Origin of the sequence: Brachybacterium fresconis (assembly GCF_017876515.1) — a bacterium.
GTDB lineage: Bacteria > Actinomycetota > Actinomycetes > Actinomycetales > Dermabacteraceae > Brachybacterium > Brachybacterium fresconis.
Window position 1 is genome coordinate 686,796 of sequence record NZ_JAGIOC010000001.1, and the last position, 56,285, is coordinate 743,080.

Sequence of the window (56,285 nt, forward strand, 5' to 3'; positions counted from 1 at the left end):
GCCGGGGAGCCGGTCCCTGGTCCCCGCCCCGCAGTCGGGGCCCGTGCGGGGCTCTGCTAGCTTGCCTGCGGAGGTGGTTCCCCATGGATTCCCCCGTCGGGCTCTTCACCAGCACGTCCATCGTCGAGACCGAGCTGCTGCTGGCCGCGTTCGCGCTGTGCTCGCTGATCGGTCTCGAGCGGCAGTTCCGGCAGAAGGCGGCCGGATTCCGCACGCATGTGCTGGTCGGACTGGGCTCCTGCGCGTTCACCCTGGTCTCGGTCTACGGGTTCTCCGCCGTGATCGGCGACGACGTGCGGCTGGATCCCTCCCGCATCGCCGCCCAGATCGTCTCCGGCATCGGGTTCCTCGGCGCCGGCGTCATCTTCAAGGGGCGCAACGTGGTGCGCGGGCTGACCACGGCGGCGACCATCTGGGTCGCCGCGGCCGTGGGGATGGCCTGCGGGGCGGGAATGCTCTCCCTCGCGATCCTGCTGACGATCCTGCATCTGGTGACCCTGTTCGTGGTCGCTCCGCTGATGCACCGGCTGCCGTCCCCGGATGCGAAGCGACTGCTGCGGATCACCTACGTCGACGGTGCCGGGGTGCTTCGCGACCTGCTGGGGGTGGCGACGACCATGGGGTTCACGAGCTCGATCGAGCACAGTCGGCGCACCGACCACGGCGACCGCCACGTCGTGGTCATGGACGTGAGGTTCCACGGCAAGCCCCCGGTGCGGGAACTGATCCCCCAGTTGATGGAGCTCGAGGGGGTCGATCGCGTCGCCCTGCGCCGCGACGACGACCCCGACGACGACCAGTCCTGATGCACCGGCGCACCGCGGGCCGCGAGAGCTCCTGCCCCTCCGCCGCTCTGCGGGCCGCGGGGCTTCTGATCCACCGGTGCGCCTGATCTTCAGGCGCTGACGGCCGCCCGCACCCGCGCCATGATCTGCTTGGCGGCGACGTCCGCCCCGGCCAGCAGCGGGGACGGCACGCCCGGCGTGGCGCCGATGGCGCTGCCGGGCTGGGTGCTCAGCGCCGGGATGCCGAGCACGATGACGGCGGGGTCGACGGTGCCGTCGGCCGCGATCAGGTTGTGGCCGCGGAGGGCGTCCTCGGCGATCTCGGCGCCGGTGGCTTCCAGGCTCTGGGTCGGGACTTCGTCGACCGTGTGGATCCGGGCGCGCCCGGTGGCCAGCAGCGCACGCAGCAGGGGGTCGTCGGTCTCGGGGATCCTGCCCTTGGACATGCGGGTCTCCAGCAGGACGGTCGCGGTGGCGACACGGCCGGTGATCGGCGAGGCCGCGCGGAAGCGGCCCAGCTGCTCGTCGGCCTCGATCACGGTCTGCGGGCCGAGCAGCTCGATCACGCCGGACTCGATCAGCGCCAGCACCAGGCGCACGCGGTCCGCGGGCGGACCGGAGGCCAGGGCCAGCGAGTCGCCGTCGAACCAGCCGAGCACGTCCCGGGCCAGGGAGCGGCCGTGGAAGGCGCCGAGCCGGATCAGGCGTCCCACCTGCTTGCGCAGGGCGCCCATGGCGCCGTTGACCGCCGCTCGGGGGTGGCGGTCGGGGTCCGACAGCGAGCCGAGCTCGTCCTCGATCAGCCGATCGACCAGCGCGTCCCACGCCGCACCGCTGACGGGCTCGCCGCCGGTGGGGCGGTGCAGCTCGTCCAGGGTCCAGGTCCAGCGGGCCTTGCCGATGGCAGCTTCCAGCACGGCGTCGACCTCGTCCTGGGTCCCTGCGCTCGCCAGGGCGTCCATCCAATCGCCGTCGATCGCCGCGGGGACGAGCTCCGTGAGGGCCTCGAGGTACACGCGGGCGAACTCGCGGGACAGGATCGGCCACACCTCGGCGGCGAAGCACACGTCGGAACGCTCCGCGAGGGTCTGGAACCACTCGGGGGTCGCCCACCGAGCGGTGAAGGGGCGTACGGTGCGGCCGCCGTCGGGCTTGGAGCGGTAGGGCACGCCGCGGCGGGAGCCGACCACCAGGTGCGGTTCGCGGCCGCTGGGGAGATAGCGCAGGCGGCCGGCCGGGTCGCCGGGAACGGGCTCGACCGCTCCGCCCCACTCGGCGGCGAGCTGGCCGATGACGTCGAAGAAGTTCGCGCCCAGGCCGCGCACCAGCACCGTCTGCCCGGCGGGCAGAGCGGTGTAGTCGCGCTCGGCGGGCATGCCGGGTTCGACGTAGCGCAGACCGAAGCGCCCGGCCGCCTCGGCCAGGGCGGTCACCTCCGGATCGCGGCGGGCCTGGACCATGCCCTGGGCCAGCACCACGGTGGGGGCGGCCAGGCGGCGACCGTCGGCCAGCACCACGACGGTGTCCTCGCCCGAGCGCTCGAGGTCGACGACCAGAGCGTGGATCTCGGTGACCTCGACGTACCCGGCGGCGATCGCGGCATCGAGCTGATCGCGGAAATAGGCACCCTGCAGCCGACGGGTGGGGAACGTGGCGCCGACCAGGGTGCGGGCCTCCTCGAGCACCCAGTCCCCCAGCGGGTGACCGCCGGAGTCCGTGACGGACCGCGCCCAGTCCACGAGGTCCGGACCGGGGGCGGCCGGGCCGGACATCGGGGTCGAGGCGTCGGGGTGGATGGTGGTGGCGTCGGCCTGGGTGTTGTTGAGGTACTCGGCAGGCTGGTCGATCAGCCAGGTGGCTCCCGGGCCGACGGCGAGGGAGTCGATCACGGCGAGCCGGGCGGGCTCTCCCCCGTCGGCCGCCACCCGGGCGGCGGTGCGCAGCACGGTGGCGACGCCGCGGGGCCCGCCGCCGACGAGGATCGCGTCCAGAGTGCTCATCGAGAGCTCACGGCAGCCGCCAGGTCGCTGTCGCGGCGGTCCGCGGCGGACGCCTCGGCATCGCGCGCCGTGGACTCTGCGGACTCGGCGGCTCCGGTGTCGTCGGCCCCGGTGTCGTCGGCGTCCGCGGCGAGCTCGTCGAGCCGGGCCCCGGTGCGGGTGAACCCTTGCTCGTCCACGCGCGGGCGCACCTCCACGGTGTCGGTGCCGGTGGCGACCTCGACGTCCACCTCGTAGACGGTGCGCAGGGTCGAGGCCTGCAGCGCGTCGGCGGGGGCGCCATCGGCGGTGACGGAGCCCTCGTGCAGCACGATCACCTGGTCGCAGTAGCGGGCGGCGTGGTTGAGGTCGTGGATGGCGATCAGCGCGCTGATGCCCTCCTCGCGGGTGATCTGGCGGACCAGCTGCAGCGTCTCGATCTGGTAGCGCAGGTCCAGCGCACTGGTGGGCTCGTCCAGCAGCAGCACGCGGGTGTCCTGGGCCAGGGCCCGTGCGATCAGGGCGCGCTGGGCCTGACCGCCGGAGAGCTCGGACATGCTGCGCTCGGCCAGATCGGTCAGACCCATCCGCACGATCGCGTCCTCGACCTTCGAGCGGTCCTCCTCTCGCGGGGTGAGCCCGTAGTGCGGGGTGCGGCCCAGCATCACGGCCTCGCGCACCGTGAGGTCGAAGGGGGCGTCCCCGGCCTGCGGGACGTAGCCGACGACCTTCGCGAGCTCGCGCCGCCCGAGAGAGGCGGTGGCGCGGCCCTCGACCGTGACGTGCCCGGCCTTCGCACGGTGCACCCCGGCGATGGCCTTGACCAGGGTGGACTTCCCGGAGCCGTTGGGGCCCAGCAGCGCGCAGAAGGCCCCGGGGGCGACCTCGAAGGAGATGTCCTCGAGGATTGCCCGCTTGCCGTAGGAGAAGGAGAGGTGATCGACGGTGAGGCTCACTTCAGAGTGTTCCTTCGCGTGAGGATGAGGTAGATGAACACGGGGCCGCCGATGAAGGCGACCACGATGCCGACGGGCACGACCGCCGGGGCGATGACGGTGCGGCCGACGGCGTCGGCCACCAGCAGCAGGAGTCCGCCGGACAATGCCGCGAAGGGCAGCAGGTGGCGGTGGTCGGCACCGATCGCAAGGCGGGCGATGTGGGGGCCGACGAGCCCGACGAAGCCGATGATGCCGCAGAAGCTGACCACGACGGCGGCGAGGGTGACGGCCAGGGCGATCAGGCCGATGCGCAGCGGGCCCACGTTCACGCCGAAGCTGCGGGCGGCGTCGTCGCCGGCGAAGGCGATGGCGTTGAGGTCCTTGGAGAACCACAGGGTCAGCGGCACGGCGACCACGGTGATGATCCCGACGATCAGCACGTCGTCCCAGCCGGCGTCGTTCACGGAGCCGAAGGTCCAGCGGATGATCGCCTGCAGGGTGTTCTCGTTGGCGGTGAACTGCAGCGCCGAGGTGAGGGCCTCGAAGATCTGGGTCATCGCGATGCCGAGCAGCAGCAGGGTGGCCACGGCCATGCGGCGGGCGGTGGCGATGCCGAGCACGAGCGCGGAGACCATCAGCGACATCACCATCGCCCCGATGATCGTCGCCCAGGCCGGCAGCTGGTTGGTGCCGGCCAGGGTGATCACCAGGGCCGCGCCGAAGGCGGCCGCCGGGGAGACGCCGAGGGTGAAGGGGCTGACCAGCGGGTTGCGCAGCAGACCCTGCATGAGCACGCCGGAGACCGACAGCGCCGCGCCGGCGGCGAAGGCCAGCAGCACGCGCGGCAGCCGCAGCTGGGTGATGACCGCGTAGGAGGAGGCGAAGTCGGCGCTGATGGTGCCGCCGAAGACGCTCACCTGGACCGAGCGGACCACATCGGTCACTCCGACCCCGGCGGTGCCGATGGTGACGGCGATGAGCAGAGCGAGCACGGAGACGACGAGCCCCACCGCGAGCGTGAGGGACTTGCGCAGCTCGCGGCGGCGGGCGGTGGCCGCTCCGGTTCTCCCGGGGGCGGGCGCGGGGCCGCCGGCGCTGCGGCGAGGAGTCTCGAGGGTGGTGGTCATGACGTGGGCCCGTGGACGTAGTCGGCCGGGTCGGACAGCTCGGTGTCCTGGAACTCGGTGACCCAGCGGGTGAGGTACTGGTCGGGATCGGCGTCGCCGAGCGCGTCGGGGTGCAGCCAGGAGGCGAGGTACAGCGCACCGATGGACTTGCCCAGCGCGGAGGTGGCCCAGCCGTTGGCGATCGCGATCTGCCCTTCGGCCAGGGCGCTCATCCCGTCCCAGCCGGGGCGGGAGGCGATGTCCTCGCGGATCTCCGCGAAGCGGTCGACGGGCTCGGCCGAGGGCTCGAACTCGTGGAGGACGAACTGCGGGTCGCGCAGCACCACCTCGCTGGGGTCGACCGTGAGCTCCTCCTGGGCGTCCCCGCCGGAGGCGTCGGAGAAGATGTTCGTGCCGCCGGCGGCCTCGATCATGGCGTCGAAGCCGGACCCGGGCAGGGCGGTCAGGTACGGCTCGACGGTCTCGAAGTAGACCGGGACGGGCTCGACCTCGGCCAGTCGCTCCTGAAGGATCCCCGTGATCTCGTTCTTGAACTCGAGGACGGTGGTGGCCGCCTCGGTGGCGCCGAAGACCTTGCCCAGCAGGGTGATGGTCTCGTCGACCACGTCGGTGTCCCAGGCGGTGGCGACGATCATCGGGATGCCGAAGGGCTCGAGCTGCTCGGCGGCCTCCTGCCAGATGGCATTGCGCGGCATGATCACCACATCGGGCTCGAGCTGGGCGATGGCCTCGTAGTTCAGCTGGTCCAGGCCCTCGGCGATGACCTGGCCGTCCTCGAGCGGCAGATAGGGCAGACGGTCCAGCGAGGCCCGGTCCACGCCGACGACGGCATCCCCGGCCCCGATGGCGCGGACGAACTCGTTGGTGTAGCTGTTCAGCACCACGGCGCTGCGTGCCGGGCCGGGCAGCTCGACCTCCCGGTCCTGGTCATCGGTCACCGTGACGGCGGTGGAGGTGGCGGCCCCGGCCTCACCCTCGACGGTGACCTCGCCGCAGGCGGCGAGGCCCAGGAGAGGAAGGGTGGCGACGGCGGCACCGAGCAGGGTGCGGCGGCGAAGTGCAGGGGTCATGGCTCCTCGACGGGGGTGCGGGATGGGGAGACGGTCAGGTCAGGCGGCGACGCGCTCGGCGCCGGATCGGCCGGCGTCGGACCGGCCGGCGTCGGGCAGGCCGTCGTCGGGCAGGGAGGGCTCCCCGAGGCTCAGCATGAGGCGGTTGGCCCAGGAGAAGAAGGCCGCGGCGGTCAGCAGGTCGGCGATCTCGGTGGTGCTCAGCCCCTGGCGACGCAGCGGCTCGAGCTCGGCGGCTGTCAGCTGCGGGCGGGGGCGGGACAGCGCGGCGGACACGGCGATGACGGCGGACCACCGGTCGTCCTGGCCGGCTTCGAGCGGCGCGAGGTCCGCGGCGATCCAGTCCTCGTCGCGCTCGAGGGCGGTCGCCAGCAGGGTGTCGACGGCGTCCTCGCGCCGGGAGAGGCCCGCGGCCTTGCGCGCATGCACGGACGCGCAGTAGATGCAGTCGTTGACCTTGCTGGCCACGGCGGCGGCGAGCTCGCGCTCTGCCTTGGGGGCACCGTCGCGGGGCAGGAAGATCGCGTTGTCCAGTCCGCTGCGGGCGGCGGTGATGGCCGGGGTCAGCGAGAGCATCCGGAAGTAGACGCTGTTCGTGCTCGCCTTGGAGGCGAAGGAGGCACGCTGGAGCTCGCTGAGCTCGTCCTCCTCGGGGACGGCCACCCACGGCTCCCACTGCAGGATCTCGCGGGTGAAGGCCGAGGGGCGGGTGCGACCGGTGGCGGTGGGGCCGCCGTGCTCGGCGACGCGGCCCCGGGTCAGGGGGTGGCGGATCGGGGCCTCGACGGTGGGCACCTCGACCCCGCGAAGGGCGGCCAGGCCCGCGAGAAGGCGCTGGAGGTAGCTCTCGAAGGAGACGAGCTGGCTGACCAGGACGGCCAGCGGCGCGTCGACGCCCGCGCCCACCAGGCGGGTCTGGTCCGGGCGGCCGACGAGGGCCGGGGAGACCGACAGCAGGTCCACGTGCTCCCGCAGGGCGTTCAGCGCGGCGGCGTCCAGGCCGTGGAGATCGGCGGCGATCGGATCGGCGGCGGTGAGTCGGGCATCGGCACCCTGGGCCGCATGCCAGGCGGACAGCGGCCCGCTGCCCTGCCAGTCCGCGGTGACCGCCGCGAGGGCGTGCAGCACCGGCACGGGCAGCAGCTGCTCGGTGCGGTAGAGGGCGTCGTAGGCCTCGCGGGTGCGGGCGAGGACCTCGGGTCGCAGCGCCGTCAGCGCTTCCTGGACTTCTGGAGTCTCCGGGTCGTCGATGAGGATCGCCGCCAGGAGCTGGTCGGCGTCGAGGGGCGTGGGCGCAACAGACATGACCTGATCTTATGCATCTCCCAAGCATGTCTATGCTGTCAGATCGTGTGTGAGGGCTCACCCGGCGGGGTTGCGTCGGGTTGTCGTCGCGCGGTGATCAGCGTGCTGACCGAGCTGGTGATGCCGTGAACTGCAGAAAGTGCCCGAGGCGCACGGAGTCGCTCGCGATGACCCGATGGTCACTACCATCGCCGACAGCTGAAAGCAGGACTGATGGCGGTTCATCGTGCGTCACAGAAGGGCTCGCCCGGGCGTCTTGAGGCCACCTGCGAGAACAGAGCCCGCCCCCGAGGACCCGTCCGCGTCCCGACGACGCGTCTCAGCCTTCGACCCAGCGCGGCTCGACCAGGGTGATGCGGGGTCCGGCACCCTCGATCTGCAGCAGGCGCACCAGCTCCGCGACGGCGATCTCGCTGACCTCGATCCGTCGCGGGTCGATCTGCGGCACGGCGGCCAGCAGCGGGCTGACGTCGACCAGGTCCTCGCCGCTGAGGGCGATCAGCAGCCGGGTCTCGTCCACCAGCGCCCCGGTGGCGGCCATCGCGAACAGCGCCTGACGCACCCCGGTGATCCCGAACAGGGCGGTGCGCTGGTTGGGCAGGGTGAGGCGCAGAGCCCGCTCGGGCACCCCGGAGAGCGCCTCGTGGTCGAGCACGACCTCCAGCTCGCACTCCCCCGCGCTGTCCTCGACGCCGGCCAGGAAGCGGGAGACGTCGTTGCGACGGCGCTTGCGGTCCGGGGAGCCGAACAGCAGCAGGCGGTCGCATCCCTCCTCGACGGCGCGGGCGACCACCATGCGGCCGAGCATCTCGAAGTCGAGGTCGACGACGGATCCCTGGGGGAACTCCTCCGGTTTGCCGATGGTCACGAAGGGCAGCCCGGACTCGATGACGGGGGCGACGCGCTCGTCCTGCCGGTCCAGCTCCATGAGGATCAGCGCCTCGCACACGCCGGTCCGCACGACCCGTCGAATGCCGCGTGCCCCTTCCTGGGCGGTGACCAGCAGGATGTCGTAGCCGTGGCGCTGGGCCTCGCGGGCGATGGCGCCGATGAAGACCATCAGCACGCCGTCGTCGGAGTCGGCCTCGGGGACCATCAGCCCGATCACGCCGCTGCGCTGCGAGCGCAGGGTGCGGGCGCCGGAGTTGGGGTGGTAGCCGAGCTTGTCGATGGCGTCCTCGACCCGGGCACGGGTGGCCTCGGAGATGGGGCGGGAGCCGGTCAGCACGTAGCTGACGGTGGACTGCGAGACGCCGGCCAGGCGTGCGACGTCCAGGCTCGTCGGCGGCTTCTTCCGCTCGGCCCTGCTGACGGCCATGGCTCCCTCCCCGTCCCCGGTGCTGCTCTACGTGGTGGTCAGCCCCGAGACGCCAGTCTTCCATGTCGACAGTGCCCGGCTGCGTCCGTCCACGAGATCGAGATCGCGTGCCGCGGCGAGCGCCTCGTCGAGCACCTCGGCCAGCAGCACCCGGCGGCCGGTCTCGGCCGAGCGGACCGCGGCCTCGACGATCGCCTGGGTCCAGACGTTGCCATGGACCTCCGAGTCCGGGACGGGGCCGCCGCGCAGGGAGGCGCAGAACTCGGCCAGCGAGGCGTCCAGCTCCCAGCGGGCCTCGGGGGCGGGGTCACGGCCGGGGGCCTGCTCGCCGTCCTCGGGCCGGGCCGTCGGCGGCTCCTCCCCGTCCCAATGGACGGTGCCGCGCGCGCAGCTGACCCGCCAGTCGCCGTTCCAGCTGGTCTCGGCCCCGGGAGCGGCCCAGGATCCGGAGTAGGTGTGGACGGCGCCGCTGTCGTACGTGATCGTCACGGTGGCGGCCGCGTCCCCGGCGTACCAGCTCCAGGCGGGGTTGTAGGAGGTGGCGGTGACGGCGACGGGGTCGCCGTCGATCAGGATGCGCCCGGCGTCGAAGGCGTGGATCGCCATGTCCACGATCAACGGGTGCTCCATCTCGTCGCGGAAGCCGCCGAAGCGGGGCGCCTTGTAGAAGCGGGTGTCGACGATGCCGGCGCCGCCGAGCTCGTCGGCCAGGCGTCGCGTCTCGTGGAGGTGGGCGTTGTTCCGTCGCGACTGGGAGACCATGAACAGCCTCCCGGTGCTCTCGGCGTGCCCGGCCAGGGACACGGCTTCGGCAAGGGTCGCCGCGCAGGGCTTCTCCCCCAGCACCGGGTAGCCGGCGTGCAGGGCGTCGGCCGTGACGGCGTGGTGGGCGGCGGGGATCGTCACGTCGATGACGGCTTCGGCCGAGGCCTGTCGCGCGACGGTGACCGCGTCGGTGCCGGTGCGGACGACCGCCCGACGGTCCTCGGGGACGAGGTCGGCGACCGCGCGCTCGGCGGCCCCGTCGATCACGTCGATCACCCCCACCAGCACCGCGGCGTCGCTGCTGAGCACGGTGCGGATCCACGTCTTCCCCATGCCGCCGGCACCGACGACGACGACCGGGACGGGGCCGGCGGGGTGCGCGGCGACGACGGACTGCGCGCTGGCGACGGACTGCGGAGCGCTGACGGGGCGCTGCGTCCGGCTCATGCGCCCTTCCCCGCTGCGGCCGCGTCGCCCACGCCCTGTCCGGTCGCGCCGGTGACGAACCAGTCCGTCTCGTAGCGGTCCAGGAAGGGCACCGCGCGGTCGGCGACCGCGGGGCGGGCCCAGCTGACGCCGTTGGCGATGACGCGGCGCACATCGCGGTGCTGGTAGACGGGATAGTCCTGGTCCCCGGGGCTGAAGTAGAAGATCTTGCCCTTGCCGCGGCGGAAGGTGCATCCGGAGCGGAACACCTCTCCCCCGCTGAAGGAGGAGACGAACACCAGCTCGTCGGGCACGGGGATGTCGAAGTGCTCCCCGTACATCTCCTGCTCGTCGATGATGATCGGGTGTGGGATCCCCTCGGCGATGGGGTGGGAGGGGTTCACGGTCCACACCAGCTCGCGGTCGGCCTCGTTGCGCCAGCGCAGGGTGCAGGTGGTGCCCATCAGCCGGGTGAAGGGCTTGGACCAGTGCCCGGAGTGCAGCACCACCAGGCCCATCCCGGCCAGCACGTGCTGCTGGACGCGCTCGGCGACCTCGTCGGAGACCTCGTCGTGGGCCATGTGGCCCCACCAGGTGAGCACGTCGGTCTCGGCCAGGACCTCCTCGCTCAGCCCGTGCTCGGGGTCATCGAGCAGGGCGATGCGGGTGGTGACCTCCGTCCCGAGATTGTCTGTGATCGCCGCCCGGATGGCGGCGTGCATCCCGTCGGGGTAGTTCTCGCGCACGCGCTGGTCGCGCTGCTCGTGGCGGTTCTCCCCCCAGACGGTCACGCGCAGCGGCGCGGCGGTGGAGCCGGACGCGCCGGGGGTGGTGGGGGTGGTGGGGGTGGTGGGCGTCGTAGGCGTCGTCGTCATGGAGATGGTCCTTTCGCGGGGGTGCTGGGCGAGCGGGGTCTGCCCGTCGACGGTCATGCGGCCGTCGCTCGGGTGGTCGGACGGGGTCATTTCACGGCCCCGCCGGTGGCGCCGGCGGCGACGTACTTCTGGGCGATGATCATGAGGATCACGGCGGGAAGGGAGGAGAGCACGGCCGTGGACATCACGGCGCTCCAGTCGGTGTCGTTGGTGCCGATGTAGGTGTACAGCCCCAGCGTCACCGGGCGGATGGTCTCCCCGGTGGTCAGCGTCAGCGCCATGAGGAAGTCGCTCCAGGCGAACAGGAACGAGAAGATCCCTGCGGTGATCAGGGAGTTCTTCGAGACCGGCAGGACGATCGACCAGAAGGCGCGCACATGCCCGCAGCCGTCGACCCGGGCGGCCTCGACGATGGAGGTCTCGAAGGTCTCGAGATAGGCGCGCATGATGAGGATTGCGAAGGGGATGCCCTGGGAGGCGTCGGCGAGGATCAGCCCGGGGATCGAGTTGATCAGCCCCAGAGGCGTGTACACGGTGTACAGCGCGTTGGCGATGACGATGCCGGGGATCATCTGGCTGATCAGCACGACAAAGAGGAGCACAGCAGTCCCCCGTATCCTGAACTGGGCCAGCGCGTAGGCGCAGGGGGCGGCGATCGCCACGGACAGCACGCAGGCGCCGATCGCGACGATCAGCGAGGTGATGAGGTTCTGGCCCTGGTCGGCGATGGCGCGGGAGTAGCCGGAGAAGTCCGGATTCAGCGGCAGCCATTGGGTGTTCAGGCTGTTGCCCGCCGGGGCCAGGGAGGCGTTGACCATCCAGTAGACGGGGAACAGCATGATCGCGACCAGGACGATGCCGATCACGGTGTGGATCCACGCGCGGCCGGGACGCGGTCGACGCGGGGTCGGGGCCGGGGCCGGGGCGATCGGGCCGCCGGTGGTGGCGGTGGTGGCGGTGCTCATCGCGGTCATCCGTTCTTCGCGGCGCGGGCGTTGGCGCGCAGGTAGACGAGGCTGAAGGCCAGGGCGATCAGGATCAGGATGTTGCTCAGCGCGGCGCCCTGGCCGAAGTCGAACTCGATGAAGCTCATCTCGTAGCTGCGGGTGGCGAGGGTCTGGGTGGCGTTGGCGGGACCACCGCCGGTGAGCCCGATGATGAGGTCGAGGACCTTGATCGTGTAGATCACCCCGAGCAGCAGCACCACGGAGACCACCGGGCGCAGCATCGGCAGCGTGATGTGCCAGAAGGACTTCCAGCCGGTGGCGCCGTCGAGCTGGCCGGCCTCGTAGAGCTCGTCGGGGATGGATTGCAGCCCGCTGTACAGCAGCACCACGTTGAAGGGGATGCCCAGCCAGATGTTCACGATGATCACGGCGACCAGCGCGGTCGAGGAGCTGACCAGCCAGGGGATCGGATCGGAGATCAGTCCGACGCCCTCCAGGAAGCGGTTCAACGCGCCGTTGTCCTGCTCGAGGATCCAGCGCCACACGGCGGCCGAGACGATCATCGGCAGCAGCCAGGGCAGCAGCAGGAGCGAGCGCAGGAACCCCGACAGCGGGAACTTCTTGCGGAAGTAGAGGGCCAGGGCCATGCCGATCACGAACTGGCCGATGATCGAGCCGATCGTGAACAACCCGGTGTTGCCCAGAGCCCGCAGGAAGATCGGATCGGAGAAGGTTGCGGTGTAGTTGGCCAGGCCCACGAAGGGCGCCTTGCCGTTGAAGAAGGTCGCGAAGTCGTAGTCCTGGAAGCTCATCACGACGTTCTTCAGGATCGGGTAGCCGAAGAAGGCGATCATGTAGAGCGCGGCCGGGGCGATGAAGGCGTAGCGGACCAGGAGGTCGCCGCGGCGGGCCCGGCGGCGGGCGGCCGAGCCGGGGCCGGCGGCCCGGGCGACGGGCTGGGTGGCGGTGGTGGTCATGTCGGCTCCTTCGTCAGCTCGCGGTCCGGGACGCGTCGACGGTCCGAGCGGCTTCGTCGAACGCCTCGGCCGGGTCGGTGTCGTCGACGAGGACCCGCTGGTTGGCGGTGTAGATGGCCTTGGCGGTGCGCGGCCAGTCGGGGCCGAGCTGGGCGGTGCGGGAGCGGGCGGTGGAGACCTGGTCGACGAAGGTGGACAGCTCCGGATGCTCGCCGGCGAACTGCTCGGCGGCCGCGGCGTCGCCGGGGATGGTGGAGCGCTCGCCCGCCATGTACAGCTGGTTCTCGGGGGCGACGAACGCCTTCAGCAGGGCGGCGGCCTTCTTCTGCTTCTCCTCGTCCCCGGTGATCGGGACGGTCCACACCTCGCCCCCGAGCGGCGCGACCGGGTCGGTGCCGGCCTCGGGCACGGGGATGGTGACCACGTCCCAGTCCAGGTCGGGGGTGTCCGCCTCGAGTCCGGCGATGTTCCAGGGGCCGTTGACGACCATGGCGACGTTGCCGGCCTTGAACTGGTCGATCACGTCGCCCTGGCCCCAGTTGACGACGGAGCGGGAGACGAGCCCCTCGCGCACGAGGTCGGACCAGAACCGGCTGGCGCCGATGACGCCGTCGCCGTCGAGGTCGGTCTCATCGCCCCCGTTGGTCCACATGAAGGGCAGGAACTGCCAGGTGCCCTCGTAGCTGGCGATGGCGGAGAAGGCCAGGCCGTACCGCGTCGGGGTGGTCAGAGCTGCGGCGGCGTCGTGCAGCTCGTCCCAGGTGGTCGGGGGTGCGACGCCGGCCTCCTCGAGGGCGGCGGCATCGTAGAACAGGGCGATGGTGTTCACGGTGGGGGCGATGCCGTACAGCGTCCCGTCGTACATGCCGAGGTCGGCGACCGGATCGGTGAACCCCTCGGTGGTGATCCCGTACTGCCCAAGCGGGGCCAGGGCGCCCGAGGCCGCGACCTGCTGGACGTTGGGGTTGTCGAGCATCAGCAGGTCCGGCAGCGTGCGCGAGGACCCCATCTGCAGCACCTTCGCGATCAGCTGGTCGCCGGGGACCTTCTCGCGGGAGAAGGTGAGCCCCAGCTCCTCGGCGCACTGGGAGAAGGTGCCGTTGATCGCGACGTCGTCCGCCGGGGTGTTGTAGTAGTCGACGATCCGGATGTCGTTCGGGCCGCCGTTGCCGACATCCGGGCCGCATCCGGCCAGGCTCAGCAGCCCGGGGACGGCGAGGGCGCCGAGGCCGAGGGCCCGGCGGCTGACGGAGCGATGATTCGTGGGGCGCGGAAGCCCGGAGCGGTCACTCTCGGGCGGGGACGGCCTCGGGGTGGGGGCCATGGTTATCCTGCTACCTCTGTCTCATGTCTCGATCTCCCAGTGTCGATTCGTATCGATCGAGAGATGTCTCGGCGGGGTGGCGATCAGCGGGGTGGGGCCGAGACGATCCGCGATGCCGACTCTGGCGCGGACCGCTCACGGCGGTGTCGGCCATCATCGCGCAGGTTCTGCACGCACGCAAGCCTGTGGCGACGGTTCTCGAGACCCATCGGTGGCCCGACGTGCGATCACCGAGACGTCACCACTGGCCAGCGGATTGCGCGCCAGCGGTTCTCATCATCGATACGAATCAACACTGCTGACCCGGAACGCATCACGAGCGATGCGCCGGGGTGCGCCGACGCGGAGCACCTGGCGGTGGAACGGGCGAGCGCGCCCGCTCAGTGGAACGGACACGCGTGTGCTCATACGAGGAGTCTCCCTGGGGCGTGGCCCCATGCGTCCCACCATCCACCGACCGTGCAGTAGCTCGCACCGGACCGCGTCGGCCGTGGCTGGAGGGTCCCCTGCCGACGCCCCGGTGCTAGCGTGCCGGGGTGACCGCCTCGGATTCCCGCTCCCCCGTCTCGTCCGCCCCCGACGTCCCGGAGGCCCGCGGCAGCGCACCGGACGGCTTCGACCGCGAGCAGTACATCGAGCTGCAGTCGCGCCACATCCATGAGCGCCGTCGGCAGATCGGCGGGAAGCTCTATCTGGAGATGGGTGGGAAGCTCTTCGACGACCACCATGCCTCCCGCGTGCTGCCGGGCTTCACGCCGGACAACAAGATCGCGATGCTCGAGCGGCTCAAGGACGAGCTGGAGATCATGGTGTGCCTGAACGCCAAGGACCTCGAACGGCAGAAGGTGCGCGCCGATCTGGGCATCACCTACGAGGACGACGTGCTGCGGCTGATCGACGTGTTCCGCGAGCACGGCTTCCTGGTCGAGAACGTGGTCATCACCCAGCTCGAGGATTCCAACCATGTGGCGCTGGCCTTCAAGGAGCGGCTGGAACGACTGGGGATGTCCGTCGCCCGCCACGGCGTGATCCCCGGCTACCCCCAGGACACGGCCCGGATCGTCTCCGAGCAGGGCTTCGGGGCCAACGAGCACTCCGAGACCTCGCGGGACCTGATCGTGGTCACCGCCCCGGGGCCGGGCTCGGGCAAGCTCGCCACCTGCCTCTCGCAGATCTACCACGACCATGCGCGCGGGACCCGTTCGGGGTACGCCAAGTTCGAGACCTTCCCGATCTGGAACCTGCCGCTGGAGCACCCGGTGAACCTCGCCTACGAGTCGGCGACGGCGGACCTGGACGACATCAACCTCATCGACCCCTTCCATCTCGCGGCCTACGGCGAGCAGGTCACCAGCTACAACCGGGACGTCGAGGTGTTCCCGCTGCTGCGCACCCTGCTGGAGCGGCTGACGGGCACCTCGCCCTACTCCTCCCCCACCGACATGGGCGTGAACATGGCCGGGAACTGCATCGTCGACGACGAGGTGTGCCGTGAAGCGGCCCGCCAGGAGATCATCCGGCGCTTCTACAAGGCCGCGGTCGACGAGCGGATCGGCGACCACGACGACGTCGTCTCCCAGCGGGTCGCGATGGTGATGTCCAAGGCCGGCTGCACGGTCGAGGACCGTGCCGTCGTCGGCCCCGCGCTCGAGGTCGAGGAGCGCACCGGGGAGCCCGGCTCGGCGATCCAGCTGGCCGACGGCACGATCATCACCGGCAAGACCTCCCCGCTGCTGGGCTGCTCGGCGGCGATGCTGCTGAATGCCCTGAAGCACCTGGCCGGCATCGACGATGACGTCCACCTGCTCTCCCCCGCCGCGATCGAGCCGATCCAGACCCTGAAGACCGAGCGGCTGGGCTCGCGCAACCCGCGCCTGCACACCGACGAGGTGCTCATCGCCCTGTCGGTCTCGGCCGCCTCGGCCGATCACGCCCGGCGCGCCCTGGACGAGCTGCGCAACCTCGCCGGCCGCGACGTCCACACCACCACGATCCTGGGCACGGTCGACGAGGGGATCTTCCGCAACCTGGGGATCTCGGTGACCTCGGAGCCGCGCTTCCAGCGCCGCTCGCTGTACCACAAGCGCTGAGGTCGACGACGGGCCGACGGCGCCGGCTCAGCTGCGTAGCGGGCTGCGGCACATCCCGGACCTCGCCGGGGCCGCCGGCACCGGGCCGACGACCCCGTGTTCTCAGGACAGCGAGACCAGCGCCTGGACCGGCGCGTGGTCCGAGGGCCAGCGGCCGTCCTGACCGGTCGAGACGTTGATCGCGGCCTCGTGGGTGGTGACGTCCTCGGTGCTGAGGATCCAGTCGATGCGCCGTGCTCCCTCCTCGGGCTCCTCGTAGCCGAGGAAGGTGCCCCAGGCAGGGGTGAGCTGCTCGGCGGCGGTCTCCCAGGTGTCGACCGTCGGCCCGTCGGTGACCAGGGTGGCGTAGGCCTCGGAGTCCTCGGCCGGCGAGTTGAAGTCACCGGTGACGATCGTGGGCAGCCCGTCGAGCTCCCCACCCTCGAGGAGGTCCACCATCGCCTGGGCGCTCTTGACCCGGGAGGGCTCGGACTGGTGGTCGAAGTGGGTGTTGATCGCCGCGAACTCGGTGTCGGTCTCCCGGTCGTGCAGCCGGGCCCAGATGATCATGCGGCTGATCTCGTTGCCCCAGGTGGCCGAGCCGATCATGTCGGGGGTGTCGGAGAGCCAGAACTGGTCCCAGGCCAGCAGCTCGAAGCGGGTGGCGTCGTAGAACAGCGGGGAGTACTCGTCCTGGCTGCCGCCGTGACGCCCGTAGCCGACGAATTCGTGGTCCGGCAGCGCCTCCTGGATGGCGGAGAGCTGGTCGAACTTGCACTCCTGGACGCCGAGGACGGTGGGCTGCTCGCGCTCGAGCAGGTCGATGACGAGCGGCCGACGGTCCGGCCAGTGGTCGGGCTCCCCGCTCTCGGTGTCGCTGACGCGCTCCAGGCGGATGTTGAACGCCATCACATGCAGGCGGTCCTCGGTCGCGGGGCCGATCAGGGGGCCGTCGGTCGAGGCGGGCTCGGCGGCCTCGGGCTTCGCTGGGGCGGAGGTCGCGGGGAGGGTGACCGCGGCGGTGACGCCGACGGCGGCGACGCCGAGGCCGGCGAGGAGGTGACGGCGGTCGAGGGCGAGGGCCATGGTGGTCTCCTGGGGATCGGGAACGGCAACCACCACGACCGTATGAAGCCACGACCGGACCAAACGGACATGCCACCGGGCCGACGGCGAGTGTTCACGCAGTCGGCATCGTCCCGCCACCGACGGGTCGGCAGATCAGGCCGGGACGCGCATCAGGCCAGGGCGAGGACCTCGAGCCGATTGCCGAAGGGGTCCCGAGCGTGGAAGCGCAGGTACCCCTCGAAGCTGGTGCGCTCGGCCCAGGGCACCTCGCCGCCGACGGATTCGATCCGTCCGGCCATCGCCGTCAGCTCGTCGGAGGAATCGACCACGAGCGCCGGTCTGGAGGCGACCGCGACCTCCGACGTCGCGATCGCGACAGCCGTGCTCGCCGAGGAGCAGGAGCGGCTCGGGGTGTGAGTCGCTGAGGGTCGAGCGTCGTCAGGCAGAGCGGTGCGTGGGTCGGTAGGTGCGTCCGATGCTCCGCTGCGCACCGGCGATGGGCCCGACCAGCTCCCAGTCGTAGCGGAGACCTCCGGGGACGTCGAAGATGCGGGTGCCGTCGCCCAGGAAGACCGGGGCGACGAAGACCTGCAGCTCGTCGACCAGGTCGTGCGCGAGCGCCTGACGAGCGAGGTCGGCGCTGATGATCTGCAGATCCTTGCCGGCAGCGGCGTCCTTCCCCCGGCGGATCGCCTCCCGGATGTCGCAGTTCAGGGGGACGATTCCCGGCCCGTCGGTGCCCGGAGCGATGACACGGGGATCGTCCGCGAGCTCCTCCGGACGATGGGTCAGGACGAACTCGATGCCGCTCCAGGCTCCGCCGTAGGCCTCGGAGGTCAGCTCGTCGCGCTCGCTCGCCTGCGCGAGCGCCGCGTCGTAGCCGCGGCGACCCGACAGGATCGCTCCGACGGCACGGGCGAGCTGCTCCGTGTCGCCGCCGTCGATCTCCTCGGCGGCGGACAGCCAGCTCATGTCGTGGTCGGGGCCGGTGATGAATCCGTCGAGGGAACAGGTGAATCCCCAGGCGACCTTGGTCATGGTTCCTCGTCTCCTGCTGACCGCGGGAGGGTGCGGCAGCATGCTGTGGTGGTGGGTGTCCGGGGCGTCGCGCCCCGCGGGGAGTCATAGCGGCCCCAGCACATCGTGCCGGTCGGCGTTCAGCGCGAGGGTGTCCAGCACGGTCAGCAGCTGACGTTCCTCGAAGGCGAGATGGCTCTCCATGATCGCCGCGATCCCCTCGAGGTGCTGGTCGTCGCGCCGTCATCCCAGCGCGTGCAGGCTGAGAGCGGCGAGGAAGCCGAGGGTGGCGAGCAGTCCGGAGTACAACGAGTCCTCTGCGAAGGCCTCGGGGATCATGGTGTCGGTGATCATCGCGAGGATCGCTCCAGCGGCCAGGGCGTTGACGGCCGCGAGAGTCTCGGGAGGGGCACCGTCCAGCAGCAGGTACCCGCCCAACGCCGCCACCCCCGAGGCCAGGGCGATCGCACCCCAGATCCCGAACACGTAGGCGCCGCTGCGGCCGGCGCGCTTCCAGCCGGCGCTGCTGGAAAGCCCCTCGGGCACGTTGGAGATGAACACCGCGGCGAACATCGGAACGCTGAGTCCTCCGCCGGTGAGAATGCTCAGCCCCAGAACCATCGATTCGGGGACGCCGTCCAGCAGCGCGCCGATCGCGATCGCTCCCCCGCTGCTCGCCTTCTCGTCCTGGCGAGGCTGCTGGTCGCCGGAGCGTTTGCGATGGCGGGCGCCGTAGCGCGCCAGCAGGACGTTCAGTCCGACGTAGATGACCGCCCCGGCAAGGAAGCCTCCGGCGGTGGCCCCGAGTCCCCCGAGGGCCATCGCCTCGTCGACGAGTTCGAAGGTCAGTGCGGAGATCAGCACCCCGGCGCCGAAGGCCATGATCCCGGCGACCACGGTCGCGGGAATCTTCACGAACCAAGCGATCGCACTGCCCAGCAGCAGCGCGCCGCCGGCGATGAGTCCGGCGAGCAGTGCCAGGAGCCCGGGTGTCATCTCGTCTCCTCCATCTCGGTCCCCCTCCTATGAGTCCGACGATAGCCGTCCCTGTTCACGTCGTCCTCTCCCCGGCATCAGCCGTGGGGCACGACTGCTCGATGTCGATCCGGCCGCAGTCAGCCGCGCAGGCTCTCCGGCAGCAGCTCCCGATGCGCAGCGAACAGCTCCTCGGTCATGGCTCGGGCGTCTTCCAGGGTCACCTGCGCCGCGGTCAGCGGGTCCAGCGCCACGGCGTGGTGGACGTTCTCGCGGTTGCCGGTCAGTGCGGCCCGGACGGCGAGGGTCTGGACGCCCACGTTGGTGCGGTTCAGGGCGGCCAGCTGCAGCGGCAGCTCCCCGATCGCGGTGGGCTGGACGCCGCTCGCGTCGACCAGGCACGGCACCTCGACGCAGGCGTCGGCCGGGAGGTTGGTGATCAGTGCGCCGCCATTGGGCACGTTGCCGTGCACGACGGACGGCGTGCCGGTGACGATCGAGTTGATGATCATCGCGCCGTATTCGACCGAGGGGGTGAGCTCGTCCTTCAACCGCTGCAGCTGGGCGTCGATGTCGCCCTGGTCATCGTGGGCGGCGCAGATCTCGTAGTAGTCCCAGCGCTCGGGGATGTACTCCTCGGTGAGTTCGGGGGTCTTGCGGAAATAGGGGAGGTACTCCGAGGCGTGGTGGCTGGACTCGGTCTCGAAGTACCCGAAGTGGTTCATCAGCGCGGTGCGCACCTGTTCGTTGCCGCCCTCGTACGTGCTGGCCGCCTGGGCGGCCTCGCTGTGGTCCCCCTCGTCCCCGGCGAGGTCGGTGCCGCCGCGGCCGCGCTGGTGGCGCTCGGCCATGACCTCACGCAGGCGCGGATAGAGGTCCTCCCGGCCGCGGGAGAACTCCAGCACCCAGGCCTGGTGGTTGATGCCGGCGCAGCGGTAGCGCACCTCGTCGTAGGGCACGTCCAGGCTGCGGGCGAGCATGCGGGTGGTGCCCTGCACGCTGTGGCACAGGCCCACGCAGGACAGCCCTCGGGCGTTGAGGTAAGCGGTGGCCATCGCCATGGGGTTGGCGTAGTTGATGAACTGGGCGCGCGGGCACACCTCGAGAGCGTCGTCGATGATCGCGTCGTACGCATTCACCGAGCGCAGGAAGCGGAACACGCCTCCGGGGCCGACGGTGTCGCCGACGGCCTGGTCGATCCCGTACTTCCGGGGGATCTTGACGTCGTGCGCGTAGGACTCGACCCCGCCCACCTGGAAGGTGATGATGACGATGTCGGCGCCGTCCAGCGCCGCGCGGCGGTCGGTGGTCTCCTCGACGGTGACCGGGAACCCGTGATGGTCGACGAGCTCGCGGGTCGCGCTCGCGACCGGTCCGAGCTTGTCAGGGTTGATGTCCATCAGGGTCAGCGTCGCCTCGCGCAGGGCGGGGAAGCTGAGGATGTCGCCGATCAGGCGGAAGGGGAACACGAAGCCGCCGGCTCCGATGATGGTGATCTTGGGGCGGGTGAGGAAGGGCGTGGTGGTCATGGCTCCACGCTAGGGACGCCGGAGCGCGGAGGTCTCGCCCGATTCTGCGCTCTTCGTCCAGGATCCTTCGATGGCGGCTTACGCTGAACCGATGACATCGCTGTCCGATGCGCACCCGCCACCGCCCTCCGAGGTGGAGACGATGGCGCCCGCGCTGTGGTGCCGCCGCGGTGATCCGCCGCGCATGCAGTCGATGCATCGACATGACGATCTCGAGATCAATGCGGTGCTGCGCGGCGAGCTGCGCTATGTGTTCGCCGGGCGCCCGTTCGTGGTGCGCGAGGGGCAGATCGCCCTGTTCTGGGCGGCGCAGCCGCACGGCCTGGTGGACTCCCGCGCCGGGGACGTGTGCTGGATGCACGTGCCGATCCCGACTCTGCTGGGCTGGAACCTGCCGGAGGCGGAGATGAGCGCCCTGCTGCGCCCGCAGCCGCTGGTCACCGACTCGCAGCTGGTGCGCTCACGCATCGAGTCGATGATGCCGTCGTGGTTGACGGAATACGAGGACGACGACGCGTCCGCCCTGGTGCTGCTGGAGATCCGGGCGACGGTGCGCCGCGCCCTGCGCGCCGCGCTGGCCGACGGGACGGTCCGCTCCCCCTTCGCCGGTGTCGAGGAGGGATCGTTCCGGGCCGACGGGGCCCGCCGGGTGCCGGAGGAGTCGATCGCCCACACCATGACCATGGCCCAATTCGTCATCGAGCGCTTTCGCGAGCCGCTGCGCGTCGAGGACGTCGCCGCCGCGGCGCACCTGACGCCCTCGCATGCGATGACCGTGTTCCGCCGGACGGTGGGCGCGACGATCGGTGAGTACCTCACGATGTGCCGGGTGGCCGAGGCACAGCGCCTGCTGATGACCACGTCGGCGGGGATGCCGGAGGTCGCCGAGCGCAGCGGCTTCGGCTCGCTCAGCAGCTACTACGCGCACGTGACCGTAGCCTGTGGGATGGCGCCGCGGCAGTACCGGCAGCGGATCGGGTGAACGGGCGGCGGGGTGATCAGTCCTCGACGGTGCGGATCACCCGCGCCGGGGAACCGACGACGAGCGCCCGGGCCGGCACATCCTTGGTCACCACGGAGGCGGCGGCGACCACAGCGTCCTCGCCGATCGTGACTCCGGGCAGGATGGTCACGTTCGCGCCGATCCACACGTTGCGTCCGATCACCACACGGCCGGGATGCATGTCGCCGCGGCGGCTGGGGGCGAGGTCGTGGTTCAGCGTGGCGATGAGGGTGTTGTGCCCGATGAGGCAGTCGTCGCCGATCTCGACCCCGCCCTGGTCCTGGAACCGGCAGCCGGCGTTGAGGAACACGCGCTTGCCGAGGTGGATGTTCTTGCCGAAGTCGGAGGTCAGCGGCGGGAACAGGGTGACGGTCTCGTCGATCTCCGTCCCGGTCAGCTCGGCCAGCAGCTCTCGGACGCGAACGGGCTCGTGGTAGCTGCCGTTCAGCTCGCCGGTGATCCGCAGCGCTTCCTGGCTGGTCTCGTGCATCACGGCGTGCAGCGGGGAGTCGGCGGAGATTCGTTCGCCGGAGTTCAGGGCCTCCAGCAGATCGGTGAGGCTCATGCGTCCTCCCCTCGACGCAGCACCACGAGCTGGGGGACGAAGCGCTGACAGGTCTCGCCGTCCTGGTTCAGAGTCAGGCATTCCATGGTGACGATGCCGCGATCCGGTCGCGAGCGGGAGGGTCTGATCTCCCGGATCGTCGAGACGACGTGCAGCACGTCGGTGGGGCGGGTCGGGCGTGGCCAGGCGATCTCCCCACCGGCGCCGATCACGCCGTTGCCGATCGGCACGCTGTCCACGAGCAGACGCATGGTGATCGAGGCCGTGTGCCAGCCGCTCGCGGCGAGCCCTCCGAAGAAGGACGACTCCGCCTCGGAGGCGTCGAGGTGGAAGGGCTGCGGGTCGAATTCGCGGGCGTACTCGATGATCTGCGCCTCGTCCAGGGCGTGCTCGCCGCTGCGGAACTCGTCGCCGACGGCGAGGTCCTCGAGGGAGAGCCGGGTCTGCACGGTCACAAGTCCTCCGGGGTCCGGTGGTGCAGGGGTAGGTCCGCTCCATCATCTCCCGGATCAGCGGCCGACGGGCGCCGGAGCCCCCGTCCAGGGGTGCCCGGGGAGGGGACCCATGGCGAGGGCGCCCCTCAGGACCGGGTGATCAGGACCCGCCGTGGTTCGCGGTCGACGAAAGACCGGCGGAGCGCCGGCGGTCCCGCGCGGACCACTCCGGCAGCGGCTACCGTGCTCCCGTGGCTGCTCCTCACCGTCTGCGCTCCTGGTCCCTCCGTCTGCTGGTCGCGCTGCTCGCGCTCGTGCTGGTGGCGGTGATCGGCCTCGTGACCTGGAGCCGGATCGGTGTGATGGAGGCCGAGGAGAACCCGCTGCACGGGGTCCTGCAGGATCCGGAGATCGACGTCTCGGAGACCTCGAGTGCGATGGTTCTGCATCCCGCCGACGCGGACTCCACGCCCGTCGGCCTGGTCTTCTACCCCGGGGCGAAGGTGGAGGCAGAGGCGTACGCGGCCCGGCTGGCGCCGCTGGTGACCGAGCAGGACATGACGGTGGTGATCGTGCGGCCGTGGCTGCACCTGGCGCTGCTGGATCGGCGTGGCCCGGAGACCTTCACCGACGAGGCTCCCGAGGTCGGGTCCTGGATGGTCGGCGGGCACTCCCTGGGCGGGGTGCGGGCCTGCCAGCTCGCGCCCGAGGCCGAGGCGCTGATCCTGTTCGGCTCCTACTGCTCGAACGATCTCTCGGAATCCGGCCCGCCGGTCCTGAGCCTGGCCGGCAGCGAGGACGGTCTGTCCACGCCGGCCAAGATCGCCGATGCCCGCGGCAACCTGCCGGAGGACGCCTTCATGGTCGAGATCGACGGGGCCAGCCACGCCAGCTTCGGCGACTACGGGAGCCAGGACGGGGACGGAACGCCGCTGATCTCCGACGCGGCCATGGATCTCGCGGTCACGGAGTCGGTGGCGGAGTTCGTGGGCACCGAAGGGGTCGGCTCTCGCTGAGCTCCGGGGGCCTCAACGGCTGATCCACGCCCTCGGATGGCACCCCTGCGGTGAACAGCGCGACGGGGCGTCCACCGTGCGGTGGACGCCCCGTCGCATCATCGGGTGAGACCGTCAGCCCTCGAGGTTCTCGACCGCGTAGTCGGCCTGTTCCTGGGTGAACTGGTCCCCGTACTCGGAGGACAGCTGATCGCGGATCGCGTCCGGCGACATGTCCATCGTGTCGCGATAGGACTCGGCACTGGCCAGAGCGTTCGCGTTCCAGTCCGCCTCGATGGTGTCGATCGCGTACTGGGCCTGATCCGCGGTGAACTGCTCGCCGTACTCGGAGGTGAGCTGGTCGTAGATGCCCGCCTTGGACATGTGCATCGTCTCCGAGTAGCTCTCGGCCGACGCGAGCGCGTTCTCGTTCCAGTCCGCGTCGACGTTGTCCACCGCGTACTGGGCGGCCTCATCGGAGAACTGGTCGGCGTACTCCGACGTGAGCTGCTCGAACAGCCCCTTCTTGGACATGTGCATCATGTCCGAGTAGCTCTGGGCGCTGTTCAGCGCAGAGGTGTACTCGGCGGGGACGTCGTCCTCGGCCGGGGCTTCCTCAGCGGCGGGCTCCTCCTCGGCGGGGGCCTCCTCCGCTGCCGGTTCGTCCGCGGCAGCGGACTTCTCCACCGCGGGCTCCTCGGCCGCGGCGTCCTCTGCGGGTGCCTCGGCATCGGCGGCCTCGTTCTCGGCCGGCTCGGCGGCCGCGGTCTCGGACGACTCTGCGTCGTCGCCGCCGCCGGAGAAGACCAGGGCGGAGCAGCCGGCGATGAGGAGGACGAGCAGGATGATGCAGCCGCAGCCGGCGGCGATCAGGCCCTTCTTCTTCCCGCTCTTGGCGGGAGGGGTCGGCGGGACACCGGGTGCGCCGCTGTTCGCAGCGCCGTACGGGGTCGCGCCGAAGTTCGGCGCGGAGGGCAGATCCGAGGAACCCGGATCCTGGGGCGAGGGCGAGGTGCTGTTCACAGCTGCACTCCATTCTGAGGGCGAGACGTCGTTCCCTGGGCACAGGGGTGCCAGGGCTACTGCTGAGAGGTCAGGCCCGCTGCGGGTGCGTGAGCTCCATGGCGCAGAATCTGCGAGGAGCATCGGCATCCGATCGGTGATCGGAGGGGAAAAGCTGCCGGTTGAGGCCTTCATGAGAAGACTACGGAAGGGGTCCGACGAACGAGGCCGTTTCACCTTCAATCAGGTGTATGCAACGCGTCACGCCCGGTCGTCGGGGACCTTCACCGAGCATCTCGGGTCGATCACCCCGACCGTCCTGCGCCGAGGGCCACCGGGAGAACATCACACGGGAGCCTGAGGACCCATCGTTCGCGAGGTCCGTCCAATCTGCTGGTCGGATAAAGCAGATCCTCGATCGCGACCTTCGCCAGCGCCGCGATCCTCACTGCGGGTCCACGGCATCCGTCTCGTGCAGCCCACGGTGCTCGTGCCGCGACTCGCCGCCGGCCTGCTGTTCCGGACCCCGTGGTCCTCTCGTCCGTGCGCCGTGGCGTTCGTGTTCGTCCTTCTCGGTGCGCTGCGCCTCCCGATCCTGGACGCCGCACAGCTCTCATCGGCCGGACCAGGAAGATCGCGACCGCATGCCACGCCCGATCCGTCAATCCGAGCTGTTGGCCCTGTCGGCGGGCCTGGACACGCGTGCTCTACTGGTCAGATGAACACTCTCTCCTCGACCCGCCGCCGGATGACCCGTGACGAGGCACTCGCCTGGAACTCCGACTGGTCCCCCTCCGACGTCACGACCCTCGAGGAGAACTTCGACCGCGTCGGTGCGCACACGTTCTACCGCACGCAGTCCAACGGCAGTCTGACCGTGCAGGATGCGAGCGGTCGCCCGCTGATGTACGTCCACTCCGGGTTCGTGACGTTCCGGGAGGGACTGGCCCCGAAGGACCGCGCGAATCCCGAGGTCGAGGGCTTCGACCTCTCCACCGTGCAGACCACTGCGAAGGTCCCGGCCAAGGGCGAGGAGCAGCTCACGATCTGCCCGTCCTGCTTCTACGCGATGCCGTACACCGGGGTCTGCGACACCTGCGGCTGATCCACGGCATCCCGACCTGGTCGCCGTTCAGGATGCGGAGGGAACTCGGAGCACGTCGACCGCTCCGATGCGCTCCGCCTGCTCGGCCGTCTCGACGAGGTCCGCCGTCGGCGGGTACGGCAGGTAGTGCGCCCCGATCTCGCGGAACAGCGGCCCCGCGCTGGGGATCTGCAGGAATCGTTCCGCCGCGCTCATGCTCCCGACAAGCTCCGATCCGGCCGCGGAGCGGCGGTGGGGACGACACCGGACAGGTCACTGCAACCGGCCCGAGCATTTCCCGCCCCGCATCGGCCTGGGCTGGATAGCCTGACCTCACCAGCGACGACGCCACCTGTGGGAGGACCCTTGCCGATCACCGTCCCGGACTCCCCCGACTTCGCCTCGGAAGCCGAACGCGTCGTGTGGGACCACCTGCTGCAGCAGCTGCCGAACGATGCGGCCCTCCTGGCCGGACAGCGCGTCACCGCCGCCGGCGAAGAGGTCGAGGCGGACCTGCTGGTGCTCTGGCCCGGGACCGGCATCGCCGTCATCGAGGTCAAGGGCGGACGCATCTCGCTCCAGGACGGCACCTGGAGACAATCGGACCGCCAGGGCAGCCATCCCCTGCAGCGATCCCCCATCGAACAGGCCCAGCGCGCCAAGCACGAGATCATCGGTTACCTCAACGCCACCTCCTCCCGCCCCATCGGCCGCAGCGTGCACCTGGCGGTGCTCCCGTACACCGAGCTGCCGACGGACTGGGACGTCCCCGATGCGCCGAGGGCGCTCACCCTGGATGCCACCGACCTGCCGGAGCTGGCCGGCAGGATCACCCACGCGCTGCGCTCGCAGGCCCGCGACGCCCATCAGCCGCTGGATGAGACCCTGCGCGAGCACGCCGTGAGAATGCTGCGGCGCACCCACCGCGCGATCGAGAACCACCAGCTGGCCGCCCGCGAGATCGAGGACGAGGGCAATGCGCTCACCCGCGAGCAGGAACGCTCGGTCGCCCTGCTGCGTTACCAGCGCCGCGCCCAGATCATCGGTGGCGCCGGCTCCGGCAAGACCCACCTGGCCATGATCAAGGCCCGCACCCTCACCCGCCGCGGCGCCCGCACCGCACTGCTGTGCTACTCCCGGGGTCTGGCCCGCCATTTCCAGCTGCTCGCGACCACCTGGCCGGAGGAAGATCGACCGGCGTACGTCGGGCTGTTCCACGACCTGCCGGTGCACTGGGGCGCCGAGACCGAGGACGCGTTCGACGGCACGGCGGCGACCTACTACGAGGAGCACCTCCCCCGGCGCCTCGCCGAGCTCGCCGCCGAGCAGGATCAGGACCAGCTGTTCGACGCGATCGTGGTGGACGAGGCACAGGACTTCGCCGACATCTGGTGGGACGGGCTGCGCTCCTGCCTGCGCGAGCAGGACGAGGGCGTGCTGTTCGTGTTCACCGACGAGCACCAGAGCGTCTTCGACCGCGAGGGCCGGGCCCCGATCACCCTCAGCCCGTTCCCGCTGGACGACAATCTGCGCAGCACCCGCTCCATCGCCCACACCTTCGCCCCGCTCACCCCCATCGAGCAGAACGCCCGGATGGAGCAGGGCGCCCCGGTGCGGTACGTCGAATGCGCCACGGCCGACGCGGTCGGCGCCGCCGACGACGTCGTCGAGCAGCTGCTGGAGGAAGGCTGGGACCCCGGCGACATCGCGCTGCTGACCACCCGCAGCCGCCATCCCGAGCAGAAGGAGCGCATCGAGCACTTCGGGTACGACGGGTACTGGGACGAGTTCTTCGCCGCCGAGGACGTGTTCTACGGCCACGTCCTGAACTTCAAAGGCCTCGAGCGACGCGTCGTGGTGCTCGCGATCAACGGCTTCGGCTCTGCCGAGCGCGCCCCACAGCTGCTGTACGTCGGCCTGTCCCGGGCGCGCTCGCTGCTGGTGGTCGTCGGCGAGCAGACCGAGATCTGGGACGCCGGCGGCGGGGTGGTGCTGGAGCGGATCCTCGGGAAGGGCTGAGCACCACGGACCCTCCGCCCCCAGCGGCGACGGCGGACGGCCCCGGTGACGAGGAACGGGGCGAGCAGCAGCAGGAACAGCAGCGGTAAGACGACGTGCAGCCCGTTCCCGGTGGCCACGCCGCCCGAGCGCCCCGAAACCGGAGCTGGAGCTGGAGCTGGAGCCACACAACCAGCAAATATGATCAACAGAGTACCCATATACGAGGCTTGCGGCTAACATAACGATCATAGGAGGTGACAAAGATGGCCGGTTACAGGATCGACCGAGAGCTCGAGGACTTCGGTGAGCATGTGCGCGGCTGGCGCATGGTGCTCGGGCTGACGGCGCAGCAGGTCGCCGAGCGCGCCAGCATCACGCGGACCACTCTGCGCAAGATCGAGACCGGCGATCCGACCGTGAGCTTCGGCAGCGTCGCCCAGGTGCTGCGCGCACTCGGCGTGCTCGAGCAGAGCGTCGAGGCCATCGATCCGCTCCGCAGCGACATCGGCCGCCTGCGCGCGGGCAAGCTCGGGAGGAGGCGCGCCCGATGACCGCGACCACCGTCGAGGTCGTGATCGGGGAGTCGGATCCTCCTCGCCTGGTCGGCCGAGCCCACTTCACCAGACAGCGAGGCCGTATCTCCACGACCTTCCTCTATGACGACGAGTACCTTGCCAGTGACGGCATGTCCGTCGATCCAGCGCTGCCTCTGGTCTCCGGTGCTCAGCATCAGAACGGTCTCGTCCGCGCCTTTGCCGACAGTGCCCCCGATCGCTGGGGACGCGGTCTCGTCGAGAAGGCGGAGCGGGCGCGGGCGCGCGAGCAGGAACGAGCACCGCGACGCCTGGACGATCTCGACTTCCTCCTGGGGGTCAGTGATGACACCCGCCAGGGAGCGCTGCGCTTCCGTCATCCGGGCCGCGACGCATTCCTCGGCAAACCCTCGAGCGTGCCGAGGCTGGTCTCGCTGCCAGAACTCCTGCACGCCTCCGACGTGCTGGCCTCGGACGAGGATCCGTCGGCGGCCGTGAAGCAGCTGCTGGACACCGGGACCACGGGACTGGGCGGCGCGCGACCCAAGGCCTCGGTGCGTCTGGAGGACGGGTCCCTGGCCATCGCGAAATTCCCGCACGGAAGCGATCAGTGGGACGTGATGGCCTGGGAGGCCACCGTGCTGGACCTGCTCGAGAACGCCGGTATCCGCACTCCGGAGCGTCGGCTCACGCGCGTGGGTGAGCGCAGCGTGCTGATCCTGCGACGGTTCGACCGCACCCTCACCGGCGATCGTCTCGGATACATCAGCGCTATGACGGCAGTCGGCTCGGTCGACGGGGAGCACCGAGACTATGCCGAGATCGCTGAGACAATGCGCGACCTGGCTCTGTCCCCGCGCAAGGATCACCACGAGCTCTTCGACCGAGTCGTCGCCAGCGTCGCGCTCGGCAATACCGACGACCACCTCCGCAACCACGGTTTCCTCGCCGACCGGGGCTCGTGGATGATGAGCCCGGTATTCGACGTGAACCCGAATCCCGACCCGTACCGACCGCGGTCGACCTCGATCCTCGGAGCCGACGTATTTCCCGACGAGGCCGACGCGCTGATCGCGCTGGCCGAAGAATGCAGTCTCGATTCCGATCATGCGAGACAGCGGATCACGCACGTCACGTCGGCCTTGTCGAGCTGGCAGGACCAGGCACGCAGGAATCGGATCCCTGAACGAGAGATCTCTCTGATGGCCGAGTCCATCAAGCCGCGATGTGAGGCCGTCACGCGCGCCGCAGGGTGATTCGGAGAACGGTGCTGGCCGGTGCACGGGTAACCGGACACGTTCCAAGTCGGAGAGTCGGTCACGTCTCAGCTCTGTCGCGGATACGGTGCACCGTGGAGGGCTCCGTCGCGTTCGACCATGGGCCCAGGACCCATCCGTCCGGGAGGACCCATGCCCCGTCTCGCCGGCCGCCGGCCCCATCTCGCCCTGGCGCTGCTCGCCGTGATGATCCCGCTGGCATCCTGCGGCACCGGGACGGCTCCGGTTCCCGCGGACGACGCGGTCTCCCACTACGACGATCTGGCCACCGAGCTCGGGGCCGCCCTCGCCGTGGACGGCACGCCGTGGACGCTCGCGCCGGACACCCGACAGGTCGCCGGCGGCGACGACGGCTGCCGGTTCACTCCCGGCACCTGGAGCCCGGAGACCCCGCTGCCCGAACCGTCCGAGGACGAGGGCTGGACTCGACGCATGGCGACCGTGAACTCGGTGCTCAGCGGTTACGGGTTCGAGGAGATCGAGGACGTCACCGAGGATGGCTCCCGCACCGTCCTGCAGACCCAGGACGAGCACGGCGCGACGCTGTCCATCACCGCCGAGGGCCGGATCCGGATCTGGGAGGCCGCCGTCGATACGGATCCGTGCACGGCGGAGACCCTCGGGATCGAGCAGAGCTGATGGTGTCCGACACCGCCTCGTCAGCCGCAGCCCGCGAGCACATCGCCCGCGCCCTCGACCCCGTACTCGCCACCGACGAGCTCATCGCCGAGCTGGCCGGGCGCCTGGAGGCCCTCGACGCCACCGCGCCCGTCGGCTGGAGCGACGTCGTCGCCCGCCACTCCCCCGGCGACCCGGACTCCGAGCGGGACCTGCGCATCATCGTCGGCGATCTGCTCTACGAACACGGTCTCGCCCCCGACCGGGTCGGCCCCGAGCTCGCCCCGCACGTGCAGACATGGTCGCCGCCGGCGCCGGAGAGCCTCGCCCCGCTGCTGCTGGACCAAGCCGCCTTCGCCACCCCGGAGTCGCTCACCGACCACTACGACGCGATCGTCATCGGCTCCGGAGCCGGGGGCGGGATGGCCGCGCAGACACTCGCCGAGGACGGCCGCCGGATCCTCGTCATCGAGCGCGGTGCGCTGCCGGACCGGAGCCGGCTGCTCACCGACCACCTGCGCACCCCGCGATCGGCGCTGGGCCTGTTCCCCTGGTCCGGCCCCGGGCCCGAGGCCGAACCGCGCACGGTGAGCATCGGCGAGACCGCCCCGCGCGACGTGGTCGCGGGCGAGGGGCTGTGGGGCGACAATGCGATGACCATCGGCGGCGGCACCCGCGTCTACGGCGCGCAGGCCTGGCGGTTCGGACCACGCGACCTCGCGATGGCCAGCACCTACGGCGTCCCCGAGGGCAGCTCGCTGGCGGACTGGCCGCTCGCCTACGAGGATCTGGAGCCGTACTACACCCGCGTGGAGCAGCTGCTCGGCGTCAGCGGCGGTCCGTCGGCCGACCCCTGGGAGGGGCCCCGCGGCGCTGAGCTGCCGATGGGACCGCTGGAACGCTCCCCGCTCGGGCAGCGGCTCGCCGCGGCCGCCGGGCGCCTGGGGCTGGGCACCCAACCGGTGCCGCTGCTGATCAACACCCGCGAGCGGGCCGGGCGGGCGGCCTGCGTGCGCTGCTCGCAGTGCGTGGGGCTGGACTGCCCCGTCGGCGCCCGCGCCGGCAGCCACAACACCACCCTGCCCGCCGCACTCGGCACCGGGAACGCGACCCTGCTGGCTGCCGCGCAGGCCTCCCGGATCGACGTCGGGCCCGACGGGCGAGCCCGCGCGGTCGAACTGGTCGGCGATAAGGACGGAAAGATCTGGCGGCGCCGGATCCGCACCGAGCTCGTGGTCCTGGCGGCCGGGGCGATCGAGAGCGCGCGCCTGCTGCTGGACAGCGCCACCGACACCCATCCCGACGGCCTCGGCAACGACACCGACCAGGTGGGCCGTCACCTGCAGGGCCACGCCTACGGCGGGGCCGGCGCCCTGTTCGACGAGGAGGTCGTGGATCTGAAGGGGCCCGGGCCGGACATCTCCACGGCGGACTTCCGCCACGGCAACGACGGGGTCCTCGGCGGGGGGATCCTCGCCGACGAGTTCGTGCCCACCCCGGCCGATGCCCAGAGGGCCCTGCGCCGCAATGGCCTCGTCGATCCCACCACCCCCGTCGGCTCCCCCGCGATGGAACGGACGATGCTGCGCCTGGGCACCGTCGTCGGCCCCATCCAGGAGGTCACCACCGCGGACTCCCGCGTGCGGATCGACCGCAGCCGCCACGACCGATCCGGCCGCTCGCTCGTGCACCTGTCCGGCAGTCTGCACCCCGAGGACCTGCGCGGACGCGAGATGCTCTCGACCCGCGCCGCCGAATGGCTGGCCGAGGCCGGCGCGGCGCAGGTGCGGCGGATGCCGCCGCTGGGCGGCCTCACCCCGCCCAGCAACGGACAGCACCAGGCCGGGACCTGCCGGATGGGGACGGATCCCGCGCACTCCGTGGTCGATCCCGGCGGCCGCGTGTGGGGCCATCCGAACATCGTCGTCGCCGACGGCTCCACCCACGTCACGGGCGGCGGCGCGAACCCGGTGCTGACGATCTACGCCAACTCGCTGCGGATCAGCGAGGGCGTGACGCGGGCGGGCTGAGGAGCGTCGTCGTGACCGCAGCGGCCAGCTGCTCGGCCGCGTCGGTGCTGTCGTAGTCCGGATCCGTCTGCTGCTCCCGCACGATCGCATCGATGGCGCCGCCGATGGCGAGGGCGGCGGTGCGCAGATCCGCGGCCGGTGGCAGGCCGCGGGCCGTGCGCGCCTGCTCGAGCAGCCGGGCGAGAGGCTCCCAGCGCTCCTGCGACTGCCCGGGCCGCCCCAGGTGGACGAGGGCCTCGGAGGCCACTCGCGTGTGTCGGGGATGATCGCGGAAATAGCCGATCATCGCGATGACGTAGACGCCGGGACGGTCCGTCACCGCGGCGACCTCGACGGCGGCGCCCACCTCGGCGACCAGGGAGGCGAGCACCTGCTCGTACGCGGCGGCGAGCAGCTCCGCGACCGTGGGCACATGGTGCAGCACGCTGGCCTTGCTCAGTCCGGCCGCCTCCGCGATCCGGCCCAGCGTGGCCGCTGGGTACCCCTGGTCGCCGACCAGCTCGATGGTGACCTCGATCAGCTGCTCGCGGCGCGCCGCGGGCGCACCGGGGGGACGTCCGGGACCTCTCCTGGTTGACATGACCGCTAATCTACCTCATGGTCGATTGCTACACAGCCGCTCGGAGAAGGGACCGTGAGATGCCCGAGCACCCGACCCCACCACGACCTCGCCGTCGACGCCTCCTGCTCGCCGGAGGGCTGGTGTGCACCCTGGCGGTGGGCTTCGCCCTCGGCTCCACCAAAGCCGCGCCGGTCGGCCACTGGCGCTCGGCCGAGGGGCGAGCCACCTATCTCGAGGCCTACGATGCCGCCTTCGCCGCGCTCCCCGAGCCTGCCGAGACCTACGACGTGCGCACCGACTACGGTGTGGTGCGCGTGTATCGCTTCGACGGTTCCGGAGACCTCGAGCACCCGGTGCTGGTGCTGCCCGGCACCGCCGCCGGGATGCCCGTCATGGCGGACAACATCCCCTCCCTGCTGGAGGTCGGCGACGTCTACGCCATGGATCTGCTCGGTGAGCCCGGTCGCAGCATCCAGGACCGACCGATCACCTCCGACCCGGACAAGGCTGCCTGGCTCCATCAGGCCCTCGACGGCCTGCCCGAGAAGCGATTCCACGCGCTCGGGCTCTCCATCGGCGGGTGGACGGCGACGAACCTCGCCCTCCACCACGACGAGCACCTGGCCAGTCTGACCACCCTTGATCCGGTCCAGACCTACGACGACATCCCCCTGGGCACCGTCGTCCGCTCGATCCCGGCCGCCTTCGGCTGGATGCCGAAGGGGTGGCGCGACTCCTTCAACTCCTACATCGCCGGCGGGGCCCCGGTGCAGGACGACCCGGTGGGACGCATGACCGAAGCGGGCATGCACAGCTACCGCATGGCCCAGCCCCAGCCCACCCGGATCACCCCCGAGCAGCTCGGCACGCTCGAGGTCCCGGTGCTCGCGATCATCGCGGGGCAGTCGGTCATGCTCGATCCCGAGGACGCCGCCGAGACCGCTCGCTCGGCCCTGCCCGACGGCCGGGTGGAGGTCTTCCCCGAAGCCACCCACGCCATCAACGGCGAATACCCCGAGAAGATCGCTGGCCTCGTCGACGACTTCGCCGCCGAGATCGAGGCCCGCTGAGCGGGCCGCTCTCCCCCGATGCCTCCCGGAAGGGACCGTCCATGCTCGATCACCCCACCGTCCGAGGTCCCGTACGGCTCGGACTTCTCACCGTCGGTCTCCTCGGTGCCGCATCCCTGGGTGCTGCGTTCACCGCACGAGGATCCTCCCCTGTCGGCCACTGGCGTTCCGCCGCAGGCAGAGCAACCTACTTCGCCGCCTACGACGCCACCTTCGCAGATCTCCCCCACCCCGCCGCGACCCTGGACGTGCGCACCGACTACGGCGTGGTGCGCGTCTACCGGTTCACGGGACACGGCACGACACGCTGCCCGCTGCTGCTCCTGCCCGGCACCACGTCGGGAGCCCCGATGTGGGCCGACAATCTGCCCTCCCTGCTGCAGATCGGCGACGTCTACGCCCTCGACCTGCTCGGAGAACCCGGACACAGCATCCAGGACCGGCCCATCTCCGACGACGCCGACAAAGCGGCCTGGCTGGCCCAGGTGATCGCCGCCCTGCCCGAGCAGAGCGTCCACCTCGTCGGGCTCTCCATCGGCGGCTGGACCGCCCTGAACCTCGCGCTCCATCACCCGGACGGGATCGCCGGCGTGAGTCTCCTCGACCCGGTGGTGAGCTTCGCCGACATCCCCTGGGCCACGATCGTGCGGTCACCGGCCGCGGTGCTGCCCTGGCTTCCGCGCTCCTGGCGCGATGCCTTCACCTCCTACGTCTCGGGCGGCGCCGAGGTCGAGGACATGCCGGTGGCCCACATGATCGAGGCCGGCATGGCGCACTACCGGATGACCGCGCCGCCTCCCACGCGCATCACCCCGGAGCGGCTCGGCGAGCTCACGGTCCCGGTTCTCGCGATCATCGCCGGACGATCGGTCATCCACGATCCGTCACAGGCGGCCGAGACCGCTCGAGCCGCTCTGCCCGATGGACGCGTGGTCGTGCTCGCCGACGCCTCCCACGCCCTCAGCGGCGAGTACCCCGAGGAGATCGCCGCCCTGATCGCCGACTTCGTCGCGGAGGTCGGGGCGCGCTGATCGCGAGGCGCCGTCCGGACCGCCCCGGAGATCGCTCAGAGCGAGACGATCAGCAGCGTGCCCGCGAACACCAGCCCGGAGGCGATCAGCACGATCGTGGTGTAGCCGAGGATGTCGCGCATCTTCAGCCCGGCGATGGCCAGCAGCGGGAGCGCCCAGAAGGGCTGGATCATGTTCGTCCACTGGTCGCCGTAGGAGACCGCCATGATGGTGATCGACGGGTCCACGCCGAGCTCTGCGCCGGCGTTCAGCATGATCGGCCCCTGCACGGCGAACTGCCCGCCGCCGGAGGGGACGAAGAAGTTCACCAGACCCGCCGCCAGGAAGGCGAACAGGCCGAAGGTGCTCGTCGTGGAGATCGAGACGAAGGCATCGGAGAAGACCTGCACCAGCCCGGAGCCGACCATCATCCCCAGGATCCCGGCGTACAGCGGGAACTGCAGCAGGATCTCGCCCACGTTGGAGGCGGCGTTCTTGGTCAGGTGGATCAGCTCGAAGGGGTTCTTCACCAGCAGCAGGATCAGGGCGAGGAAGGACCAGTTCACGGTGTCCAGGGTCAAGGTGCCGCCCCGGCTGAAGTGCAGCACCAGGTAGGCGACCAGCGCGAGCCCGATCAAGCCGGTCACGAAGCGGCTGGCATCAAGCCGGTCCGCCGGGGTGACGACCTCCTCCTGCCCGTCCTCCGCTGCCTCGCGGGCGTCGATCTCCAGCTCCTTGACCGCGTCGCCGCGCCGCGGGGCCACCAGGAACAGGGCGAGGGCGACCACCAGGATGGTCACCGCGGCGGCGATCATGTTCCATCCGGAGAACACGGTCTCGGTGATCGGGATCGGCCGCCCGCCGAGCGAGTCCATCAGGAACGAGCCCTCGGTGGCGGCGGTCAGCGGGCCCGAGGCCGAGTAGCCCATGTGCCAGAGAACGAACCCGCCGAATCCGGCGGCCACCAGCATCGGGAAGTGCAGCGTCAGCCCGCGTTCGCGGCCCTGGTAGGCGACCTCCCGGGCCAGCAGGCCGCCGACCACGAGGCCGAGGCCCCAGGTGATGAGGGAGGCGGCCGCGGCGACCACGAACACGAACACGTACGCGGCCAGCTCGGTCCTCGGAATCGAGGCGAGGAAGGCCAAGAGCTTCCGCACCGGCCCGGTGTTGGCGAGCATGTGCCCCAGCAGCAGGATCAGCGCCATCTGGGTCATGAAGGCCAGCAGCCCGGCCAACCCGTCGCCCCAGGCCACGATCAGATCCGCCGGGCCGGTGGGCGTCAGGAGCAGGCCGAGGATCGCCACGATGAAGGTCAGCACGATGGAGAACACCAGGGCGGAGGGGATGAATCGCTCCACCACGTGGTTCAGAGGGCGCATGGCGCGGGAGATCGCCGTGCCCTCCTTGCGGGTGCTGCGGGTTTCGGGCGCGCTGGACATGCGGAGCTCCTCAGGACGCGGGGCCGGTCCGCACGACGCTGTGCCGGGAACGGGCCTCGGAGTGGGCGTGACCACTGCCACCATAGGGTGACCAGCGACGTGACGTGGCCGAATCCCGACGGCCGCGACCCAGCAGGGCAGGCCCCGGTGCGGGACGGCCGATGGGGCCGACGGGCGTACTCTGCATCCGATCGCTCCCGTCGGAGCGCTGCCTGCCGTGACGAAGGGGCCGCATGCCCGCCGATCAATCCTCCCCCGCCCGCGGCGAGCTCGGGGCCGACGACGACCCGCGACTGGCCCGCCTCTGGCCCGCGCTGTGGTCGATCGTGCTGGGGTTCTTCATGATCTTGGTCGACACCACCATCGTCACCGTCGCGATCCCCCGCATGCAGGCGGACCTCGGCACGGACCTCGCCTCCCTGCTGTGGGTGACCAGCGCCTACCTGCTCGCCTACGCGGTGCCGCTGCTGATCACCGGGCGGCTCGGGGACCGGCTCCGGGGTGTACAACGAGACCCGTCAGGTCGGCTCGGTGCTGGGCTCGGCGGGGATCGCGACGGTCATGGACGACCGCATCGCCGTCCGGATCAGCGAGGCCGTCGGCGGCTCGGGCGGGGCGATGCCCTCCGGCGGCGAGGTTTCGTCGAGCGCTGATCTGCCGCCGTTCCTGGTGGAGCCCTTCGCCGCCGCCATGGCCGACGCGATGCTGCTGCCGGTGGCGCTGTCGCTGGTGGGCGTGGTGGCAGCCTTCTTCATCGGCCGACCGGTGGACACGGGGGCGTGGGCGCAGGACGTCTGACGCGGCACGCGCTCGAGCCGCGTCGCCTCACCGCTCCCGCGGCGATCGCGTCAGCGCGTCCTTGAGGCGGGTCGGGATCCGCACCGCCCGCTGCGCCCGGTCGTTCGCCTCCCCCACCTGCTGAGTGATCGTGCGCAGGCGCTCGTCGAGCGTCGTCAGCCTCGCCTCGGCCTTCGCGGCGTGCTTCTCCGCCGCCTCCCTGCGCTTCTCCGCGGCGTCGGCGCGCCGCTGCTCCTGCTCGAGACGCTGCCCGACCTCCTCCACCCGGAGGCTGAGCTGCGCGAGCTGCTCCTGGGTCCGCTTCTCCCGGTTGGTGGCCTCGCGACGGATCGCGGCCTGGGTCTTCTTGCGCCGGACGTCCCGGTCCTGCAGCACGGCGTGCCGCTGCGTGGCTTCCGGGGACTCCCCGATCCACGTCGGCCGGACCGCGGGCGGGAAGGACATCTCCGCGACCCGCCGCTCGTAGTCCGCCCGGGCCGATTCCTGACCGGGGTCGTAGATGTGCTCGAAGCCGTTCTCGTGCAGGAAGGAGCTCAGGGTCTCGAACCGTTCGAGGTGTCCCCGGTTGAACTCCGTGAAGTCGGCCTGGGAGTACAGCTCCTGCACCGAGTGCGGCATGTGCTCGCTGCCGCGGATCAGGTACGGGATGCCGTGGTGCTGCGCCAGCTCGAGGGTGCGGGAGTCATGGGCCAGCATCACGCTGGGGGTGCCGGCCAGCACGGCGGCGATGTTGCCGTGGGCTCGCGCCCCGAAGGAGAACGCCATCTGCTCCAGCCGGCCGATCCACGGGTAGGCGTCGATGTACATCTCTGCCCGCGCCGCGGTGAACTGCGGATGGGACCGCTCCAACGGCAGCCGCGGATCGTCGGCGTCGTACGGCGAGGTCGCCCAGAGCATGAGCTCCAGGGTGCCGTGCTCCTGCGCGATGTAGGTGGCCCGGTAGTGGCGCTCCGCGTCCGCGATGAGGTCGCCGCCGAAAGGGTCCTTGGTCTCCAGGTTGTAGGCGATCGGTGCCCCGGGAGCGAGGGTCTCGGGCACCTCCACCCGGTGCCCCGGCCCGTGGAGGGTCAGCGAGGGGCATCCCACGACCACCACGTCGTGGAAGCCGAGGGAGCGCAGGTACTCCGCGGTCATCTCGCCGCGCACCGTCAGCGCGCTGGAGCCGCTGAGGACCGCCCGGGCGAACCGCGTGATCGTGGGCTCCATCGCCCTCAGCGCGGAAGGATCCCCGTCCAGGGGCAGCTGCGCCCCGCCGGAGAGCATCACGAAGGGGATGGTGAGCCGCTCGAGGAAATCGGCGGTCCGCCGCAGATGGTCCTCGAAATCCGGGCGGAAGCAGTTGGCAAGCGGCAGGATGAACCCGTCGTACTCGGCATTGACCTGGTCCGCCATCTTTCCGTTGATGCGGTAGTGGTTCGCCTCGACCACCGTGTCCTGGGTCGAGAAGAGCTTGTGGGAGGCGGCCCCGTAGATGAGGTTGCCGCTGTTGGTGCCGAGCCAGTTGCGATCGAGCGTGTGGAAGGCATCGGCGACATCGAACGGCGATTTGCCGAGCCGCATCAGATATCGCTTCGTCACGGAAGTCTCCCTCTCTGGAATCGGGCCACGGGCATGCCGCGGCCGTGCGACGTGGTGATCCGGGACGCAGGCCCCGCCGTGGAGTGCCCCGAACACTATCGGGTCCCCGACCCGCAGGAGCCGTGCAGTCGGGCGCGAGGCCACGCCGGTGTCGCCCGACGGCAGCGGGGGGATCTTCGACCACGTCCACCCCTATTCCAATACAGACCACTGCTGTATCGTTATTGCCATGGACGCCGACACTCCTCCCCTCCCCGGCCGGCCCCGCAGCGCCGATGCGGATCGCGCTGTGCTCGAGGCCGCGCTGACCCTGTTCCTCGAGGGCGGCGTCGAGGCCGTGAAGATCGATGCCGCAGCGAAGCGGTCCGGCGTCACCCGGGCCACCGTCTACCGCCGGTACCCGCGGCGGGAGGACCTGATCATCGCGGCGATCACCGAGGCGTACCGCGTCCACTTGGACAGGCCTACGCCGGAGAACCCGACCGTCGCGGACATGGTCGACGGCATCGCCGGCGCCCTCGCGGACCGGCGGGTCCGCGGGCTTCTGCGGAGGATGATGTCCGTCCCCTACGACCACCCACAGCTCTTCGCGCGCTACCGCGCAGAGACCGCGAGCGATGCTCGGGACCAGGTCATCCATCTGGTGCTCGCCCGGGCGGAGGCCGACGGTCAGCTGCCGCCGGGCGCCGATCTCCCGATGATCCAGGCCCTGTTCGCGGGGTCCATCAGCACCCATCTGCTCACCCATAGCGACGACGAGCCGCTCGAGGACGTCGTCGCGTATCTGTACCGGGTGCTGCGCACCCTCGGGCTCGAGCAGGACGACTCCGCCGTGGCGAGGACCGCGGCGGACGCGACGAGGGAGTCCCGATGACCGCAGTGATCTCCGTGGAAGGACTGGTCAAGTCCTTCGGTCCGACACGAGCGCTCGCCGGGTTGGACCTCGAGGTCCAACCCGGCGAGGTCCACGGCTTCCTGGGCCCCAACGGCGCGGGGAAGTCGACCACCCTCCGGACCCTGATGGGTCTCCTGCGGGCCGACGGCGGTCGTGCCGCCCTGTTCGGCCAGGATCCGTGGCACGACGCGGTCGCGCTGCACCGACGGCTGGCCTACGTGCCCGGCGACGTCGAGCTGTGGCCCACCCTGACCGGCGGGGAGGTCATCGACCTCCTCGCCAGGATGCGCGGCGAGACCGCCATGCCCCGACGGGCGGAGCTGATCGAGAGGTTCAGCCTCGATCCGGGCAAGAGGTCGCACACCTACTCCACGGGCAACAGACAGAAGGTCGCCCTGGTGGCAGCCTTCGCTTCCGAGGCGGAGCTGCTGGTCCTCGACGAGCCCACCTCGGGCCTCGATCCCCTCATGGAGCTCGTGTTCCAGGACGAGGTCGAGCGGGCCCGGAACCAGGGACGGACGGTGCTGCTGTCCAGCCACATCCTGGCGGAGGTGGAACGGCTCGCCGATCACCTCAGCATCGTGCGCGACGGCGTGACCGTGGAGTCCGGCACCCTGGCCGAGATGCGGCACCTGTCCGGCACGAGCGTGGGGGCCACCACCGCCGCACCGGTGACCGGACTGGACACCCTGGACGGCGTGACGGATCTGGAGCAGGACGAGACCACGGCACGGTTCCACGTCGCCCCAGACGCCCTCGACGCCGTGATGACGCACCTGACCCGCTTCGGCATCGTCGCGCTGCACAGCGCTCCGGCCAGTCTGGAAGAGCTCATGCTGCGCCATTACGACGCGGGGCATGACGACCGCTCGCCCGCGACGACCGCCGCCCGTGGGGAGGCGGGACGCGATGCGTGACGCCCTGGTCGGCACCGGGCTGCTGCTGCGGCTCGGGCTGCGACGCGACCGGCTGCGGCTGCCGCTGTGGACGGTCGGGATCGCGGTCTTCGTGCCATTCTTCTTCAACGCCCTGGAGACCACGGCGGGCGATGACCCGCAGCAGGCCGTCGACGACCTGGCCGAGGCGCGAACGATGCTCGACATCTTCGCCGGCCCGGTCTACGGGCTCGAGACGGCGACGCTGCAGAAGTACTTCCTGATGTACAACCAGGAGTTCCTGCTGGCCGCGGCGCTGATGAGCATCCTGCTCGTCGTGCGCCACACCCGGGGCGAGGAGCAGTCGGGCCGCGCCGAGCTGGTGCGCACCGCCGTCATCGGACGTCACGCGCCCCTGACCGCGGCGCTGCTCCTCGCGGCCATCACCAACACGGTGCTCGCCGGGCTGCTCTCGCTCGGGGCGCTGGGCATCGGGTTCGGCGGTGGTGATGCGGCGCTCTACGGATCTTCCATCGCGGCGACCGGACTCGTCTTCGCCGGGATCACCGCGACGACCGTGCAGCTCGCGGCGAGCGGACGGACCGCGGGTGGGATGGCCGGCGTGCTTCTCGCCGTGGCATCGATCGGACGCGGCGCCGCGGCAGCTCAGGGCGACGACCATCCCGCGCTGTGGCTGTCGCCGATGTCGTGGGCGAATCTGACGAAACCGATCACCGACCCCACCTGGGGGCCCGTGCTGCTGTCCGTGACGACCGCAGCGGCGTTCGCGTCCCTCGGGTATGCGCTCTCGGTGCGTCGCGACGTCGGCCGCGGACTCCTCGCCCCGCGCCGAGGCCGGGTGGAGGCGAGCCGCTGGCTGTCCTCCCCGTTCGCCCTCGCCCTGCGCACGCAGCGCCGGACGATCCTGTGGTGGGCAGTGGCGATGGGGATGCTCGGACTCGTCTGGGGCAGCCTGGTCGGCGCGATCGGCTCGGTCGACGGAGGCGAGGCGATGTTCGGGGACGATCTGGAGCAGGGATACATCAGCCTGCTCGGGGTGACCCAGGCACTGCTGGTGGGAGTCTTCGCACTGACCTCGATGGCACGGGTGACGGCCGAGGAGACCAGCGGTCGCCTGGAGGCCGCGCTCGGCACCGCGACGAGCCGGATCTCGTGGCTCGGATCCTGGGTGCTGGTGACGGCGCTGGGGACGGCGGCCCTCCTGCTCCTGTCCGGGTGGGGGCTCGGCGTGGCCGCGACCGCCGCCACGGGGGACCCGAGTCTTCTGGGCGGTGCCGTCGGCGGGGTCGTCGGCCGCTTCCCCGAGCTGCTGGCGCTGATCGGCATCTCGACGATGCTGTACGCCCTCCGGCCGGCGTGGCAGGGGCTCGCCTGGGTGGTGTTCGGCTACGGCGTGATCATCCGCTTCTTCGGCTCGTCCCTGCCGGAGGCGGTGCAGAAGCTCTCGATCTTTCAGCACATCCCCCGGATGCCGGTGGAGGGGTTCTCCCTCGGCCCTGTCGTGGCCCTGTCGGTGGCCGGCATCGCGCTGGTCGGCACGGCCCTGGTCGTGTTCCGCCGCCGGGACGCCTGAGCCCCCTCGAGCCAACGCGTCCCGACCCGATCACGCCGCCCCCATCCGTCAGCCCCGGGTGCGGGACTCCGAGCATCCCCTCCGACGCTCGAGCGGGCCCTGCTGGACAATGTCTTCGCCGAGCACGTGGGGGCCTGAGGACACATCCATCGGACCCTCACCCGGATCCGTCGGTCGCGATCCTCGAGCTCGTCGACCACGTCGACGGCCGACCGCTCGGCAGGTTGCGCCTCCGTGCCCGGGCCCGTCAGCGGGTTCGTCGCGACGACCGGCTGTATGCGCAGGGAGCCCTGCGTGCCGCCGGAAGAACCCGAGTACGGTCGACGACGAAGACGACGCACGCCGCAGACGCCGAGGGGAACCTCATGTCGAGAAGAACACCGGACGAGGTCGATCGCCGGATCGCGGGAATGGACTCCGAGCAGCTCCCGGTCGGCAAGCATGAGCTGCACGGCGCCGGGCACTTCGCCGGGCTGTACGCGGCCGAGAACGTCGCGGGCACGGAGTTCGTCTTCGGCGCGACCTTCGTCATCCTCGGCGCCGGGATCTGGGACGTCATCATCGGCCTGGCGGTCGGCAACCTGCTCGCGGTGCTGACCTACCGGTTCATCACCGCCCCGATCGCCACTCGGACCCGGATGAGCGTCTACACCTTCCTCGACCGGGCAGCCGGTCGCACGACGTCCGCGCTCTACAACGGTCTGAACGCCGTGGTCTTCGCGGTCATCTCCGCGGCCATGATCACCGTCTCGGCGACCGCGCTGCGTCTGATCTTCGACTTCCCCGCGCAGACGGAGGCGTACCCCACCAGCGTGGGCTTCATCGTCCTCGCGATCGTCTTCGGGTCCGTCGCCGTGCTGGTGGCGGCATTCGGCTTCAACGCGCTCGCCGAGTTCGCGAGCATCTGCGGACCGTGGCTGATGGTCATGTTCGCCGCCGGCGGCATCGTCCTCGTGCCGAAGGCCGCCGACGAGGCCCTCGGGACCACCGTGCTCTCGGGATGGGGCGACTTCATCACGATCGGCGGCGACACCGTCTTCACGGGAAGGACGCCGGACGGCGCGGAAGGGATCGGCCTGCTGGGAGTCATCGGGTACGCCTGGGCCGCGAACTCGTTCGCACACGCCGGGCTCATCGACATGTCGCTGCTGCGGTACGCGAAGAAGAGCTGGTACGGCTACCTGTCGGCCACCGGCATGTTCCTCGGCCACTACATGGCGTGGGTATCGGCCGGCTTCATGGGCGCGGCGACCGCCGCGATCACGATGCAGAGCATCACCGTGCTCGAGCCGGGCCAGGTCGCCCTCCAGGCACTCGGGTACGCCGGCTTCGCCGTCGTCATCGTGGGCGGGTGGACGACGGCCAATGCGAACCTGTATCGCGCCGGTCTGGCCGGACAGGGCGTCTTCCCCCGGTTCTCGCGGGCGAAGGTCACGCTGCTCATCGGTGGTCTCGTCGTGATCGCGGCCGTCTTCCCGTTCATCTATCGCGGCTACCTGAATCTGGTGACCTACGCCGGGATCGCCCTCGTGCCGATCGGTGGGATCCTCTTCGCCGAGTACTGGCTGCTGCCGAGGCTCGGGATGACGAGGTACTGGGCGCGCTACAAGGGCGTTCAGAACGTCCCTGCGCTGCTGGCCTGGGGAATCCCCCTGGCCCTCGCCGCGGTGCTCCTGATCGCCGGTCTCGCCCCCGCGTACTACCTCTTCCCACCCGTCTGGTTGCTCAGCACGGTCCTGTACGTGCTGCTCGCCAGGATGATGGGAGCCGCGGAGAGATACCCCGACGGCGAGGCCGACGACGAGCTCTTCGCGGAGCGGGTGGACGTGTTCCACACCCAGCAGGCCCGCGAGGCCCACACCGATGTGGACACGCGGGACCGGAGGGCGCTGACCCGCGTGCTGAAGGTGGTCTGGATCGTCGACCTCGCGGTGATCGCGGCGGCCGCCCTCGTCGTCCTGCTCGCCAGCTCGGACATCACGGCCTACGAAGCGCATCGGGATCGGTTCTTCGTGGTCGCCGCGGTCGGGACCGTCATCTATTTCCTCGCCGCCTACGGGGAGCTGCGCCGACGCACCGCCCACACCCGGCGGTCGCTGGCGCGGCGCGATGGGTCTTCGCCCGCCGGAAGCCGGCCCGCCGACTGACCCGGCGAGTTGCCCGCGACGCAGAAGAACCCTTCCGACGGGCGATCCGGAGTTCGCCCGTGCTGGACCGGAGGACGGGGCCGCAGCTCGATGCCACGACCCCGTCCTCCGTCTTCGATGGTCAGATCACTCGACCTTCTGGAGGTCGGTGAAGGTCATGATGTAGTCGGGTGAGTCGATGGACATCACCTCGGTCATGTTCGAGGCGTAGTAGCACTCGTCGTTGCTCTCGCTCCCGGACTTCAGCGTGCCGGAGAACTCCACGGTGTCCCCCGGCGCCAGAGCCAGCGCGGAGTCGTACAGCGGGGTGCCCTGCTCGATGAGCGTGTTGTCGGACACGTCGGAGAAGGCGTTGTTCCAGGTGCCGATCTCGATATCCTCGTCGATCGAGAGCGTGACGACGGCCTTGCCCTCGCCGTTGGCGTCCACGGTCACTACCGTGCCCACCCAGCTCTCGACGGCGCCGTCCGGGATGGATGCGCACATGGCCTCGCTGCGGACGTTCAGGACGTTCGCGCGCTGGAGATCGGTCTCCGCGCTCTCCGCGGCGGTCCGCCCCTCGGCGACCGCGTCCGACATGGACTGCTGGGCCGCCGGGACATCCGGCGCCGGTGCCTCCTCGACGGCAGGCTCCTCGGCCGGCTTCTCCTCGGCGGCCGGCTCCTCAGCGGCAGGCTCCTCGGCCGGCTTCTCGTCGGCAGCCGGCTTCTCAGCAGCGGGCTCCTCGGCCGGCTTCTCCTCGGCAGCCGGCTCCTCAGCAGCGGGCTCCTCGGCCGGCTTCTCCTCGACGGCTTCCTCTGCCGCGATCCCCTGCTCGGAGCCCTCGGGCTCGAGCTCTGCCGTGGCCACGGTCTCCTCGTCCGCCGAGGAGGCGTCGGTCCCCGCGCTCGTCGCACCGTTGATGGCCGAGAAGACGAGGCTGATGCCGACCACGATCCCGGTGACGATCCAGGAGAGCTTCTTGTTCTTCTCGTAGTTCGCCAGCGGCCGGCCCTTGCTGTCCTTTCCGCCCGTGAAGATGATGATCAGCAGGTCGACCAGCGCCCAGATCCCGGCTCCACCGCAGGTGAGGAGTTTGAGGATGCCGAGGCCGACGAAACCGCGGTAGAAGCGATCCGCTCCGAACACACCCAGGAAGAGCGCGAGCAACCAGGCGACGACGAAGTCCTTCGGCGCGGAGGCAGGGCCGAACTGCCCCGGCATCGCTCCCTGGGGAGCGGGAGCGAACTGCGGCGCCGGGTGATGGTAGGCGGACCCGGGATTCGGCGAGCCCGCCATGCCCGAGCTGTGGGGCGACTGCGCACCCTGCGCCCCGTTCGCCGGGGTGCCGACGGCGGGCTGCGGCGACCATGCCGAGCCCTGGTTCGACTGCTGCCACCCCGCTGGCTGCTGCGGCGGCTGCCCGCCGTACGGGGAGCCGTTCTGCGCGGCGGGGTAGGGCGTGCCCTGCCCGGGGACGGGCCGGCCCTCGCCGGGCTGCTGGGGAGTGCCGCCGGAGGGCGGCGGGAAGGAAGACGACATGATGCTCCTGGGGAATAGGGCGCGAGGAAGCGCATGACCAGCGGAAAGGATGAGCCTCGCGGAGAGCCCGGGCACTGTTGACGGGTCATCCTGAGGATCTGATGGAAGGTTAAATCAGGGGTCCGTCATTCGAAGCCATTCGCCCAGGAAAGTGGGCCAGCTCATCAGCCTCGACACGATGTGACCGGGAGTTATCCCTCGCGCCGGGGTCCGTCATGCCGTCGGTCACACGGCGCCGCATGCGTCTTCCGTCGTCTGCTCCGGCCGTCGTCCGCGACCTACCGGACCGGCGCGTATGTCAGCACGACGGCGCCCGAGCCGAGCTCCGTGCGCTCGATCAGCTCGAGATCGAGCGGCCGGGACAACCCGGCGAACAGCGTCGGCCCGTGCCCGGCGACCCGCGGATGGACCAGGAACTCGTACTCGTCGATCAGACCGAGCTCCGCGAGGGCGAGCGGAAGGGTCACGCCGCCGGTGAGAAGGCCCTCCCCCGGTGCATCCTTGAGCTCACGGACCGCCGTGGCGAGGTCCCCGCGCAGGATCTGGGAGTTCCAGTCGACCTGGGTCAGGGTGCTGGAGACGACGTACTTCTGGGCGGCGTCGATCGTGCGGGCGAAGGGCTCGACCCACTCAGGGAACATCCCCGGTTCCAGCGGCAGCCGCCAGGCCTCCTCCATCATCTGGTACGTGACGCGACCGAACAGCAGGGCGTCGGCGCGCGCGAGGTTCTCGGCGTGGTGGCGATGCATCTGCTCGTCCGGCTCCACCGCCCGGTGGTCGCAGCAGCCGTCGACGGTGACGTTGATGGAGTACCGCAGAGGTCTCATCCGCGGGAGTCTACGCGCCCGTCCACAGCTGCCCGGGCCGGGTCGCCGCTCGTCGGCCCGCCCGAATACAGTGGCCACCATGGATGCCTCGCCCACCGCCGACCCGATCTCTGCGCTCCGCGAGGGCGATGTCGAGCAGACCGACCGCGCCCTGGCGATCCTCTCGACGGTCTTCGGCTACGACTCCTTCCGCGGAGACCAGCGAGCGATCATCGACCAGGTCGCCGGCGGCGGGGACGCCGTGGTGCTCATGCCCACCGGCGGCGGCAAGTCGCTGTGCTATCAGATCCCGGCGCTGCTGCGGCAGGGCACCGGCATCGTCATCTCCCCGCTGATCGCGCTGATGGCGGACCAGGTCGCCGCACTCGAGGCCGTCGGCATCCGGGCCGCGGCCCTGAACTCCACGCTCGAGCTCCATGAGGCCCAGGCCGTCGAACAGCAGCTGCTGGCCGGTGAGCTGGACCTGCTGTACATGGCCCCGGAGCGCCTCGTGCTGCCGCGCACCCTCGACCTCCTGCGCCGCGCCGAGCTCTCCCTGGTCGCGATCGACGAGGCCCACTGCGTCTCCCAGTGGGGCCACGACTTCCGCCCCGACTACCTGGGGCTGTCGGTGCTGGCCGAGGCCTTCCCCACCGTGCCGCGGATCGCGCTGACCGCCACCGCCACCCAGGCCACCCATCGCGAGCTCACCGAGCGGCTGCGCCTCCAGGAGGCGGAGCACTTCGTCTCCAGCTTCGACCGCCCCAACATCCAGTACCGCATCGAGCCGAAGGCGTCCCCCCGCGAGCAGCTGCTGCGTCTGATCACCACCGAGCACGAGGGCGAGTCCGGGATCGTCTACTGCCTCTCGCGCAAGAGCGTGGAGACCACCGCCGCCTGGCTCTCGGACCGCGGGATCGCCGCCCTGCCGTACCACGCGGGCCTCGATGCGAGCGTGCGCCAGGACCACCAGGAGCGGTTCCTGCGCGCCGAAGGCCTGATCATCGTGGCGACCATCGCCTTCGGCATGGGCATCGACAAGCCCGACGTCCGTTTCGTCGCCCACCTCGACCTGCCCAAGTCCATCGAGGGCTATTACCAGGAGACCGGGCGCGCCGGTCGCGACGGCCAGCCCTCGACGGCCTGGCTGGCCTTCGGCCTCGGCGACGTGGTCAACCTGCGCAAGTTCATCGACGCCGGCGAGGGGTCCGAGCAGTTCAAGCGCAACGCCCGCACCCACCTCGATGCGATGCTCGCCCTGTGCGAGACGGTCTCCTGTCGCCGCGTGCAGCTGCTGCGTTACTTCGGCCAGGAGTCCGAGGCCTGCGGCAACTGCGACATCTGCCTGAACCCGCCGGAGACCTGGGACGCGACGGTCGCGGCGCAGAAGCTGCTGTCGGCGCTGATCCGCCTGGACCGCGAGCGGGGCCAGAAGTTCGGCTCCGGCCAGGTGATCGAGGTGCTGCTGGGCCGGGAGAACGAGCGCTCGCGCCAGTCCCGGCACGAGGAGCTGAGCGTGTGGGGCATCGGGGACGAACTCACCGAGAAGCAGTGGCGCTCCGCGCTGCGCCAGCTGGTGGCCCGCGGCATCGTCGAGCCCCAGGGGGACTACGGGGTCCTGACCCCTGGCTCGGCCTCCGGCCCGGTGCTGCGCAACGAGGAGACCGTCGAACTCGCCGTGGACCGCTCCCCCGTCAAGGCCACCCGGTCCCGCGGCGGCGGGGGCGGCGGCTCGAGGGCGGCCGACGGACTCGAGATCGCCGAACGCGAGCGGTTCGAGGCGCTGCGCCGCTGGCGCACAGCGGTCGCGAAGGAGAAGCAGATCGCTCCCTACATGGTCTTCTCCGACGCCACGCTGGTCGGCATCGTCCAGACCAGGCCGGAATCGGTCGCAGCGCTCGGCACCGTCAGCGGCGTCGGCGCCAAGAAGCTCACCGAGTACGGCGAGGACGTGCTCGGGGTGCTCGCCGACCAGGGCTGATCGCTCCCTCCCGAGCTGCCGGTCACCTGGAGCTGACCAGGGAATCTTCGCCGCCTGGGGGCGCCGGGAGCTGACGGGCACCTCGAGTGTCGCCCCCGTGCGGGAGACTGGACGCATGATGATCCATCCCGAGGAGGCGGACCCCGAGAAGGGAGTCGGCGCCGAGATCTCCTGGCAGCGCGGCACCTGCCCCCGCTGCGGCAGCGACCAGGTGATCCACCACGTGATCGGCATGCCCGTGGCGGGGGCGATGGAGTCCTCCCCGCCGTGGGTGGTCTGGGAGGGCTGCGTCGGCCTCGGCCCGGAGCGGGAGTGCCGGGCCTGCCAGCATGCCTGGTGGCCTGAGGACGTCGGCTACGCGGAGGATCCGGAGCCGTGGATCGACGGACTGACCGGCCAGGAGGAGCCGATCGACCCCGCGCCCCTGCGCGTGGTCGGTGCGGTGATCGTCGACGGGGAGCGGATCCTGGCCGCCCGGCGGAGACCGGGGAAGGCCGCCGCCGGGATGTGGGAGTTCCCCGGCGGGAAGATCGAGCGGGGCGAGTCCCCGCAGCAGGCCCTGGTCCGCGAGCTCGCCGAGGAGCTCGGCGTCCAGGTCTCGGTCGGTCACCTGATCGGCCGCGGAGAGGGTGAGGCCGGGGACCGCGACCTCCACCTGGACTGCTACTGGGTGCGCCTGGTCGGGCCGGTACCGACAGGCAGCACCGACCACGACCGGCTCGAATGGCTCGGCCGCGACGAGCTGCGGGAGCGGCAGTGGGCTCCGCCCGACGTCCCGATCGTCCAGGTGCTCCTGGCGGGGGCGCCGCCGGTCTTCGACCGACCCTGAGCTCAGCGCCCGAGGAAGTCCAGCAGCGCCTTGTTGAACTGTTCGGGATGGCTCGCGTTGAGGCCGTGCGGCCCGCCCGGGATCAGCACCAGCTCGCTGCCGGGGACCGCCTCGTGCGTCCGCTTGCCGGAGCCCTCGAAAGGCACCGTGCCGTCGGAGTCGCCGTGGATGATCAGCAGCGGCACGTCGATCGCACGCAGATCCTCCCGGAAGTCCGTGGTGGCCCAGGCCTCCATGCAGGCCAGCGCCGCCCCCTGGTCGCTCTGACGTGACATGCGCACCGCCTCGTCGACCTCGGCCTGATCGACCGCGAGCTGATCGCCCGCCGTGAAGAACCCCGTCGCGAAGTCGGCGAAGAAGGCATCGCGGTCCTGCTCGAGACCCTCGCGCAGCTGGGCGGCGGCGTCCCGGGTCAGCGGACCCTCGGGATTGTCGTCCGTCTGCAGCAGGTACGGCGGGACGGCGGACGCGAGCACTGCCGCACGCACCCGCGGACTGCCCTGGGTACCCAGGTGACGCACGACCTCGCCGCCGCCCATGGAGAAGCCCACCAGCGTCACATCGTGCACATCCAGCTGGGTGAGCACCGCCGTGAGGTCCGCGGCAAGGGTGTCGTAGTCGTAGCCGTCCTGGGGCTTGTCGGAGCGTCCGAATCCACGACGGTCATAGGTGATCACGCGGTATCCGGCCTGGTCGAGGGCGTCCCTCTGGTGGGCCCAGGACTCGCCGGAGAGCGGCCAGCCGTGGATGAGGACCACGGGGTGCCCGGAGCCCCCGCTGTCCTCGACGAACAGAGTGATCCCGTCCTGTGCGGTGACGTGCGCCATCGTCGTTCCTCTCCTCGGTGATGTCTCGACGCTATGCAGTCCTGCCCCGCAGTGCAAGCGCTCCTGCCCGGCGGTCATCGCCCCAGGACCCGGCGCCCCGGCGCAACTCCCCAGCAGCTCCTGGACCCGGACTGCTCAGCGCACCCCGTCGGGGAAGTCCGCCGGCTCCCCCGGCTGCCCGGTCTCGCCGAGGTCGATGCCGTAGTCGGAGGCGAAGCGCAGCTCGGTGCCCGCGAAGGTGCCCTCGACGTCCTCGTCGAGGTGGAACACCCGCGCGCCGCGCAGACGGTTCTCCTCCGCACCGCCCAGCCCATAGGTGCCGAAGCCGGTGCCCGGCCCGTAGCCGAGCTGGATGCCGTAGTAGTCGCCCACATAGGTGTTGATGTGGTCGTGCCCGACGAACAGGCCTCGCACATCGCCGCGCTGCAGCATCGCGGCGAACATGCCGGAGTTGAACGGGCCGGGGCACTCGTCCTCGTTGCGCTCCCCGACGATCGAGTGCTTCGCCGCCGCGCGGGCGTGATCGGCCCCGGTGCGGGCGTCGACGCTCGCGAACCACATGAAGCGGTGCTCCCACAGCGCGATGTGCTGGAACACGAGACCCGGGACCAGCTGCTTGTTCTTCGACTCCAGTCGCTGGGAGGCGTGGAGGTACCACTGGACCTGGTCGGGGCGCAGCCAGTCCCAGTCGGGGTATCCCTCGAAGTCCTGGCCGGCGATCTGCTCGGGGGCGTAGCGACCGGAGTCCAGCAGCCACAGGGCGAAGGCGTCGGCCCGCGATGCCGCGGAGCGCACGGTCAGCACCTGGTTGCCGCTGCCGGTGGTGTCCCGGGCGCCGGGGGTGTTGACGTTGTGCCGGTACTGCGCGACGAACTCCAGGTAGCCGGTCTCGTCGAGCCCGGTGGCCGCGCTGGAGTCCTCGTCGTGGTTGCCGAAGGTCAGTGCCCAGGGGATGCCGCGGTCCTCCATGGGCCGGACCACGTTGTTGATCGCCTGCTTCGCCTCCTGGGCCGTGGTGGGCGATCCGTCGATGACGTCGCCGTTGATCACCACGAAGTCCGGTGCCACGTCGTCCAGCACCGCCTCCTGCAGGGCGACGGTGCGCACATCGGTGCGGTGGCCGTCCTGGGTGTCGTTGAACTGGACGACGACGAAGGTGCCGTCGTCCCGGAAGGAGAGCTCGTCGCGCACGATGCCTTCGTTCGGTCGCAGGGGTCGGTCCGTCGGTGCGGTCGCAGCGGGCACCACCGGGGCGGGGGCCGCCGACGCGGTTCCCATCATGCCTGCCGCAGCGATGCCGGTGGCGGAGTATCGCAGCAGCGATCGGCGCGACTGCGCGGGGCGGGAGGGCGGCAGGGAGGACGGGGTCGAGGCGGCTGAGGAGGAGCGAGTGGTCATGGGGGCCTTGTCGTCGGAGGCGGGAGGTGTGCCGACCCAGACAAGCGGTCCCGCCGTACAGGGAGCCGTCCTCTCGGCGAGCATGCCGCGGCGTCCCGGCGAACGGCCGATGAACTCACCGCCGAACGGCCCGGCGGATCGCCGTGGCCAGCAGGGCCTCGAGCGGCCCGCGTCCCCCGCGTGCGGCCAGCACCCCGCCGAGGACGAGCACCCCGGCCAGATGGACGGCCAGGATCCCGGCGCCGCCGACGTACCAGGGCATCGAGCTCAGGTCCCCACCGGCCAGGAGCACGGCGGTGACCAGTGCGATGCCGGTGGCCAGCACGTGGGCGACATAGATCGTCAGCGGCGCGGCACCCGCGGCCCGCAGGCTCTGCGCGATCCTCCCGCGCACCGTGCGCAGCGACGGCAGCGGCTGCGCCGGCGGCAGCAGGCGCAGCGCCATGCCGATCAGCGCCACGGCGATGCCGCCGGTGGCGACCATGTCGGCGACGGTCCCGGTGTGCGTCGCGGCGGTGTACCAGGCTCCCGGGGTGGCGTGGCCGAGAGCGGCGGCGAGGTGGGGCACGAGGTGGGCGGCCGTCGCGGTCACCGCCCCGCCGGCCAGGGCGAGGAGGGAGAGGCGGCGGATCCGCCCGGTCTCCTGCGCGCGCAGCACGGCGCGCATCAGCACGATGCCCGTCAGCAGGTACGGGATCCAGGTGATCAGCGGGTACTGGCCGGTCAGCACCAGGCCCCGGAGCACGCCGACGGGGTCGTCCAGGCTCAGCAGCGTCACGGTGCCGAACTCGACGGGCCCGGGCACGGCCATCGCGAGCGGGTGGCCCGCGATGGTGAGCACGGCGATCACCGCGACCAGCACCCGGCTGCCGAGGAGCAGCAGCGGGGCGGTGATCATCATGGACAGCCCGAAGGGCACCAGCACCACCATCACGGGGCTGGGGACCAGCTCGAGCAGCAGGCCCAGGAGCGTCACGGCGGCGCCGCGCACCATGATCGCCAGGACCGCGCCGCGGCGGTCCCCCTCATCCAACCGCCGTCGGGAAGCCAGCACGAGGCTGCCGCCGCCGACGACGGCGAACAGGGTCGAGGATGTTCCCTCGGTCAGCAGGTGCGCGATCCGCGCCGCCGCGGCCTCCGGTCCGGTGGCGCCGGGGACGAGCGCGAGCGGGGCCAGGAGGTGCGCGCTCATCATGCCGATGACGGCGAGCAGACGGACCAGGTCGAGCGCCTCGATCCGGGTGGGAGTCGCCGGGGCCGAGGGACGGGCATCAGGGCGGGGTGGTGCGTATGTCATGCCCACCAGGGTTCCGGGACCGGCCCGGTCGGCGCGTCAGCTCGCGGGACGATCCGGAGTCCTCCCGGAGGTGGACTCCTCAGATCGCCGCTCCGCGGCCCCACTCCCGGATGAAGGCCTCGCGCCGCTCGGCCTGCTCGACGGGGTCGGGCACCGGCAGCGAGGCGATGAGCTTGCGGGTGTAGTCGTGGGAGGGCCGCTGCAGCACGTCCGGGCCGTGACCGTCCTCGACCAGCTCGCCGCGGAACAGCACCCCGATGCGATGGGCGAGCGTGTCGACCACCGCCAGATCGTGGCTGATGAACAGGGCGGCGAAGCCCAGTCGGCTCTGCAGCTCCCGGAACAGCTCGAGCACCGTGGCCTGCACGGAGACGTCCAGCGCGCTGGTCGGCTCGTCAGCGATCAGCAGCTCGGGCCCCAGCACCAGCGCCCGCGCCAGCGAGATGCGCTGACGCTGCCCGCCGGAGAGCTCGTGCGGGTAGCGGCCCGCGTAGCTCCCCGGCAGCTCCACGGCCTCCAGCAGCTCCCGCACCTGCTTCGTGTGCTCGGCAGGTCCCTGCTGGGGCTCGTGGACGATCAGCGGCTCGGCGATGCACTGCTCGATGGTCAGGTGCGGGTTGAAGGACGTGGCGGGGTCCTGGAACACGAAGCCGATCCGTCGGCGCAGGGGCTTGAAGGACTTCTCCTTCATCCCGTTCATCTCGTGGCCGAGCACCTGCAGGCTGCCGCCGGTGGTGCGCTCGAGACCGGCCATGGCACGGCCGATGGTGGTCTTGCCGGAGCCCGACTCCCCCACCAGGCCGTACACCTGGCCGGCACGGATGGTGAAGTCCACGCCCTTGACGGCGCGGAACGGAGGCCGCCCCAGCCGTCCCGGGTACTCGATGACCAGGTCCTTCGCGACGACGACCGGGTGGGCCTCGTCGATCTGCTGCTGCTGCTCGGAATCCAGCGCCGTCCACGCGGAGTTGCGGCCCAGGTGGGGCACCGCGGCCAGGAGCTTCTTGGTGTAGTCCTCCCGAGGGTGGGCGAACAGCTCCTGCGCGCCGGCGCGCTCGATCACCTTCCCGTGGTACATCACGGCCACGGAGTCGGCGAGGTCGGCGACCACGCCCATGTTGTGAGTGATCACGATGATCGAGGTGCCGAAGCGGTCCCGCACGTCCCGCAGCAGCTCCAGGATCTCGGCCTGCACGGTCACGTCCAGCGCGGTGGTCGGCTCGTCGGCGACGATCAGCTCAGCCCCCAGGGCCAGCGCCATGGCGATCATGATGCGCTGCTTCTGGCCGCCGGAGAACTCGTGGGGGTAGCGATCGATGCGCTCGATCGGGTCGGGGATGCCCACCTTCTCCAGCGCCGCGACCGCCTCTGCGCGGATCTCCTTGCGGGTCATCCCGGGTCGGTGCGCCCGCAGCCCCTCCCCGATCTGCCACCAGATGGGGAAGACCGGATTCATGGCGCTGGAGGGCTCCTGGAAGATCATCGAGACGTCCTCGCCGCGCAGCGCCCGCAGCTGCGCTCCGCTGAGGCTCACCACGTCGGTGCCGGAGACCAGCACCGCCCCGGTCGCCTCGGCGGTCTCCGGCAGCAGCCCCAGGATCGAGCGGGCGGTGACGGACTTGCCGGAGCCGGACTCGCCGACGATCGCGAGGATCTCTCCCGGGGCGACCTCGACGTCCATCGTGTCGACCGCGTGGACGTCCCCGCCGTCGGTCGCGAAGTGGATGTCGAGATCCCGGATCGCGAGGCGCGGGACCGCCTGCGGGTCCTGCGTGTCCTGCGTGCTCTGCGTGCCGCTCATGCCGCCGCCTTCCGTCGAGCGCGCGAGCGCTTCTTCCGCGTGCGCAGACGCGGATCGTTGAGGTCGTTGATGGACTCGCCCACCAGGGTCACGCCGAGCACGGCGGCCACGATGGCCAGACCCGGGAACAGGCCGGTCCACCAGATCCCGCTGGTCGCGTCGGCCATCGCGCGGTTGAGGTCGTAGCCCCACTCGGCGGCGCTGGTCGGCTCGATGCCGAAGCCCAGGAATCCGAGCGCGGCCAGGGTCAGGATCGCCTCGGAGGAGTTCAGCGTGAAGATCAGCGGCAGGGTGCGGGTGGCGTTGCGCAGCAGGTGCGTGCCCATGACGCGCTTGTGCCCGGTGCCGATGACCTTCGCGGCCTCCACGAAGGGCTCCGCCTTCAGCTGGACCACCTCGGCGCGGATCACCCGGAAGTACTGCGGGACGAACACGACGGTGATGGAGATGGCGGCGGCCAGGATGCCGCCCCAGGCGTTGGACTGCCCGCCGGAGATGACGATCGACATGACGATCGCCAGCAGCAGCGAGGGGAAGGCGTAGATCGCGTCGGCCAGCATCACCAGCACGCGGTCCAGCCAGCCGCCGAGGTAGCCCGACAGCAGGCCCACGGCCGAGCCGAGGAACAGGGAGGCCACGACCGCGCAGACCATGACGGCCACCGCCGTGCGGGTCCCCCAGATCACCCTGGAGAGCACGTCGAAGCCGGTCACGGTGGTGCCCAGCAGGTGCTCGGCCGACGGGGGCTGCTGGCCGCCGAAGCGCTCGCCGTCGACCCCGGTCTGGGCGAAGCCGTAGGGCGCCACCAGCGGGGCGAACAGGGCGGTCAGCAACAGGCCGATCACCAGCACCAGTCCGGTGATGAGCATGCCGCGCTGCAGCCCGACGCTGCCGCGCAGGTGCGAGATGACCGGCAGGCGCAGGATCCAGGAGGAGCGGGCCCGGGCGGCGACGCGGGTGGATTCCGCGGCGAGGTCGTGGTCGGCGCCGCCGTCTTCTCCCGGCGGGACGGGGTTCGAGAGCGTCATGTCAGTACCTCACTCGGGGGTCGATGAGGGCGGCGACGACGTCGACCAGGAAGTTGGAGATCGCCACGATGACGGCGAGCATCATGACGATGCCCTGCACGGCCACGTAGTCGCGGGCCTTCATGTACTCGGCGAGCATGTAACCCAGCCCGTTCCACTCGAAGGTGGTCTCGGTCAGCACCGCGCCGCCCAGCATCATCGCGATCTGCATGCCCATCACGGTCACGATCGGGATCAGCGCCGGACGCAGGGCGTGCCGGGTGGTCAACCGCCGCTCGGCCACGCCGCGGGAGCGGGCGGAGTCGATGTACTGCATCTCCAGCGTGCCGATCATGTTGGTGCGCACCAGGCGCAGGAAGATGCCGCCGGTGAGCACGCCGAGCGCGATGGCGGGCAGCACCGCATGCTTCGTGACGTCGAGGAGCAGGTCGACGTTCCCCAGTCGCAGCGCGTCCAGCAGGTAGAACGGCGACGGGTTCAGGATCGAGCTCATGGTCAGCTCGCCGCGGGTCGAGAGCCGTCCGGCGACGGGCAGCCAGTCCAGGCCCACGGAGAACACGAGTTTGAGCAGCAGGCCCACGAAGAACACGGGCGTCGCGTAGCCCAGGATCGCCACGATCCGCAGCACCGCGTCCGGCCAGCGGTCGCGCGTGCGGGCCGCGATCATGCCCAGGGGCACGCCGGCCACCAGAGCGACCACCACGGCGTAGACCACCAGTTCGAAGGTCGCTCCGCCGTAGGTGGTGAGGATCTGAGAGACCGGGGTGCCGTCGGTGTAGGAGGTGCCGAAGTC

At 70.8% G+C, this 56,285-nt stretch carries 50 protein-coding genes and 1 pseudogene (1 of these 51 only partly in view); 20 read left to right on the forward strand and 31 right to left on the reverse strand.

Annotated elements, in window-relative coordinates:
• The first annotated feature begins 83 nt into the window (after positions 1 to 83).
• On the forward strand, positions 84 to 806 hold the full coding sequence (locus tag JOF44_RS03075; protein ID WP_209887263.1) for an MgtC/SapB family protein: 723 nt from the start codon (positions 84 to 86) through the stop codon (positions 804 to 806).
• Positions 807 to 895: 89 nt separating this feature from the next.
• Here JOF44_RS03075 and JOF44_RS03080 read toward each other — a convergent pair whose 3' ends face one another.
• The 11 genes from JOF44_RS03080 to JOF44_RS03130 form a co-directional block, all read right to left on the reverse strand.
• Positions 896 to 2,785, reverse strand: coding sequence for an FAD/NAD(P)-binding protein (locus tag JOF44_RS03080; RefSeq protein WP_209887266.1), 1,890 nt, complete (start codon positions 2,783 to 2,785; stop codon positions 896 to 898).
• Positions 2,782 to 3,720, reverse strand: a complete 939-nt coding sequence (locus JOF44_RS03085; RefSeq protein WP_209887268.1) for an ABC transporter ATP-binding protein — start codon at positions 3,718 to 3,720, stop codon at positions 2,782 to 2,784. The genes JOF44_RS03080 and JOF44_RS03085 overlap by 4 nt, the downstream gene beginning before the upstream one ends.
• Positions 3,717 to 4,829, reverse strand: a complete 1,113-nt coding sequence (locus JOF44_RS03090; protein ID WP_209887271.1) for a FecCD family ABC transporter permease — start codon at positions 4,827 to 4,829, stop codon at positions 3,717 to 3,719. Before JOF44_RS03090 ends, JOF44_RS03085 begins: the two co-directional genes overlap by 4 nt.
• A complete protein-coding gene (locus tag JOF44_RS03095) occupies positions 4,826 to 5,899 on the reverse strand; it encodes an ABC transporter substrate-binding protein (protein WP_209887274.1) in 1,074 nt (357 codons plus the stop codon). Before JOF44_RS03095 ends, JOF44_RS03090 begins: the two co-directional genes overlap by 4 nt.
• Before the next feature lie 39 nt (positions 5,900 to 5,938).
• Complete coding sequence (locus JOF44_RS03100; protein WP_209887277.1) at positions 5,939 to 7,204, reverse strand: peroxidase-related enzyme; 1,266 nt, start codon at positions 7,202 to 7,204, stop codon at positions 5,939 to 5,941.
• Positions 7,205 to 7,523: 319 nt separating this feature from the next.
• Positions 7,524 to 8,522, reverse strand: coding sequence for a LacI family DNA-binding transcriptional regulator (locus tag JOF44_RS03105; RefSeq protein WP_209887280.1), 999 nt, complete (start codon positions 8,520 to 8,522; stop codon positions 7,524 to 7,526).
• Positions 8,523 to 8,549: 27 nt separating this feature from the next.
• A complete protein-coding gene (locus JOF44_RS03110; RefSeq protein WP_209887283.1) occupies positions 8,550 to 9,734 on the reverse strand; it encodes a Gfo/Idh/MocA family protein in 1,185 nt (394 codons plus the stop codon).
• Positions 9,731 to 10,588, reverse strand: coding sequence for a ThuA domain-containing protein (locus tag JOF44_RS03115; RefSeq protein ID WP_245348830.1), 858 nt, complete (start codon positions 10,586 to 10,588; stop codon positions 9,731 to 9,733). Before JOF44_RS03115 ends, JOF44_RS03110 begins: the two co-directional genes overlap by 4 nt.
• A gap of 86 nt (positions 10,589 to 10,674) precedes the next feature.
• Entirely contained in the window at positions 10,675 to 11,553 is an 879-nt protein-coding gene (locus tag JOF44_RS03120; protein ID WP_209887286.1) for a carbohydrate ABC transporter permease, read from the reverse strand.
• 5 nt (positions 11,554 to 11,558) lie between these two features.
• Complete coding sequence (locus JOF44_RS03125; RefSeq protein WP_209887289.1) at positions 11,559 to 12,512, reverse strand: carbohydrate ABC transporter permease; 954 nt, start codon at positions 12,510 to 12,512, stop codon at positions 11,559 to 11,561.
• 13 nt (positions 12,513 to 12,525) lie between these two features.
• Positions 12,526 to 13,836, reverse strand: a complete 1,311-nt coding sequence (locus JOF44_RS03130; RefSeq protein ID WP_209887291.1) for a sugar ABC transporter substrate-binding protein — start codon at positions 13,834 to 13,836, stop codon at positions 12,526 to 12,528.
• Positions 13,837 to 14,372: 536 nt separating this feature from the next.
• Between JOF44_RS03130 and JOF44_RS03135 the strand changes: the two genes are divergently transcribed.
• A complete protein-coding gene (locus JOF44_RS03135) occupies positions 14,373 to 15,926 on the forward strand; it encodes a DUF1846 domain-containing protein (protein WP_209887294.1) in 1,554 nt (517 codons plus the stop codon).
• A gap of 102 nt (positions 15,927 to 16,028) precedes the next feature.
• On the opposite strand, the gene JOF44_RS03140 is transcribed toward JOF44_RS03135, so the two are convergent.
• From JOF44_RS03140 to melA, 5 genes are all read right to left on the reverse strand, one after another.
• Positions 16,029 to 16,991 carry an endonuclease/exonuclease/phosphatase family protein gene (locus JOF44_RS03140; protein ID WP_209887297.1) on the reverse strand — a complete coding sequence of 321 codons (963 nt, stop codon included), beginning with the start codon at positions 16,989 to 16,991 and terminating at the stop codon, positions 16,029 to 16,031.
• Between the two features lie 152 nt (positions 16,992 to 17,143).
• Positions 17,144 to 17,302: a VOC family protein gene (locus JOF44_RS03145; RefSeq protein WP_209887299.1), complete on the reverse strand. Its 159-nt coding sequence runs from the start codon at positions 17,300 to 17,302 to the stop codon at positions 17,144 to 17,146.
• Positions 17,303 to 17,411: 109 nt separating this feature from the next.
• Positions 17,412 to 18,011, reverse strand: coding sequence for a dihydrofolate reductase family protein (locus JOF44_RS03150; protein WP_209887302.1), 600 nt, complete (start codon positions 18,009 to 18,011; stop codon positions 17,412 to 17,414).
• A 222-nt stretch (positions 18,012 to 18,233) separates the two neighbouring features.
• Positions 18,234 to 18,986 (reverse strand): ZIP family metal transporter, encoded by a 753-nt coding sequence (locus tag JOF44_RS03155; protein ID WP_209887305.1) that lies wholly within the window; start codon positions 18,984 to 18,986, stop codon positions 18,234 to 18,236.
• Between the two features lie 119 nt (positions 18,987 to 19,105).
• The gene (gene melA / locus JOF44_RS03160; protein WP_209887308.1) at positions 19,106 to 20,494 is read right to left on the reverse strand and encodes an alpha-galactosidase; all 1,389 of its coding nucleotides are present in this window, start codon (positions 20,492 to 20,494) and stop codon (positions 19,106 to 19,108) included.
• A 91-nt stretch (positions 20,495 to 20,585) separates the two neighbouring features.
• Here melA and JOF44_RS03165 point away from each other — a divergent pair, with 91 nt between their 5' ends.
• Positions 20,586 to 21,476, forward strand: a complete 891-nt coding sequence (locus tag JOF44_RS03165; protein ID WP_209887311.1) for a helix-turn-helix domain-containing protein — start codon at positions 20,586 to 20,588, stop codon at positions 21,474 to 21,476.
• A 16-nt stretch (positions 21,477 to 21,492) separates the two neighbouring features.
• Here JOF44_RS03165 and JOF44_RS03170 read toward each other — a convergent pair whose 3' ends face one another.
• Complete coding sequence (locus JOF44_RS03170) at positions 21,493 to 22,062, reverse strand: DapH/DapD/GlmU-related protein (RefSeq protein ID WP_209887314.1); 570 nt, start codon at positions 22,060 to 22,062, stop codon at positions 21,493 to 21,495.
• Positions 22,059 to 22,517: a MaoC family dehydratase gene (locus JOF44_RS03175; RefSeq protein WP_209887317.1), complete on the reverse strand. Its 459-nt coding sequence runs from the start codon at positions 22,515 to 22,517 to the stop codon at positions 22,059 to 22,061. The genes JOF44_RS03170 and JOF44_RS03175 overlap by 4 nt, the downstream gene beginning before the upstream one ends.
• Before the next feature lie 230 nt (positions 22,518 to 22,747).
• Between JOF44_RS03175 and JOF44_RS03180 the strand changes: the two genes are divergently transcribed.
• Complete coding sequence (locus JOF44_RS03180; protein WP_209887320.1) at positions 22,748 to 23,512, forward strand: alpha/beta hydrolase; 765 nt, start codon at positions 22,748 to 22,750, stop codon at positions 23,510 to 23,512.
• A 114-nt stretch (positions 23,513 to 23,626) separates the two neighbouring features.
• Here JOF44_RS03180 and JOF44_RS03185 read toward each other — a convergent pair whose 3' ends face one another.
• Positions 23,627 to 24,514, reverse strand: coding sequence for an Ltp family lipoprotein (locus tag JOF44_RS03185; protein WP_342591649.1), 888 nt, complete (start codon positions 24,512 to 24,514; stop codon positions 23,627 to 23,629).
• 697 nt (positions 24,515 to 25,211) lie between these two features.
• Here JOF44_RS03185 and JOF44_RS03190 point away from each other — a divergent pair.
• Entirely contained in the window at positions 25,212 to 25,598 is a 387-nt protein-coding gene (locus JOF44_RS03190) for a hypothetical protein (RefSeq protein WP_209887323.1), read from the forward strand.
• A gap of 27 nt (positions 25,599 to 25,625) precedes the next feature.
• Here the strand turns inward: JOF44_RS03190 and JOF44_RS03195 are convergent, their stop codons facing one another.
• Positions 25,626 to 25,793 (reverse strand): hypothetical protein, encoded by a 168-nt coding sequence (locus JOF44_RS03195; RefSeq protein WP_209887326.1) that lies wholly within the window; start codon positions 25,791 to 25,793, stop codon positions 25,626 to 25,628.
• Positions 25,794 to 25,943: 150 nt separating this feature from the next.
• On the opposite strand from JOF44_RS03195, the gene JOF44_RS03200 reads away from it, so the two are divergent.
• The 5 genes from JOF44_RS03200 to JOF44_RS03220 all read left to right on the forward strand — a co-directional run bounded on the left by JOF44_RS03200 (position 25,944) and on the right by JOF44_RS03220 (position 32,036).
• Positions 25,944 to 27,596 (forward strand): NERD domain-containing protein, encoded by a 1,653-nt coding sequence (locus JOF44_RS03200; RefSeq protein ID WP_209887329.1) that lies wholly within the window; start codon positions 25,944 to 25,946, stop codon positions 27,594 to 27,596.
• Between the two features lie 245 nt (positions 27,597 to 27,841).
• Complete coding sequence (locus tag JOF44_RS03205; protein ID WP_209887332.1) at positions 27,842 to 28,129, forward strand: helix-turn-helix domain-containing protein; 288 nt, start codon at positions 27,842 to 27,844, stop codon at positions 28,127 to 28,129.
• Positions 28,126 to 29,367: a type II toxin-antitoxin system HipA family toxin gene (locus JOF44_RS03210; RefSeq protein WP_209887335.1), complete on the forward strand. Its 1,242-nt coding sequence runs from the start codon at positions 28,126 to 28,128 to the stop codon at positions 29,365 to 29,367. Before JOF44_RS03205 ends, JOF44_RS03210 begins: the two co-directional genes overlap by 4 nt.
• Before the next feature lie 153 nt (positions 29,368 to 29,520).
• Positions 29,521 to 30,027, forward strand: a complete 507-nt coding sequence (locus tag JOF44_RS03215; RefSeq protein ID WP_209887338.1) for a hypothetical protein — start codon at positions 29,521 to 29,523, stop codon at positions 30,025 to 30,027.
• Positions 30,027 to 32,036 (forward strand): GMC oxidoreductase, encoded by a 2,010-nt coding sequence (locus tag JOF44_RS03220; protein ID WP_209887341.1) that lies wholly within the window; start codon positions 30,027 to 30,029, stop codon positions 32,034 to 32,036. Before JOF44_RS03215 ends, JOF44_RS03220 begins: the two co-directional genes overlap by 1 nt.
• On the opposite strand, the gene JOF44_RS03225 is transcribed toward JOF44_RS03220, so the two are convergent.
• A complete protein-coding gene (locus JOF44_RS03225) occupies positions 32,008 to 32,616 on the reverse strand; it encodes a TetR/AcrR family transcriptional regulator (RefSeq protein WP_209887344.1) in 609 nt (202 codons plus the stop codon). The two genes, JOF44_RS03220 and JOF44_RS03225, sit on opposite strands and share 29 nt — an antisense overlap.
• A gap of 59 nt (positions 32,617 to 32,675) precedes the next feature.
• On the opposite strand from JOF44_RS03225, the gene JOF44_RS03230 reads away from it, so the two are divergent.
• Positions 32,676 to 33,668, forward strand: coding sequence for an alpha/beta fold hydrolase (locus tag JOF44_RS03230; RefSeq protein ID WP_209887347.1), 993 nt, complete (start codon positions 32,676 to 32,678; stop codon positions 33,666 to 33,668).
• Positions 33,669 to 33,709: 41 nt separating this feature from the next.
• On the forward strand, positions 33,710 to 34,699 hold the full coding sequence (locus JOF44_RS03235) for an alpha/beta fold hydrolase (RefSeq protein ID WP_209887349.1): 990 nt from the start codon (positions 33,710 to 33,712) through the stop codon (positions 34,697 to 34,699).
• 35 nt (positions 34,700 to 34,734) lie between these two features.
• On the opposite strand, the gene JOF44_RS03240 is transcribed toward JOF44_RS03235, so the two are convergent.
• Complete coding sequence (locus tag JOF44_RS03240; protein WP_245348831.1) at positions 34,735 to 36,117, reverse strand: short-chain fatty acid transporter; 1,383 nt, start codon at positions 36,115 to 36,117, stop codon at positions 34,735 to 34,737.
• 233 nt (positions 36,118 to 36,350) lie between these two features.
• Here JOF44_RS03240 and JOF44_RS21220 point away from each other — a divergent pair.
• Together JOF44_RS21220 and JOF44_RS20940 are read left to right on the forward strand one after the other, a co-directional pair.
• Positions 36,351 to 36,611, forward strand: a pseudogene (locus JOF44_RS21220) (MFS transporter); the annotation flags it as partial.
• 175 nt (positions 36,612 to 36,786) lie between these two features.
• Positions 36,787 to 36,915 carry a hypothetical protein gene (locus tag JOF44_RS20940; RefSeq protein ID WP_281067076.1) on the forward strand — a complete coding sequence of 43 codons (129 nt, stop codon included), beginning with the start codon at positions 36,787 to 36,789 and terminating at the stop codon, positions 36,913 to 36,915.
• Positions 36,916 to 36,942: 27 nt separating this feature from the next.
• Here the strand turns inward: JOF44_RS20940 and JOF44_RS03250 are convergent, their stop codons facing one another.
• Positions 36,943 to 38,493: a polysaccharide pyruvyl transferase family protein gene (locus JOF44_RS03250; RefSeq protein WP_342591650.1), complete on the reverse strand. Its 1,551-nt coding sequence runs from the start codon at positions 38,491 to 38,493 to the stop codon at positions 36,943 to 36,945.
• A 229-nt stretch (positions 38,494 to 38,722) separates the two neighbouring features.
• On the opposite strand from JOF44_RS03250, the gene JOF44_RS03255 reads away from it, so the two are divergent.
• The 4 genes from JOF44_RS03255 (at position 38,723) to JOF44_RS03270 (ending at position 44,004) form a co-directional block, all read left to right on the forward strand.
• Positions 38,723 to 39,367, forward strand: coding sequence for a TetR/AcrR family transcriptional regulator (locus JOF44_RS03255; protein ID WP_209887352.1), 645 nt, complete (start codon positions 38,723 to 38,725; stop codon positions 39,365 to 39,367).
• Positions 39,364 to 40,305, forward strand: a complete 942-nt coding sequence (locus tag JOF44_RS03260) for an ABC transporter ATP-binding protein (protein WP_209887355.1) — start codon at positions 39,364 to 39,366, stop codon at positions 40,303 to 40,305. The genes JOF44_RS03255 and JOF44_RS03260 overlap by 4 nt, the downstream gene beginning before the upstream one ends.
• Positions 40,298 to 41,857, forward strand: a complete 1,560-nt coding sequence (locus tag JOF44_RS03265) for an ABC transporter permease (RefSeq protein ID WP_209887358.1) — start codon at positions 40,298 to 40,300, stop codon at positions 41,855 to 41,857. The genes JOF44_RS03260 and JOF44_RS03265 overlap by 8 nt, the downstream gene beginning before the upstream one ends.
• Before the next feature lie 365 nt (positions 41,858 to 42,222).
• Positions 42,223 to 44,004: a purine-cytosine permease family protein gene (locus JOF44_RS03270; RefSeq protein ID WP_209887360.1), complete on the forward strand. Its 1,782-nt coding sequence runs from the start codon at positions 42,223 to 42,225 to the stop codon at positions 44,002 to 44,004.
• A gap of 126 nt (positions 44,005 to 44,130) precedes the next feature.
• On the opposite strand, the gene JOF44_RS03275 is transcribed toward JOF44_RS03270, so the two are convergent.
• Together JOF44_RS03275 and JOF44_RS03280 are read right to left on the reverse strand one after the other, a co-directional pair.
• Positions 44,131 to 45,525: a TM2 domain-containing protein gene (locus JOF44_RS03275; RefSeq protein WP_245348832.1), complete on the reverse strand. Its 1,395-nt coding sequence runs from the start codon at positions 45,523 to 45,525 to the stop codon at positions 44,131 to 44,133.
• Between the two features lie 278 nt (positions 45,526 to 45,803).
• Positions 45,804 to 46,352: a dihydrofolate reductase family protein gene (locus JOF44_RS03280; protein WP_209887363.1), complete on the reverse strand. Its 549-nt coding sequence runs from the start codon at positions 46,350 to 46,352 to the stop codon at positions 45,804 to 45,806.
• A 79-nt stretch (positions 46,353 to 46,431) separates the two neighbouring features.
• On the opposite strand from JOF44_RS03280, the gene recQ reads away from it, so the two are divergent.
• Entirely contained in the window at positions 46,432 to 48,312 is a 1,881-nt protein-coding gene (gene recQ, locus JOF44_RS03285; protein WP_209887366.1) for a DNA helicase RecQ, read from the forward strand.
• Positions 48,313 to 48,427: 115 nt separating this feature from the next.
• Positions 48,428 to 49,141 (forward strand): (deoxy)nucleoside triphosphate pyrophosphohydrolase, encoded by a 714-nt coding sequence (locus tag JOF44_RS03290; RefSeq protein WP_245348833.1) that lies wholly within the window; start codon positions 48,428 to 48,430, stop codon positions 49,139 to 49,141.
• Between the two features lie 2 nt (positions 49,142 to 49,143).
• Here JOF44_RS03290 and JOF44_RS03295 read toward each other — a convergent pair whose 3' ends face one another.
• From JOF44_RS03295 to JOF44_RS03320, 6 genes are all read right to left on the reverse strand, one after another.
• A complete protein-coding gene (locus JOF44_RS03295; protein ID WP_209887369.1) occupies positions 49,144 to 49,968 on the reverse strand; it encodes an alpha/beta fold hydrolase in 825 nt (274 codons plus the stop codon).
• Positions 49,969 to 50,103: 135 nt separating this feature from the next.
• Positions 50,104 to 51,366, reverse strand: coding sequence for a metallophosphoesterase family protein (locus JOF44_RS03300; RefSeq protein WP_209887372.1), 1,263 nt, complete (start codon positions 51,364 to 51,366; stop codon positions 50,104 to 50,106).
• A gap of 115 nt (positions 51,367 to 51,481) precedes the next feature.
• On the reverse strand, positions 51,482 to 52,663 hold the full coding sequence (locus tag JOF44_RS03305; RefSeq protein ID WP_209887375.1) for a heparan-alpha-glucosaminide N-acetyltransferase domain-containing protein: 1,182 nt from the start codon (positions 52,661 to 52,663) through the stop codon (positions 51,482 to 51,484).
• Positions 52,664 to 52,742: 79 nt separating this feature from the next.
• Positions 52,743 to 54,464: a dipeptide ABC transporter ATP-binding protein gene (locus JOF44_RS03310; RefSeq protein ID WP_209887377.1), complete on the reverse strand. Its 1,722-nt coding sequence runs from the start codon at positions 54,462 to 54,464 to the stop codon at positions 52,743 to 52,745.
• Positions 54,461 to 55,492 carry an ABC transporter permease gene (locus JOF44_RS03315; protein ID WP_209887380.1) on the reverse strand — a complete coding sequence of 344 codons (1,032 nt, stop codon included), beginning with the start codon at positions 55,490 to 55,492 and terminating at the stop codon, positions 54,461 to 54,463. The genes JOF44_RS03310 and JOF44_RS03315 overlap by 4 nt, the downstream gene beginning before the upstream one ends.
• Position 55,493: 1 nt before the next feature.
• Positions 55,494 to 56,285 carry the 3' portion of an ABC transporter permease gene (locus JOF44_RS03320; RefSeq protein WP_209887383.1) on the reverse strand. 297 nt of this gene lie beyond the right edge of the window, so the window shows 792 of its 1,089 coding nt (coding positions 298–1,089); its start codon lies off the right edge, out of view; the stop codon is at positions 55,494 to 55,496.

Excerpts from the sequence above, each read along its gene's own strand:
- JOF44_RS03075 (WP_209887263.1), top strand. The coding sequence starts at position 84 with ATGGATTCCCCCGTCGGGCTCTTCACCAGCACGTCCATCGTCGAGACC.
- JOF44_RS03080 (WP_209887266.1), bottom strand. The coding sequence starts at position 2,785 with ATGAGCACTCTGGACGCGATCCTCGTCGGCGGCGGGCCCCGCGGCGTC.
- JOF44_RS03090 (WP_209887271.1), bottom strand. The coding sequence starts at position 4,829 with ATGACCACCACCCTCGAGACTCCTCGCCGCAGCGCCGGCGGCCCCGCG.
- JOF44_RS03095 (WP_209887274.1), bottom strand. The coding sequence starts at position 5,899 with ATGACCCCTGCACTTCGCCGCCGCACCCTGCTCGGTGCCGCCGTCGCC.
- JOF44_RS03100 (WP_209887277.1), bottom strand. The coding sequence starts at position 7,204 with ATGTCTGTTGCGCCCACGCCCCTCGACGCCGACCAGCTCCTGGCGGCG.
- JOF44_RS03105 (WP_209887280.1), bottom strand. The coding sequence starts at position 8,522 with ATGGCCGTCAGCAGGGCCGAGCGGAAGAAGCCGCCGACGAGCCTGGAC.
- JOF44_RS03110 (WP_209887283.1), bottom strand. The coding sequence starts at position 9,734 with ATGAGCCGGACGCAGCGCCCCGTCAGCGCTCCGCAGTCCGTCGCCAGC.
- JOF44_RS03115 (WP_245348830.1), bottom strand. The coding sequence starts at position 10,588 with ATGACGACGACGCCTACGACGCCCACCACCCCCACCACCCCCACCACC.
- JOF44_RS03120 (WP_209887286.1), bottom strand. The coding sequence starts at position 11,553 with ATGAGCACCGCCACCACCGCCACCACCGGCGGCCCGATCGCCCCGGCC.
- JOF44_RS03125 (WP_209887289.1), bottom strand. The coding sequence starts at position 12,512 with ATGACCACCACCGCCACCCAGCCCGTCGCCCGGGCCGCCGGCCCCGGC.
- JOF44_RS03130 (WP_209887291.1), bottom strand. The coding sequence starts at position 13,836 with ATGGCCCCCACCCCGAGGCCGTCCCCGCCCGAGAGTGACCGCTCCGGG.
- JOF44_RS03140 (WP_209887297.1), bottom strand. The coding sequence starts at position 16,991 with ATGGCCCTCGCCCTCGACCGCCGTCACCTCCTCGCCGGCCTCGGCGTC.
- JOF44_RS03150 (WP_209887302.1), bottom strand. The coding sequence starts at position 18,011 with ATGACCAAGGTCGCCTGGGGATTCACCTGTTCCCTCGACGGATTCATC.
- JOF44_RS03155 (WP_209887305.1), bottom strand. The coding sequence starts at position 18,986 with ATGACACCCGGGCTCCTGGCACTGCTCGCCGGACTCATCGCCGGCGGC.
- melA (WP_209887308.1), bottom strand. The coding sequence starts at position 20,494 with ATGACCACCACGCCCTTCCTCACCCGCCCCAAGATCACCATCATCGGA.
- JOF44_RS03165 (WP_209887311.1), top strand. The coding sequence starts at position 20,586 with ATGACATCGCTGTCCGATGCGCACCCGCCACCGCCCTCCGAGGTGGAG.
- JOF44_RS03170 (WP_209887314.1), bottom strand. The coding sequence starts at position 22,062 with ATGAGCCTCACCGATCTGCTGGAGGCCCTGAACTCCGGCGAACGAATC.
- JOF44_RS03190 (WP_209887323.1), top strand. The coding sequence starts at position 25,212 with ATGAACACTCTCTCCTCGACCCGCCGCCGGATGACCCGTGACGAGGCA.
- JOF44_RS03195 (WP_209887326.1), bottom strand. The coding sequence starts at position 25,793 with ATGAGCGCGGCGGAACGATTCCTGCAGATCCCCAGCGCGGGGCCGCTG.
- JOF44_RS03205 (WP_209887332.1), top strand. The coding sequence starts at position 27,842 with ATGGCCGGTTACAGGATCGACCGAGAGCTCGAGGACTTCGGTGAGCAT.
- JOF44_RS03210 (WP_209887335.1), top strand. The coding sequence starts at position 28,126 with ATGACCGCGACCACCGTCGAGGTCGTGATCGGGGAGTCGGATCCTCCT.
- JOF44_RS03215 (WP_209887338.1), top strand. The coding sequence starts at position 29,521 with ATGCCCCGTCTCGCCGGCCGCCGGCCCCATCTCGCCCTGGCGCTGCTC.
- JOF44_RS03220 (WP_209887341.1), top strand. The coding sequence starts at position 30,027 with ATGGTGTCCGACACCGCCTCGTCAGCCGCAGCCCGCGAGCACATCGCC.
- JOF44_RS03225 (WP_209887344.1), bottom strand. The coding sequence starts at position 32,616 with ATGTCAACCAGGAGAGGTCCCGGACGTCCCCCCGGTGCGCCCGCGGCG.
- JOF44_RS03230 (WP_209887347.1), top strand. The coding sequence starts at position 32,676 with ATGCCCGAGCACCCGACCCCACCACGACCTCGCCGTCGACGCCTCCTG.
- JOF44_RS03235 (WP_209887349.1), top strand. The coding sequence starts at position 33,710 with ATGCTCGATCACCCCACCGTCCGAGGTCCCGTACGGCTCGGACTTCTC.
- JOF44_RS03240 (WP_245348831.1), bottom strand. The coding sequence starts at position 36,117 with ATGTCCAGCGCGCCCGAAACCCGCAGCACCCGCAAGGAGGGCACGGCG.
- JOF44_RS03255 (WP_209887352.1), top strand. The coding sequence starts at position 38,723 with ATGGACGCCGACACTCCTCCCCTCCCCGGCCGGCCCCGCAGCGCCGAT.
- JOF44_RS03260 (WP_209887355.1), top strand. The coding sequence starts at position 39,364 with ATGACCGCAGTGATCTCCGTGGAAGGACTGGTCAAGTCCTTCGGTCCG.
- JOF44_RS03265 (WP_209887358.1), top strand. The coding sequence starts at position 40,298 with ATGCGTGACGCCCTGGTCGGCACCGGGCTGCTGCTGCGGCTCGGGCTG.
- JOF44_RS03270 (WP_209887360.1), top strand. The coding sequence starts at position 42,223 with ATGTCGAGAAGAACACCGGACGAGGTCGATCGCCGGATCGCGGGAATG.
- JOF44_RS03275 (WP_245348832.1), bottom strand. The coding sequence starts at position 45,525 with ATGTCGTCTTCCTTCCCGCCGCCCTCCGGCGGCACTCCCCAGCAGCCC.
- JOF44_RS03280 (WP_209887363.1), bottom strand. The coding sequence starts at position 46,352 with ATGAGACCTCTGCGGTACTCCATCAACGTCACCGTCGACGGCTGCTGC.
- recQ (WP_209887366.1), top strand. The coding sequence starts at position 46,432 with ATGGATGCCTCGCCCACCGCCGACCCGATCTCTGCGCTCCGCGAGGGC.
- JOF44_RS03290 (WP_245348833.1), top strand. The coding sequence starts at position 48,428 with ATGATGATCCATCCCGAGGAGGCGGACCCCGAGAAGGGAGTCGGCGCC.
- JOF44_RS03295 (WP_209887369.1), bottom strand. The coding sequence starts at position 49,968 with ATGGCGCACGTCACCGCACAGGACGGGATCACTCTGTTCGTCGAGGAC.
- JOF44_RS03300 (WP_209887372.1), bottom strand. The coding sequence starts at position 51,366 with ATGACCACTCGCTCCTCCTCAGCCGCCTCGACCCCGTCCTCCCTGCCG.
- JOF44_RS03305 (WP_209887375.1), bottom strand. The coding sequence starts at position 52,663 with ATGACATACGCACCACCCCGCCCTGATGCCCGTCCCTCGGCCCCGGCG.
- JOF44_RS03310 (WP_209887377.1), bottom strand. The coding sequence starts at position 54,464 with ATGAGCGGCACGCAGAGCACGCAGGACACGCAGGACCCGCAGGCGGTC.
- JOF44_RS03315 (WP_209887380.1), bottom strand. The coding sequence starts at position 55,492 with ATGACGCTCTCGAACCCCGTCCCGCCGGGAGAAGACGGCGGCGCCGAC.